This window comes from Pseudotabrizicola sp. (assembly GCF_030656345.1).
In the GTDB taxonomy this organism is placed as follows: domain Bacteria; phylum Pseudomonadota; class Alphaproteobacteria; order Rhodobacterales; family Rhodobacteraceae; genus Pseudotabrizicola.
This window is the reverse complement of sequence record NZ_JAUSNR010000030.1, coordinates 1-46,255: the sequence shown is the minus strand read 5'-3', so window position 1 is coordinate 46,255 and position 46,255 is coordinate 1. Positions and strand designations below refer to the sequence as shown.

Below are 46,255 nucleotides of genomic sequence, written 5' to 3'. Positions count from 1 at the left end.
ACCGCCATCTTCCAATACATCAACGGCTTCTATAACCCGCGCCGTCGGCACTCAGCATTGGGAGGCAAAAGCCCCTTGGCCTTCGAACGTCAAGTGGCCTAAACGAGGACTGGGAGCGGCACAAATACGTGACAAGACCAGTTCTCAGCGGTGACACGCTGGGCATCGTCGTGATCAAGGTACTCAATCAGCGACTCGATCTTATGGCGGAAATCACCAACTGTTCCCGGCGACTTGCCATTTGCCAGGTGGTCGCGTTCCCAGAGTTTGAACATGGCGCGGATCGTCAGGGCCTCCGACTTCTCCTTTGGCTTGGTGTCCACCGTTGCGACAGGCGGAAATCGGTTGGCCTTGGGGTCCGGGGCGTAGTCACCCTCTGCCCGCTTCAACTGCTGTTCGGTGACTTGACGAAATGCCCTATCGGCCTCCTGTACAAGCCGCTTGCGGCTCGCCTCGTCGGTCACAAGGCCATGTTCGAGAAGCAGGTTGTCGATTGTCGGTGCGTACGAGCGTTCCTGTGCGGACGGATCAGCGGCAAGGCGATCCAGCAGGGCAAGCGTCTCGATCCATATTCCGGGTTCGCCGGGTTCCAGTTCCATCGCTGCCATGTGGTCGCGGTAGATGATTCCAGACAGTGCAACGATCTGCTGATGGGGCAGGGGTTCCGGGCGTTTCCGCAGCGCCGCCCACGTCATGCCTTGCTTGCGGACGGCTTCGATGTTGCGGACCTTCGCTTCTTCCGGGTCTTTTGTGCCCAGCGACCGGCTCACTTCTTTGCGTCCAAAAACAGCCACCAGATCGATGGGTGTTTTCTGGCGGAAGTAGTAGACGCCGGACTTCGGATTCTTTTGCGGACGCGCCATCTGTAAGACCATGGTGTAGAACCTCGGTGTAGAACCGAAGTCAATCTAACCCCTTGATAGCGACTATCTTCTTGTCCTGAAAGGGAAAAAGATGGTGCTGTGAGAGAGGATTGAACTCTCGACCTCACCCTTACCAAGGGTGTGCTCTACCACTGAGCTACCACAGCATCGGCGCTTTCCAACGGGTTTGGTTGGTGCGTGGCGGGTGATTAGACGCAAACGCGGAAGGGTGCAAGCCCCTTTTCTGGGCTTCTCTGGACCAAGTCTTCCGCCTGCGCTATAGCGGCTGCGATGACAGAGAAAAATGCCAGAACCGGGACCGGCACAACGCCTTTGCGTGGGGCAGAGCTGCGTGAGGCGCGGCTCAAGGCGGCGCTCAAGGCGAATATGGCGCGGCGCAAGGCGCAGGCCAAGCAGCGCGGGGCCGGGGCGCTGGCGGCTGACGCGGATACCGGGACAGTCCCGGATACCGGGGCGGAACCGGCTGCCCGGGCAGGGCCGGATGCCTTGCCTGAGGCAGAAGACCCGACGCGCTCCGGCACCCGGGGCAGATGACCCGCAGGGCGCAGGCCCGCGGACGGACATATAACCTGACGCTTTGTCAGGTAACCTGACGCAGTGTCGGGCACGAAATATCCGCCGGACACATCGTCCGGCACACACAAAATACCGGACAGCAGCTCCGGAACCGACAGAAAGTAGGGCAGAGCATGGATTCGATTCTGGTCAAGGGCAATGGCGCGCTCAACGGGGTGATCCCGATTGCGGGGGCCAAGAACGCGTGTCTGACGCTGATGCCGGCCACTTTGCTGTCGGAGGAACCGCTGACGCTGACCAATGCGCCGCGCCTGTCCGACATTCGCACCATGACGCAGCTGTTGGAATCGCTGGGGGCCGAGGTGGCGAGCCTGCAAAGCGGGCAGGTGCTGGCGATGTCCAGCCATGCGATATCAAACCACACCGCCGATTATGACATCGTGCGCAAGATGCGGGCGTCGATTCTGGTGCTGGGGCCGATGCTGGCACGGGATGGTCATGCCATCGTGTCCTTGCCCGGCGGTTGCGCGATCGGGGCCCGCCCCGTGGACCTGCATTTGCAGGTGCTGGAGGCGATGGGGGCACAGCTCGACCTGCGCGACGGCTATGTCCATGCCAAGGCCACCGGCGGGCGGCTGCGTGGGGCGGTGTTCGAATTCCCCTTCGTCTCGGTCGGGGCCACCGAAAACGCGCTGCTGGCGGCCACGCTGGCCAAGGGCACCACGGTGCTGAAAAACGCCGCGCGCGAGCCCGAGATTGTCGATCTGGCGCGCTGCCTGCGCAAGATGGGCGCGCAGATTGAGGGCGAGGGCACCAGCACCCTCACCATTCAGGGCGTTGATCGTCTGGGCGGGGCCACGCATCCGGTGGTGACAGACCGGATCGAGCTTGGCACCTATATGCTGGTTCCTGCCATTTGCGGCGGCGAAATCGAATGTCTGGGCGGCACGCTGGAACTGGTGGGCGCTTTTGCCGAAAAGCTCGATCAGGCCGGGGTGTCGGTCACGGAAACGGCGCGCGGGTTGAAGGTCAGCCGCAAGAATGGCCGGGTGCAGGCGGTGAATGTCACCACCGAACCTTTCCCCGGTTTCCCAACCGATCTGCAGGCGCAGATGATGGCGCTTTTGTGCACCGCCGAGGGCACCTCTGTGCTGGAAGAAAAGATCTTCGAGAACCGCTTCATGCACGCCCCGGAACTGATGCGCATGGGGGCAAAGATCGACGTGCACGGCGGCACCGCTACCGTGACCGGGGTCGAAAAACTGCGCGGGGCACCGGTGATGGCCACCGATCTGCGGGCGAGCGTGAGCCTGATCCTCGCCGGTCTGGCGGCAGAAGGGGAAACCGTGGTCAGCCGGGTCTACCATCTGGATCGCGGCTATGAACGGGTCGAGGAAAAGCTGTCGGCCTGTGGCGCAAAAATCGAACGGATCAGTGACCGGCCATGACGGACGCCCGCTATGAAGACGGTGATGAAGCCCCGCTGCGCCTCATCGCGGCGGAAGCCGCCGATCTGCCGGTGATGGCGGCGCTGCTGCAGGATGCGGTGTTCCCGATCACCGAAATGCGCTTTGATGCAAAGGCCCGGCGCTTTGCCCTTTTGCTTAACCGCTTCCGCTGGGAAGACCGCGCGGCGGCGGAAGCTGCAAATCGCCCGTATGAGCGGGTGCGCAGCCTGCTGGTGGTGGAAGATGTGCTGCGCCTGCGCAGCTCGGGCATCGACCGCAGCGATACGCAAACCGTGCTGTCCCTGCTGACGCTGGACTTTGCCCCGGGTGTCGATGGCATGGGCACGCTGACCCTGACGCTCGCGGGCGACGGGGCCATCGCGATTGAGGTCGAGGCGGTGAACCTGCGGCTGGATGATGTGACCCGCCCTTATATCGCCCCCTCGCGCCAGATGCCCGATCACGGCTGAACAGCGCCCACGGTTGCCTTGTGCCCACTTTGCGGGCAGGCACGGCAGAAAACCTGTCTCATCTGCCGGGCCATCCCTGCCATCGCCGTTCGGCGGGTTGGCAAACCGGCGGATAGTCGCTAAGGCAATCCCAGCGAACATGGAGCCGGGTGCAATTCCCGGCTGGCTCTTCCGGCCGCCGATCCGCCGGACCACGTCTTACAGACCGTGACGATTGCTCCTTGTGACCGGGGCCGCACAGATCTGGAACGGAAACAAAACACCTATGATTTCTCTGGATGCATACCGCGATCAGTGGTTCGGCAACGTCCGCGCCGACCTGCTGTCGGGCCTTGTGGTGGCCCTTGCCCTGATCCCCGAGGCGATTGCCTTTTCCATCATCGCCGGCGTTGACCCCAAGGTTGGGCTTTACGCCAGCTTTTCCATCGCCGTCCTGATCGCCTTTGTCGGTGGCCGCCCCGGCATGATCTCTGCCGCCACCGCCGCGACCGCAGTGCTGATGGTCACGCTGGTGCGCGATCACGGGTTGGAATACCTGCTGGCCGCCACCGTGCTGGCCGGGTTGCTGCAAATCGGCATGGGCCTGCTGAAACTGGGATTTGTGATGCGCTATGTGTCGAAATCGGTGATGACCGGCTTTGTCAACGCGCTGGCCATCCTGATCTTCATGGCGCAACTGCCCGAACTGGACCCGACGCGCGTCACCTGGCTGACCTATGCGCTGGTCGCGGCCGGGCTGGCCATCATCTACCTGTTTCCCTACATCACCAAGGCGATCCCCTCGCCGCTGGTCACCATCGTCGTGCTGACCACGCTGGCGCTGTTCTTTGGCTGGGATGTGCGCACTGTGGGCGATATGGGCGAGTTGCCCGACACCCTGCCGGTGTTCCTGATCCCCGACATCCCGCTGACGCTGCAAACCCTGCAGATCATCTTTCCTTACGCTCTGGCCGTCGCCATCGTCGGCCTGCTCGAAAGCCTGATGACGCAGAACATCGTCGATGATCTGACCGACACCAAATCGGACCGCAATCAGGAATGTGTGGGCCAAGGCATCGCCAACACCGCCACCGGCTTTATCGGCGGCATGGCAGGCTGTGCGATGATCGGCCAGTCGATCATCAACGTCAAATCCGGCGGGCGCGGGCGGTTGTCCTGCTTTGCCGCCGGGGTTTTCCTGTTGATCTTCTGCGTCGGCTTGGGCGACTGGGTCAGCCAGATCCCGATGGCCGCACTGGTCGCCATCATGATCATGGTCAGCATCGGCACCTTTTCATGGTCGTCGATCAAGGCGCTGAGAACCCATCCGAAATCATCCTCCATCGTGATGCTGGCGACCGTGGTGGCCGTGGTCTACACCCATAACCTTGCCATTGGTGTGCTGCTGGGCGTGCTGCTGTCGGGCATCTTCTTTGCCGGCAAGATCTCGCAACTGTTCCGCATCACCACCAGCATCACCCCCGATGGCCGCACGCGCACCTACACTGTCGAAGGCCAGATGTTCTATGCTTCGGTCGAGGATTTCATGAACGCCTTCGACTTCAAGGAAGCGCTCGACCGGGTGATCATTGATGTGACCAACGCCCATATCTGGGACATCTCTTCGGTGCAGGCGCTGGACATGGCGGTGCTGAAATTCCGCCGTGACGGGGCCGAGGTCGAGATCATCGGCATGAACGAAGCATCAGAAACCATCGTTGACAAGCTTGCCATCCATGACAAGCCGGGCGCGATGGATAAGCTGATGGCACATTAAGGGGGCGGATATGACACTCAAACTCATCGCACTGGTTGACGGCTCGACCTATTCGGCATCGGTCTGCGACCACGCCGCATGGATCGCAGGCCGCACCGGGGCCGCTGTCGAATTGCTGCACGTTCTGGGCCGCCGTGAGGGGGTCGACAAACAGGATCTGTCCGGTGCCATCAAACTCGGTGCCCGGACCGCGCTGATGGAGGAACTGGCCGAACTGGATGCCCAGCGGTCCAGACTGGTGGCACACCGGGGCAGGGCGATCCTGGAAGATGCCCACGCCATCCTGACCCGCGCTGGTGTGTCCGAGATCACCACCCGCCTGCGCCACGGCGATATCGTGGAAACCGTGGCAGAGGTGGAAAAAGATGCCAGCCTGATCCTGATCGGCAAACGCGGCGAGGCGGCGGATTTCGCACGCGGCCACCTCGGGTCCAACCTCGAACGCATCGTGCGCGCCAGTCACAAGCCGGTCTTCGTGGCCTCGCGCGCGTTCCGGCCCGTGCAAAAGGTGCTGGTGGCCTATGACGGCGGCACCTCGGCGATGAAAGCGATCGATCACATCGCCCGCTCTGCGCTGTTTGCCGGGCTGCAGGTGACGGTGGCCACCGTCGGCACCCCGTCGGCAGAGGTGAAAAAGGGGCTGGAAAACGCCCATGCCATGCTGCGCGCCGCCGGGCTTGAGGCAAGCACCACCATCGTCGAAGGCCAGCCCGAAACCGCCCTTGGCAAGCTGGTCGAGGCCGAAGGTTTCGATATGCTGGTGATGGGTGCTTACGGCCATTCGCGCATCCGCAGCCTTGTCATCGGCTCGACCACCACCGAAATGCTGCGTTCGTGCAAGGTGCCGGTCGTTCTGGTGCGATAACCCCCGGCGGCCACAGGCCCGGCGCTGCAAGACCAAAGACCATTGGCCCCGCCAATGGTCTTTTTTTGCCCGCCGCCAGATGGCCCGGCGCTGCCTGTCACCAAACCTTCACTCGACCGGCGCGTAGAATTCCATTATTCCCGAATAATGGAATCAAATCGCGCCGCCCACGCCTTCGCCACCCTCGGCCATCCCGGACGCCTCGCCGTGTTCCGGCTTCTCATACGCTTTGCGCCGCGCGGTGTGCGCCCGACCGAGATTGCGCAGGCCCTCGACCTGCGCCCCAACACCCTGTCGCATCATCTGGCCGACCTCACCGCCTCGGGCCTCGCGCAGGTTGAACGGCAGGGCCGGTCGCTGTTCTACGCCGTCGATCTTGAGACCGCCGAGGGCCTGATCGGCTACCTCGCGCTCGATGTCGGCCGCGCCCGCCCCGATCTGCTCGCCTCCCTTCATCCAGCGCATGAGGATATCATGACCCCGCAGAACAGCGATTTCAACGTACTCTTCATCTGCTCGGGCAACTCCGCCCGCTCGATCTTCGCCGAAGCGATCCTGCGCGATCTGGGCCGCGGCAAGTTTCAGGCGTTTTCCGCCGGCACCCGCCCGAATACCGAATTGAACCCCTATGCCCTCGACGTGCTGCAGCGCAACGGCCACGACATTTCGGCCCTGCGTTCGAAACACATCAGCGAATTCCAGCAGCCCGGCGCGGTCGAGATGAACTTCGTCTTCACCGTCTGCGACACCGCCGCCGCCGAGGAATGCCCGCCCTGGCCCGGCCAGCCCATCACCGGCCACTGGGGCCTGCCCGATCCGGTCAAGGCGACAGGGACCGAGGCTGAAAAGGCCCTCGTCTTCGCCCAGACCTATGGCGCCCTGCGCCGCCGCATCGCAACCTTTGTCGAGCTGCCCTTCGACCAGCTCAGCCGCCTCGCCCTGCAATCCAGCGTCGACGCCATTGACGCCGACGCCCAGACCGAACCGAAAGGCTGATCCCCATGCCCCGTATCGCCCTCAACGGCCTTGGCCGGATCGGCAAACTTGCCCTGCGCGACCTGATCGACACGGGGGCAGGCGGCGACATCGTGCTGATCAACGATCCCGTCGGGGATGCAGAACAACACGCGCTGCTGATGGAATTCGACTCCGTCCACGGCCGCTGGCGCACCCCTGTCAGCCACGAAGCTGATGCGCTGGTGCTTGACGGCCAGCGCATCCGCCTGACCCATGAGAAAACGGTTCAAGCCCTGCCGCTGGCTGACATGGGCGTTGACCTGGTGATCGACTGCACCGGCATCTTCAAGACCGCCGCCAAGATCGCGCCCTACTACGATGCGGGGGTGAAAAAGGTGGTGGTCTCTGCCCCGGTCAAGGACGGCGGCGCGCTGAACCTCGTATACGGCGTCAACCACCAGCTTTACGACGGCTCGCAAACCCTGATCACCGCCGCCTCCTGCACCACCAACTGCCTGGCACCAGTGGTCCAGGTCATCCACGACTCCCTTGGCATCAGACACGGCTCCATCACCACCATTCATGACGTGACCAACACGCAAACGATCGTCGACCGCCCGGCAAAAGACATGCGCCGCGCCCGCTCGGCCCTGCTGAACCTGATCCCCACCACCACCGGCTCGGCCACCGCGATCACCCTGATCTACCCCGAGCTCAAAGGCCGCCTGAACGGCCACGCCATCCGCGTGCCGCTCCTGAACGCCTCGCTTACCGATTGCGTGTTCGAGGTCGAGCGCCCCACCACCGCGACAGAGGTCAACGCCCTGTTCAAAGCCGCCGCCGATGGCCCGCTCAGAGGCATCCTCGGGTACGAGTCCCGCCCGCTGGTCTCCTCCGACTTCACCAACGACCCGCGATCCGCCATCATCGACGCGCAATCGACAATGGTGACGGGCGGCACCCAGGTCAAAGTCTACGCCTGGTACGACAACGAATGGGGCTACGCCTGCCGCCTCGCCGATATCACCCGCATGGTCGCCGCCTCGCTCTGACCGCCCATTTTCCGTCCACAATTATCCCGGGTCCGACACCAGCCAAAAGAACCACCCTCTGCACTGCCGCCCTCATTCATCTGTTCATAAATATCCCGGGTAGCTCAATGTTTTCGCCACTGGTTCGAGAAACCATTGAGCTGGGGGCAGAGCCCCGGTCCGACACCAGCCCAAGGAACCGCACGTGCCACCCATAAACCCCCTGCGCGCCTATGCCTCCGTCACGGCGGCCTACTGGGCCTTCATGCTGTCGGATGGCGCCTTGCGCATGCTGGTGCTCTTGCACTTCAACGCCCTTGGCTTCTCCCCGGTGCAGCTCGCCTGGCTGTTTTTGCTGTATGAACTGGCGGGCATTGTCACCAACCTTGCCGCCGGCTGGCTTGCCGCGCGCTTTGGGCTGGCGGCCACGCTCTATGCCGGGCTGGCCTTGCAGATCGCAGCACTCGTGGCACTGGCGCAGCTTGACCCCGCGTGGTCGATCCCCGCCTCGGTCGTCTTTGTCATGGCGGTGCAGGGGGTGTCGGGGGTGGCCAAGGATCTGGCCAAGATGTCGTCGAAATCCGCCGTCAAACTGCTGGCCCCCAGCGCCGATGGCGGGTTGTTCCGGTGGGTCGCCGCCCTGACCGGGTCCAAGAACGCGGTCAAGGGGCTGGGGTTCTTCATCGGGGCGGCGCTTCTGGCGCTTGCCGGGTTTCAGGCGGCGGTCTGGGGGATGGCGGCGGTGCTTGCCGTCATCCTCATCGCCGTGGTCCTGTTCCTGCCCGCCGGTCTGCCGGGCCGGATGAAAGCGGCGGACGGTTGGGGCGGCTGGCGGTCGAAAGACGCCCGCGTCAATCGCCTCAGCCTTGCCCGCCTGTTCCTGTTCGGTGCCCGCGATGTCTGGTTCGTCGTCGGCATCCCGATCTATTTTCAGGCGGTGCTCTCCGATGGCACAGCCGAGGGTCGGCGCGAGGCGTTTTTCCTCGTCGGCTCCTTCATGGCGCTGTGGATCATCGCCTATGGTGCGGTGCAGGCCTTCGCCCCGCGCCTCCTGGGTGGCAAGACACAGTCCGAGGCGCAGATCACGCAAAAGGCGGTTTTCTGGTCCGGCCTGCTGGTCCCGATTCCCTTCGCCCTCGCCGTTCTGGCCTTTGTGGCGGGCGAGCCTGCCCCCTGGCTCACCGCCACCCTGATTGCCGGGCTGTTGCTATTCGGCTTCGTCTTCGCGGTGAATTCGTCGGTCCACTCCTACCTGATCCTCGCCTTCGGCGCGACCGAGCGGATCACCCGCGATGTCGGCTTTTACTACATGGCCAACGCCGCCGGACGCCTGACCGGCACCCTGCTGTCCGGCCTCAGCTACCAACTCGGCGGCCTGCCAGCCTGCCTCGCCACCGCCGGGGCGATGGCCCTCGCCAGCTGGATCGCCGCCCGCAGGCTCAGAACGGTCTGAACGGGAAGGCCTGCGGGCAAAGGGGCGGCATTGTCAGGCGGGGCTTTAAAACTTGGACAAATCAAAAAATCCAACTTGTTGATTTCAATGGAAATCACACTCTGCAACACAGGGGGAAACTCAAGGTTCCCCCCGCAGGGTCACACCAGCCGCTCTACCTCTTTCGCGGCGCGGACGAAGTCGGCGAACAGCGGGTGGGGGGCGAAGGGTTTGGATTTCAGCTCGGGGTGGAACTGGACGCCGATGAACCACGGGTGATCCTTGACCTCGACAATCTCGGGCAGTTTCCCATCGGGGGACATGCCTGAAAACACCAGCCCGCAGGCCTCCAGCTGCTCACGGTACTGGATGTCGACCTCATAGCGGTGGCGGTGCCGCTCCTCGATCACTGTGCCGCCATAGACCCCGGCCACGCGTGAGCCGACCTTGAGGTTGGCGGTATAGGCCCCGAGCCGCATGGTGCCGCCCTTGTCATCCCCGTGCTTGCGCCGCACCGTGTGATTGCCCTGCACCCATTCCTTCAGATGATAGACCACCGGGGTAAAGCGCTTCTTCCCGGCCTCATGGTCAAACTCCTCCGACCCTGCATTGGGCAGGCCAGCCAGATTGCGCGCCGATTCAATGACCGCCATCTGCATGCCAAGGCAGATGCCCAGATAGGGGATCTTCCGTTCCCGCGCGAATTGTGCGGCCTTGATCTTGCCTTCGGTCCCGCGCTCGCCAAAGCCGCCGGGCACCAGAATGGCGTGATAATCCTGCAGATAGGGGGCGGGGTCTTCGGTCTCGAAGATCTCGGCGTCAATCCATTCGGCCTTCACCCGCGTCCGGTTGGCCATGCCGCCATGGGTCAACGCCTCGGCGATGGATTTGTAGGCGTCTTCCAGCTGGGTGTACTTGCCCACGATCGCCACCCGCACAGTGCCCTCGGCACCGTTCAGCCGGTCCATCACGTCTTCCCACCGCGTCAGGTTCGGCTTGGGCGCGGGCGAGATGCCAAAGGCATCCAGCACCGCCTGATCGAGGCCGGCGCGGTGATAGGCAAGCGGAGCCTCATAAATCGTTTTCAGATCATAGGCCGGGATCACGTGGTCCTTGCGCACGTTGCAGAACAGCGCGATCTTTTCACGTTCCTTGTCCGGGATCGGATGTTCCGACCGGCAGACCAGCACATCCGGGGCGAGACCAATGCTTTGCAACTCCTTGACCGAGTGCTGGGTGGGCTTGGTCTTCAGCTCGCCGCTTGCCGCAAGATAGGGCAGCAAGGTCAGGTGCATCAGGATCGACTGGCCGCGCGGGCGTTCGTGGATGAACTGGCGGATGGCTTCAAAGAACGGCAGGCCCTCGATGTCGCCGACCGTGCCGCCAATTTCGCACAGCATGAAATCAACCTCATCCGCGCCGATGCGCAGGAAATCCTTGATCTCATTGGTGACATGCGGAATCACCTGAATGGTCTTGCCCAGATAATCGCCGCGCCGTTCTTTCTCCAGCACATTGGAATAGATCCGGCCCGAGGAAATGGAGTCGGTCATCCGCGCATGCACGCCGGTAAACCGCTCATAGTGCCCAAGGTCCAGATCGGTTTCGGCACCGTCATCGGTGACAAACACCTCGCCATGTTCAAACGGCGACATCGTGCCGGGATCGACGTTGAGATAGGGATCAAGTTTGCGCAGGCGGACCGTATAGCCCCGGGCCTGCAACAGCGCCCCAAGCGCGGCCGAGGCCAGACCTTTGCCAAGCGATGACACAACGCCGCCAGTGATGAAGATGTAGCGTGCCATGTGCGGCCCCCGTGTTTTCGACCAAGTTCTTTTGGCGCGATTCGATGGGTGGGAATCGCAGCACCACGGGACCCATGCCTTACCCTAGGCAACAGTCCTTTGCAACAGCACCGCTAGATGCTGTTTTGAAAAGAGGGGCCGCGACAACAATTAGTGTCGGTAAATGGTTGCGTTCAGTTGTCAGCGCGTGGCGGAGCCAGCGGCGCGTTGGTGGGCGCGGGCGGCAGCAGGTCGCTGCCCGAGGGCTGTGCCGGAACCACAGGGGCCACCGACGGCGCGCCGATCTGGTCCACCACCGAATTCGACCCGGCCTTTTGCGCGGCCAGAATGGTCAGCGTGATCGAGGTGCAGATGAACAGGATGGCGAGAATCCACGTCACCTTGCCAAGCGCGGTCGCCGCCGCGCGGCCCGACATCGCACCGCCACCGCCGCCACCCATGCCAAGGCCGCCACCTTCGGACCTTTGCAACAGCACCACGCCGACCAGAAGGAGGGCGAGGACAAGGTGGATGGCAAGAATAACGTTTTCCATGGGCGTTCCCGAAGCTGACGCGCCTATCTAGGCTGATGGGGGGCGGCGCGCAACCCCTACACGGCTGGCACGGGTGCAACTGCGGAACGCCTCCGGCGGGAGTATTTGGGTCAAGATGAATGACGCCCGGTTTTTTTCTGATTTCATCTTGGCAAAAATACTCCGGGGGGCGCGCGGCACGCGCGGGGGGCTGGCCCCCCAGCCCGGGTGACGCTGGTGCGGCAGGGCAGGAAAGTGCGCGGGCTTTGTGCGACTTGGCCTTTTCCTGTTTCCCTGCGCGGCCCATGCGTCTATAGCACAGACGGTTTTGGAACCGAGGAGATCAGCATGGCCAATGTGGTTGTCGTGGGCGCCCAGTGGGGCGACGAAGGCAAGGGCAAGATTGTGGACTGGCTGTCCGAACGCGCCGACATCGTCGCGCGCTTTCAGGGCGGGCACAATGCCGGCCATACGCTGGTGATCGACGGCAAGGTCTACAAGCTGTCTTTGCTGCCATCGGGCATCGTGCGCGGCGGCAAGCTGAGCGTGATTGGCAATGGCGTGGTGCTGGACCCCTGGCATCTGGTGATGGAAATCGCCAAGCTGCGCGATCAGGGCGTCGATATCTCGCCCGACAACCTGCTGGTTGCCGAGAATGCGCCGCTGATCCTGCCGCTGCATGGCGAGCTGGACCGGGCGCGCGAAGGCTCTGTCGGCGTGGCCAAGATCGGCACCACCGGGCGCGGCATTGGTCCGGCCTATGAAGACAAGGTCGGCCGCCGCGCGATCCGCGTCGCCGATCTGGCCGATGCGGCCACGCTGGAATTGCGGGTGGACCGGCTGCTGGCGCATCACGACGCGCTGCGCCGTGGTCTGGGGATGGAGCCGGTGGACCGCGCCGCGCTGCTGGCGGCGCTGCACGAGATTGCGCCGCAGGTGCTGCCCTATGCCGCCCCGGTCTGGAAAGTGATGAACGAGTCGCGCCGCGCCGGAAAGCGCATCCTGTTCGAGGGGGCGCAGGGCGCGCTTCTGGACATCGATTTCGGCACCTATCCCTTCGTCACCTCGTCCAACGTGATTGCAGGGCAGGCGGCGACCGGCGTGGGCCTTGGCCCCACCGCGATTGATTTCGTACTGGGGATCGTCAAGGCCTATACCACCCGCGTCGGCGAAGGCCCGTTCCCGGCAGAGCTGTTCGACGCCGATGGCGAACGTCTGGGTGAGCGGGGCCATGAATTCGGCACCGTCACCGGGCGCAAGCGGCGTTGTGGCTGGTTTGATGCGGTTCTGGTGCGCCAGACCTGCGCCACCTCTGGCGTGTCGGGCATCGCGCTGACCAAGCTGGATGTGCTCGACGGGTTCGAGACGCTGAAAATCTGTGTGGGCTATGAGCTTGACGGCAACCGGCTGGATTATCTGCCGACCGCTGCCGATCAGCAGGCGCGCTGCACCCCGGTCTATGAAGAGCTGGAAGGTTGGTCAGAGTCGACCGCCGGGGCGCGCTCCTGGGCGCAGTTGCCGGGGGCGGCGATCAAATACGTGCGGCGGATTGAGGAATTGATCCAGTGCCCGGTCGCGCTACTTTCAACCTCGCCCGAGCGGGACGACACCATTCTGGTGACCGATCCCTTTGCAGACTGACGGGCGCATCTTAACCGGATGAGGATGGCATGGCACTGAGTTACAAGGCGCGGCGGCGGTTGTCATTGCTGGTTCTGCTGGTGGGGCTGCCGGCCTATGTGGTGGTGGCGGTCACGCTGGTCAACTGGATGGACCGGCCGTCGATCCTGGTCGAGCTTGGCATCTATGTCGGGTTGGGTCTGTTGTGGATTTTGCCGCTGCGGCCGGTGTTTCTGGGCGTGGGGCAGCCTGACCCCGATGCGCCACCGCAAAACGACCCGCAAGAATGACAAAAACGGGCTGCACCCTGGTGCAGCCCGCCTGTTTCAGCCGCGGGTGACCGTACGGTCAGCCTGCGATCTTGCGGGCCTGTGCCAGCAGCGGCGAGGCGTCGCTGATCGCGAACTGGCCGCGGCGGCTGCGTTCGATCACGCCTTCGCGCAGCAGGATGCCAAAGCTGCGCAGCCCGTCTTCGCGCGACACGCCTTCTGTGGCGGCCCCGAGGTGGCGCATCAGCTGCGGGCGGGTAAAGCTGTCCAGCCCTTCGACACAGGCGATATAGGCGGCGGCGGCTTCCAGCAGATCGGGCAGGTCGGTGGCACCAAGCTGTTCGGCAAATTCAGGAAACCCGCTGTCGGTGTCAAAGATATTGCCGGTTTCTTCATCGGCGTCATAGCCGTCATCCAGAGCAGCCTCGATCGCGACTGCGGCAGAAGACATCGGCCGGCGCGGCCGCACCGGCTGAACCGCTGCGACCGGCGCGCGCGACACCTCAGCCGGGCGGTCGATGCGCTGTTCGGACACCAGAACCAGCGGGGCGGGGCGTTCAGCCTGCGGGGCGAGGGGGGCGGAGGTGGGGCGCATGACCTTGGCCAGATCGTCGCGGTAGGCCCCCATACGCGCGCGGCCGTTTTCGGCCAGCGTGCTGCCGGTGGCGCGGCGTTCGGCGATGGTGGCGGCGACGGCGGCTTTCAGATGGGCGATGGCCGAGCGGCGGCGCTTGGTATCAGGCACCTCCATCTGGGTGCTGGCCTCTGCCATCAGGCGGCTGACCGCCACCTCTTCGGTCGGGCGGTCAAGGCGGTGCCCGGCCATTCCGTCCGAGGTGCGGGCAGCCGTCTGATCCGGGGCATCCTGTTCCAGCGCGGCAAGTTCGGCCGCCAGGGCGGCTTCGGCCTCACGCGACAGGGTGGCGCGGGCGGGCGCAGAAGCACCTGCATCAGGCGCATCACTGCGCCGGATCTTGATCACCCGTGCACGGGCGCGCTGCAACTTTTCCACCGAGATCGGGGTGCGCGATTCGGCTTGCGCCTCAGGCTCCGGTTCCGACGCAAGGTCCGGCGCGGCAGGGCGCTCCGCCCCGGCAGGGCGCAATGTGCGCACGGGGCGCAGCGGGCGCACGGGGGCGGCGATGGTGTCAGCCTCGGCCTCTGCCTCGGGCTGGGGCGCGTGGTCATCGGTATCCGCCTCGGGGGCTTCAACGGTCAGCGTTTCGGGGAGTGTCTGCACGGTGGCGTCAGACAGCGGCTGCAACAGGGCAGCATCCGCGTCATCCTCAGACGCGTCATCCTCAGACGCGTCATCTTCAAACGCATCTTCAAATTCGGGCGCAAACTCTGCAGCGGCCTGTGCCTCAGGCTCTTCCGCCTCGTCGTCATAAAAATCATCGGCACCGTCAAAGCCGGTGACCGCATCGTCGGCGCTGTCCTGTGCGTCTGCATCAGGCATCGCACCGGCACCGGCCTCTTGCGCCGCCACCAATGTGCCAAGGCTGGCAAGCAGGGCATCATCCGCACCGTCTTCCGCCATGTCGTCTTCCGCCATGCGGGCGGTGTCCCCGGCAATGGAGGACGCGCCCGCCATCAGGTCCGGCGCAGCGTCTGCCGCGTCTGCGTTCAGGCTGGCGAGCATGTCTTGATCAAAGCGATCTGCGTCGGCGGTATCTTCGGCAACCGGGGTGTCATCGCTGGCCGCAAACGCGTCAGGGTCTGACAGATCATCACCGCTGCCCTCTGGGTCGGCCAGATCAGCCGCCACCCCGTCAAGCGCCATCAGATCGGCCAGATCGGCGTCATCGACCCAGTCGTCTGCGCTGTCAGCCACCGGGGCCTCTGCCCGGAGGTCTTGCGGTGCCTCGTCTTTCAGGTCATCGGCTGCGACACTCTGGTCTTCGGGCGGCAGGTCACCGGCCAGGATCTGCGCATCGGCAGCCGGGGTGTCTTCTGGCAGGATATCGTCAAAGGCAGAGCTGTCTGTGGTCAGCCCGGCATCGTCAGCGTCAAACAGGGCGGATGCGGGCAAAGGCGCTCCGGCGTGCTGATCTTCGGTAAAGTCATCCAGACCCGGTGCCAGCGTCAGGGTCGTGGGGGCAGGGGCCGCTGGATGGTGTTCTGCTGCGGCCTTGCGCAGTCTGGACAGTTTCTCGGCCACCGATTCAGTCGCGGGCTGCGGGGCCGTGTCGGCGTCGGCCAGCGTTGGCGCGGGGCGCGGTGCCGGGGCGGTGCCGCGTGCCGGCATTGTGACCACCGGCTGCGGGACCTCTGCGGTTTCGGGCGCAGGCGCATGGGCTGCGACAGTGCCTGCCTCTTCGGCGCGCAGGATCACGCCGTTTTCCTGCACCTTCGCCTCAACCCGGCGCTGGATCTCACGTTCGGCAATCTTGTGCAGCATGGCGGCATCGGGCTGCGGCGGCTCGGCCCCGAAGTAACGGTCCCCGGCTGCCAGATCGCGGAAATACTCTGCAATCGCTTTCATCGTATTGAACGGGTCGTCAAACCCCTCCAAAGTGCAGGAGAAGGTTCCATAGGAAACTGTAAGGATTTTACTCGCACTATTCATAAGACGCCCGCCTTCTGCACCAATCGATGCGCCTTTATCGCCATGCATTTGTTCGAATCCATGGGCAGATCAGGGTAATTTAAAGGATTGATTGTGGCACGCATCCCAGAATTTCGCCTCAATTTGAAAGACAGTATCCGCATGAATCCAGTTTTAGTGCAATCCTCTGGCGGGATCACGCTTGTGGGAGGCGCGCCTGTTTCCGCCGCATTGTTTCGGATTTCGCAGCAAAGAGCGCCGGTGATTGTGGCCGCAGACGGCGGGGCAGACCGCTGTCTTGCCCAGGGTGTACAGCCGCAGGCGGTGATCGGCGATATGGATTCCATTTCGGAAACAGCGCGTCTGGCGTTGGGGGACCGGCTGCATCATATCCCTGAACAGGACACCACCGATTTTGACAAGGCGCTGCGGTCGGTTGACGCGCCCTTTGTGATTGCGCTGGGGTTCATCGGCGCGCGGGTGGATCACGGCCTGGCGGTTCTGACCACTCTGGTCCGCCAGAGCCGCCCCTGCGTGCTGCTGGGGCCACAGGATGTGGTGTTTCATCTGCCGCGCCGGGTGCATCTCGCCCTGCGGCGGGGCGACCGGTTCAGCCTGTATCCGCTGGGCGTCGTGACGGGAACCAGCACCGGGCTGGACTGGCCGATTGACGGGCTGGAGTTTGCACCCGACACCCGGGTCGGCACGTCGAACCGGGTCAGCACGGGGCCGGTCAGCCTTGAATTGTCGGGGCCGGGGATGCTGTGCATCCTGCCGCGCAACCGGCTGGATCAGGCCTTGGCGGCGCTGACCGACAGCGCCCGGGCCGACAGCCGTTCGCGGTAGATGATGTACAGGCCCGATCCGGTGATCACCACAATCCCGGCCCATGTCAGCACATTGGGGAAATCGCCGAAGATCCAGTAGCCAAGCGCCACCGCTGCCACAATCTCCAGATAATGCAGCGGGGCCAGCGTGGCCGATGGCGCAAACTTCAGCGCATAGGTCATGCACATATGGCTGAGCGCCGCCCAGAAGCCGACGCCGAACAGCCACAGCCAGACCACGCCCTGCGGCATCACCGGATCAAAATGCTGCCAGCCGGTGCCGTTCGCCACAAACATCACCGGCAGGCACATCAACAGCCCGGTCCATGAGGTGTGAAACTGCATCGCCACCGGATGCATGAACCCCGCCACCTGCCGCGTCGACAGCATGTAGAAGGCAAAGAAAAACGCGGTGCCCAGCGGCCACAGCGCCACATAGCCAAACGCCGCCAAAGACGGCTGGATCACCAGCAGCGCGCCCGCAAACCCCACACAGGACGCCGCAATCCGCCGTGGCCCGACCTCATCGCCGAACAGCAGGCGGCCCAGCAGCAGCAGGATGAACGGCTCGACAAAGGCAATCGCCAGCGCATCGGCCACCGGCATCACTGAAATGGCGGCGACAAAGCTGAAGGTGGACAGGATCAGAAACACGGCCCGCAGACAGATCAGCCCCAGCGCGCGCGGCGTCAGCCACAGGGTGATGCCCATGGCGAGGATGATGGGTGCCATCAGCGCGCCCTGCACCACAAAGCGCGCGGTCACGATCTGTCCCACCGGAATTGTGGCCGACGCCAGCTTGGCCGACACATCCAACAACGGTGCCAGCACGCAGAACGCGAGCATCAGCACAACGCCGGGAAGGATGCGGTCGGGTTGACGGGTCATCCCCTTGGGCTAACGTGACATCTTGCCCCCGTCCATCGGAAAAACGACACTTCGGCATGGGATTTTCGGCACGGGTTTTCGGTGGGGCTGGGGGCTTTGACGCTGGTGCCGGTTTTGCCCACGCCGGGTGGCGGAGGTGGTGGAATGAGTATTTGGAAAAGGTGCAAACCTTCAGGAGGCAGGTTTTTCCAGCTCGCGCAGCAGCTTTTGCCGGATGGCCTGCGGATAGGCGCGCAATCCGCGTGAGGTGATCACGAAGCCGCCCCGGGTGATCACCCAATCCTGATAAAACCGGGTGATGGCGGTGGACTGGCCCAGATCTTCGATGGCAATCGCGTTGATCGCCACCCCGGCGGCGCTGGCGCGGCTGCGCGCGGCGCGGGCGGTGTTGCCGCTGTTTTCCGGGCCATCGCCGGAGATGTCGATGATTTTTCTTTTGCAATCGGGGACTTGCGCGAAGAGCGCGAGGCTTGCGTCGATTGCCTGACCCACCGCTGTATCAGATCCGGCATAGGCGCGGGGGGTGGTGCGGATCTGGGTGGCGGCATCAGCGATTTGCCGGGCGGACAGCATGCGCGTCCAGGGCAGCACCACGGCCTGCTGGCCCATGCCGGACCAGTGCAGCACGGTGATTGCCACCTGTCCGGCCAGCAACGCCTCGGCCACTGCCGGGTCTTGCAGCGCGTCGGCGGTGCCTGTGGACTGGATGCGGTATTCGCCCGCGTCGATGGAGCCTGACACGTCGATGGCCAGCACCAGCGCCACCTCGCAGGCGGGGGCGGGGGCGGGCAGGAGAGAAAGGCAAAGGGCCAATGCGCGCATGTGGCAGCGTGGCGCGCGGCGCAGATTTGCGCAAGTCACGAAGCGGAGACAGTGCTAAGATATTGAAAAGGTGCAGGTTTCTGTTGCCAGGTACCTGCGAACCCCGCCTTACGCGGCTAAGCGCAAGGGCTTAAGTTTCGATGTTCGAACTGCTTACGCAGCAAGAGCCATCGGAGCACGGTTGTCGTTTGCAACTGTACTTTTGGACCGATAACGGTGGTACCTCACCGAGTAAAAGCTGGCCTCTTTGAACGTTCGTCGATCCTATTTCGACCCCGAACCCCCGAAACGAACAGGTGGAATGGTGGAGTCGCCGGGTACCGCCCCCGGGTCCGAGCCGTCTATTACAGGTGCGTTTATCACCATAGTCCGGGTTGCCCCGAACAGGCTCAATATAGGCGGGGCAGGGGCGGGTCACAAGACCGGATCGGCGCGGTATTCCGGCGGGATGTGCGACAGGAAGATCCGCTCGTCGGTTTCATCGGCCAGGCTCAGGCCTTCGCGCAGATAAAAGGCCAGCGCGCGCTGGTTGGGGCGCAGCACGCTCAGCCGTAGCGGCAGGCCCCGCGCGGCGGCTTCACCACGGACGATGGCGAGCAACTGCCGGCCGTGGCCATGGCCCTGAAAGCGCGGCTCCAGATACAGCTTGCGCAGGCGCAGGTGATCGGGGGCGGTCTCGACCGTCAGCAGGCCCGCGCGTTCCCCTGCCAGATCCGCAATCCGCGTGTTGCCCAGATCAAAGGCCGACGGGTGCGGCGCAGGCTGGAACCGGCCCCACAGCGCCAGCGCATGATCGCGCATCACCTGTGTCTCAAGGTCCACAAGATAGGCGGCGTCGGCGGTGGTGGCGGGGCGCAGGGTCAACATGACCGGATGCTGCGCGACCGGCGTGACAGGGGTATGACAGCCGGGCGTCGGCGGGTCACGAGACCGTATCGGCGCGGATTTCCGGGTATGATGCGCGTCTGATCTGCGTATGGCCCACGTATGGAAAAGGTATGGCACCTTGTGCGCCTGTTGCCGCAGAGCAGAGCGCAGACCGGCACAGGCAGGCGGAAGGGGTCGGCGGAAGGTAGCAGGTGATGGCGGCGGGCAGGTGCGGGGCGAAGGCCCGCGTCCGGGTCGGGCGCGCCGGACGGTATCCGCGCCCGGATCAGCACCCGCATGAGCAACGCCCGGCCGGAGGGTCCGGCCGGGCGCGGGGTCACGGGGACCGGATCAGAAGCCGGATTTGATCAGCTCGAACTCGTTGATCATCTTTTCCCGGAACTCTGCCGAGACCGGGGTCTGGGCCAGCAGCGTGGTGGTGACCGGATCGACGAAGGCGGCTTTCAGCGCATCTTCTGAGATGGTCTTCATCGCTTCGGTGTTGGAATGGGCATAGCCCAGCTCATCGAGCAGCGCCTGCGCCGAGCCATGCGCCAGCACCGAGTTGATGAAGTCATAGGCCTTATCTTCCGACCCCGGCTGATTGGCCATGTTCACATAGCCGCAGAACCATGTGGCGACGCCTTCGGCGGGGCTGCGTTCGAACCCGATGGGAAAGCCTTCGGCGGCCAGGAGCGCCACGCCGTCGTTCCACGACCATGCCACCAGCACCTCGCCGGTGGCCATCAGCTGCGACATCTCGGACGGGTCGGACCAATAGGCGCGCACGTTCTTGTGCGCCTCGCGCAGCCAGTGGGCGGCGGCGGTGAACTGCGCGTCGGTCACCTCATCCCAGTCGGAGACGCCGGTCGCCAGAAAGGCAAGCGACCAGACGTCATCGGAACTGTCGGGCAGTGATGTCCGGCCCGCATATTTCGGATCGGTGAACACGTTCAGCGTCGCCACATCCGTCGCCGGAACCTGTTCGGTGTTATAGGCGGTGGCGGTATAGGCGTAATCGGTCGGAATGAACCAGACGCCCTGATCATCCTGGATCAGATCGGAATCGAGCAGTTGCGGCGCGATATTGGCAAATTCCGGGATTTTCGACACATCCCATGGCTCGATCAGGCTGGCATCGCGGTAGCGCGGCAAGGACGCCACGCAAGGGTGCGCCACATCGGCGCGGAAGCCGGAAGACACTTTCTGGAACGCTTCATCATCATCGCCGAAAAAGCTGTAGGTCGGCTTGTCGCCGTGCTTGGCGACGTAATCGGTGAGCACGCCATCAATCTCCCAACCGGCCCAGTCAAACACCAGCATTTCACGGTCGGCGGCGCGCGCTGCGGTGGACAGGGCAAGACCAGACACGGCGCAGGCAAGCAGGAGTTTTTTATGGTTCATTGCAGTTCCTCTGTGTTGGAGCTGGCCCGGGCATCTCCACGCACCACGGGCCTTGGGCTGAAAGTTAATAAACGATCCCGCAAGTCACAAGCAAAGATCGGGTTTTCACCCGATTGTGGCGGTGGCAGACCCGACGGGCAAGCGATGGGGGCCGCGCGTTTTGCTGCCGCTTGCGCCGGGCTTGACCTTCGCCCCGGTCTGTTGCCTGCTTGCGGGCAGACCGGCGGCGCAGTGGCGCGGTCTTGGGCAGAGCGATAACAACGGAGGTTGGCCATGCGGGCAGTGCTGATGGAAAAGGGTGAAGACGGGCAGGCGGTGGCACGACTGGCCGATCTGCCCGAGACGGCCCTTCCTGCGGGTGAGGTGACGGTCCGGGTTGAATATTCGACGCTGAATTACAAGGACGGGCTGTGCCTGTCGGCCACGGGTGGCGGGCTGGTGCGGACCTATCCGCATGTGCCGGGGATCGACTTTGCCGGGGTGGTCGAGGCGTCGGATGATGCGCGCTATGCCGCCGGTGACAGGGTGGTGCTGACCGGCTGGCGGGTGGGAGAGGCGCATTGGGGCGGCTTTGCCACCAAGGCGCGGGTAAAGGCCGACTGGCTGGTGCCGCTGCCCGGGGGGTTGAGCACGCGGCAGGCGATGGCGGTGGGTACGGCAGGCTTTACGGCCATGCTGGCGGTGATGGCGCTGGAAGAGCATGGGCTGACCCCGGACGGGGGTGAGGTGCTGGTGACCGGGGCCGCAGGCGGCGTGGGATCGGTCGCGGTGGCGCTGCTGGCGCAGCTTGGCTACGCCGTTGCCGCTGTGACCGGGCGGCCCGGGACGGAAGCCTATCTGCGCGGTCTGGGGGCTGCGCGGCTGGTGCCGCGCGCCGATCTGGCCGAGGCGGTGAAGCGCCCGATGGAGTCGGAGACCTGGGCCGGGTGTGTCGATGCGGTGGGCGGGCAGATGCTGGCCCGCGTGCTGGGGCAGTTGAAGGCCGGCGGCTCGGTTGCGGCTGTCGGCAACGCGGGGGGGCTGGTGGTGCCGGCCAATATCATCCCGTTCCTGTTGCGCGGCATCAATCTGTTGGGGATCAACTCGGTGACGGTTCCCTATGCCCGCCGGGTGCAGGCCTGGGACCGGATTACCAAAGATCTGCCGATGGAGAAGCTGGATGCGATGATCCGGCCTGCCACGCTGGCTGAGGTGCCCGAACTGGGGGCCGCGATCCTGCGCGGCGAGGTGCAGGGGCGCGTTGTGGTGGATGTGCAAGGATAGGGGCGCTGCGCGGGGGCTGGCGGTGCAGGGGGGCCAGCCCCCCGTCGCTTCGCGCCTCCCCCCGGGATATTTTTGAACAGATGATGACAGAAGGGGTGGGGGTGAGAGTGGCGGCTTGCCTTTCCCGTTTTGCCCCGGCAACCATGCGGGCAGCATCGCAGGGGGTATCATGGCGCTTGATCTGAACTTTGTCCGCTCACAGTTTCCGGCCTTTGACAGCCCGGTGCTGTCGACCCATGCGTTTTTCGAAAATGCCGGGGGCAGTTACCCCTGCCGCCTCGTGATCGACCGGCTGACGCGGTTCTACACCCATCGCAAGGTGCAGCCCTATGCGCCCTATCCGTCATCCGAACTGGCGGGGGCCGAGATGGACGAGGCGCGCAGCCGGTTGGCCGCGATGATGAACGTGGCGGGGCCGGAGCTGTCGTTCGGGCCGTCGACCAGCGCCAATACCTATGTGCTGGCTCAAGGCGTGCGGGGCTGGCTGAAGGGCAAGAACGCGGCGATCGTGGTGACCAATCAGGACCATGAGGCCAATTCCGGCGTCTGGCGGCGTCTGGCGGATGAGGGCGTCGAGGTGCGCGAATGGCAGATTGATCCGCAGACCGGCAGTCTGGACCCGCAGGATCTGGCGGCGCTGCTGGCGGATGGCCGGGTGCGGCTGGTGGCGTTTCCGCATTGTTCCAACGTGGTGGCCGAGATCAACGATGTGGCCGCCATCAGCGCCATGGCGCGGGCGGCGGGCGCGCGCACGGTGGTGGACGGGGTCAGCTATGCGCCGCATGGCTTTCCCGATGTGGCGGCCTTGGGCTGTGATGCGTATCTGTTTTCGGCTTACAAGACCTTTGGCCCGCATCAGGGGATCATGGTCTTGCGGCAGGATTTCGGGATGGAGCTGCCGGGGCAGGCGCATTTCTTCAACCAGTCGGTGCTGTACAAACGCCACACGCCTGCAGGGCCGGACCATGCGCAGATCGCGGCCTGCGCCGGGATGGCGGATTATGTCGATGCGCTGGCGGCAGAGCATGGCATTGGCGGCGATGCGGCGGCGCGGGGGCGGGGGGTGCATGACCTGATGCGCGCAGCCGAGGTGGCGGTGATTGCGCCCTTGCTGGACTATCTGGCCGGGCGCAATGACCTGCGGCTGATCGGGCCGCGCCAGGCGCATGCGCGGGCCCCCACGGTGGCGGTGGCGCTGGACCGGCCCGCGCTGCCGGTGGCGGCGGCGCTGGGCCGTGACGGGATTGCGTGCGGGGGTGGCGATTTCTATGCCGTGCGTCCGCTGGCGGCGATGGGGGTGGATGCCTCCAACGGGGTTTTGCGGATGAGTGCGGCGCATTACACCAGCGCGGATGAGGTGGCCCGGCTGATCGCGGCGCTGGACCGGGCGCTGTAGCGCCGGTCTGTGCCCCGGCTCTGCGGTGCCATTCGGCCCCGGCAAAGTTAACCATTGCCGGAACTGTCCTGCCCGCTACCTATTGTTAATAATCAGCCAGCCGGGTGATCCGAAGACGGACGCCGGTCGTAATGCTGTGACGGAACCAGAAAGCGCGCCCGAGTTATGACAGATGCCCCCCTGATCCTCTGGCTTCGCCGGGACCTGCGTCTGCGCGACTCTGCCCTGCTGACCGAGGCGGCGCGGACCGGCCGACCGCTGATCCCGCTGGTCATTCTGGACCCGGAGACTGAAGGACTAGGCGCGGCCCCGAAGTGGCGGCTGGGGCTGGGGTTTGCCGAATTTGCCAAAGCGCTGGAGGCGGTTGGTTCGCGCCTGACCTTCCGTCGCGGCCCGGCGCTGGAGGTGTTGCAGGCGCTGATCGAGGAGACCGGGGCGGGTGGGGTCTGGTGGCACCGGCTGTATGATCCGGCGTCTGTCGCGCGCGACACGCAGGTCAAGGCGACCCTGAAAGCGCAGGGCATCCATGCCCGAAGCTTTGCCGGGCACCTGCTGTTTGAGCCGTGGGAGGTGGAGACCGGAACGGGGGGCTTTTACAAGGTCTATACCCCGTTCTGGAAAGCGGTGCGGGGCCGCCCCGTGCCTGCACCGATGCCTGCGCCGGAAACGCTGCCCGCGCCCGCCACTTGGCCCGCCACCGATGATCTGGCCGATTGGCAGATGGGGGCCGCCATGCGGCGCGGGGCCGATGTGGTGGGCTATCACCTGCAGGTCGGCGAACAGATGGCGCAGGAGCGGCTGGATTTCTTTATCGCCAACCGTGTCGACACCTATGTCGCCGACCGCGATCTGCCCGCGACCGACGGCACCTCTGGCCTGTCGGAAAACCTGACCTATGGCGAGATCAGCCCGGCCCGGATCTGGGCCGCCGGGTGGCGGGCGATGCAGGGCGGCGCGGCGGGGGCCGAGACATTCCTGAAAGAACTGGTCTGGCGCGAGTTTTCCTATCACCTGATGCACCACACCCCGCATATCACCCATGCCAACTGGAAGCCGGAGTGGGATGCCTTTCCGTGGCGGGGGGACAACAAGGATGCCGAGCACTGGCGCCGTGGCCTGACCGGCGAACCCTTTGTCGATGCCGCGATGCGCGAGATGTATGTGACCGGCCGCATGCACAACCGCGCCCGGATGATCGTGGCAAGTTACCTGACCAAGCATCTGATGACGCATTGGAAAGTGGGGCTGGACTGGTTTGCCGACTGTCTGATCGACTGGGACCCGGCGGCCAATGCGATGGGCTGGCAATGGGCCGCAGGGTCTGGCCCGGATTCGGCGCCGTTCTTCCGCATCTTCAACCCGGCGACACAGGTGGAAAAGTTCGACCCCAAGGCCGATTACCGCCACCGCTTCATCGCCGAACTCTCAGCCGACCCCGGCCCGATGGCGCTGTCCTATTTCGATGCGGTGCCGGTTTCCTGGGCACTCGACCCGTCGCGGCCCTATCCGAAGCCCTTGGTCGATCTGGCCGAAGGGCGTGCACGGGCGCTTTCGGCATACGGGGCGCGAAACTCTTGAGCGCTTGGCCCGTATCTGAAACTGTAAACAAAAGAAGACAATTCCCCGGGGAGGGAAGATGGAATTTCTGACAACGACCAAGGGCCAGACCGGCCTGCCGCGCTATTTCACCCAGGCCTTTGCGGTGGCCAACCGTCTGGGCGAAGGCCGGCTGGATTTCGTGCTGCCCGACGGGCGGCGCTTCCGGCTGGAAGGGGCCAAGCCCGGACCGATTGCAGAAATTGCCATTCACAACAACGAGCTGTTTGCCCGCATGATCCGCGAAGGCGATCTGGGGTTTTGCGATGCCTATCTGGATGGCTGGTGGTCCAGCCCCGATCTGCAGGCGTTTCTGGATCTGGTGCAGATGCAGACCAACAACCCGGTGCAGGATGGTTATCCCGGCATGGGGCTGCTGCGTGCGTTTGAAAAGCTGCGGTTCTGGTTGCAGTCGAACTCGCGCGCACAGGCGAAAAAGAACATCCACGCGCATTACGATCTGGGCAATGATTTTTACCGGCTGTGGCTGGATGACAGCATGACCTATTCCAGCGGCTTGTTTCAGACCGGACAGGAAAGTCTGGAAACGGCGCAGGAGCAGAAATACGCGAGCATGGTCGACCAGATGGGCGCGCAACCGGGCGAACATGTGCTGGAAATCGGCTGCGGCTGGGGCGGCTTTGCCGAATATGCCGCCGCCAAGCGCGGCTTGCGGGTGACGGCGCTGACCATATCAAAGGCACAGTTTGATTATGCTGTGGACCGGATGGCCCGCGCGGGCCTGTCGGACCGGGTGGAAATCAAGCTGCTGGATTACCGCGATGAACGCGGCCATTACGACGGCATTGCCAGCATCGAGATGTTCGAGGCGGTGGGCGAACGCTATTGGCCCACATATTTCAGCACGCTGCGCGACCGGCTGAAACCGGGGCGGCACGCCACGCTGCAGATCATCACCGTGCCCGATCACCGCTGGCCGGTCTACAAGCGCGGCGTTGATTACATTCAGAAATACATCTTCCCGGGCGGTATGCTGCCCGCCCCGTTCCGCCTGCACGAAGAGGTGGAACGCGCCGGGCTGCACCTGAAAGGTTCCATCGAGTTCGGCGAAAGCTACAGCCAGACCCTGCGCCGCTGGCACGAGGTGTTCAACGAGCGTTGGGACGAGATTGCGCGGCAGGGGTTCGACGAACGCTTCCGCCGGATGTGGAACTTCTACCTTGCCTCTTGCGCCGGAGCCTTCCGCGGCGGAAACTGTGATGTGACACAGATGACCGTGACACGCCCGGCCTGACCAGCACGCTGACAGCCTTGGGCGGAAAGGAGCGCGATGCCAACCGCCGCCAAACTGTTTGCCGCCGCCGTCTTTGCCATTGTCGCCGCCGTCGCCGCACATCTCTACGCGCTGGACCTGCCCGAAGGCCGCCCTGCCGGCCTGCTGCGCGAGGTCAGCGCGCTGGTGGGGGTGGCCTGCGGCTGGATGATCATGGGGGCCGCCGCCCACCGCAGCCGAAGCCGGGTCGATGCCATGGGCACCGGCATCCGCACCTCGGTCACCATCGTGGTGCTGGTGGTGCTGATCTTTGCCATTGCCGAGATGATGGGCCGGGCGTTCAAGGGGCGCTACAAAACCCCGCTGGATGCGATACTGGGTGTGTTCGAGCAGGCGCTGCTGCTGGTCCCGCCGCTGGCACAGCCCGATATCCTTGGGGTCTTGCTGCTGGGCGGGCTGATCGGCGGGGCCGTGGCGCATTGGGCGGGCCAGCGGTGGAACTGATAACGCTTGAAAGTCTGACCTGATGACCCCTGTTTTTCTGTGCGGCCCGTTGTGCCACCATCCGCTGCTGGATGTGATCCTTGGCGGCAGCTTTGCGCTGTCCCCTGCCTATGTCAGCGACCGTGTGGCCAGCATGATCGACAGCCCCGGCCACATCGCCCTTGCCCGGCAGCGCGGCGGCAAAGTCGAAGGGGCCGTGCTGGAGGCCCCGACGCCGCAGGCCATGGCGCGGCTGGCGTTTTATGCAAAGGTCATCGGCTTGCGGCCACGGCCGGTCAGCGTAACCGCTGCCAGCGGCACGGCGCAGGGGGTGACCTATGCGCTGAAATCCGGTCCGGCAGAGGCTGGCCCGTGGGATGCCGCGCTGTGGCTGGCCGACCATGCCGCCTTGGCGGTGGAGACCGCCGGGCTGGTGATGGCGCAGTTGGGCCAGACCCCGCCCGCCCGTCTGCACGCCCGGCTTGGCCCGGTCATGGTGCGTGCGGGCAGCAGGCTGCGGGCGCAATCCCAGCCCGCGCCGGAGGCGCTGCGCCGCGCGCCGGGCGCGATTGACCTGCGCGCCGCGCGCCAGCCCTATGCCCATTTCTTCGCGGTCGAGGAATATGACCTGAGCTTCCCGCGCTTTGACGGCACCATGAGCCCGCAGATCAACCGCGCGGTCTTTGTCTCGGGCGATGCGGTGACCGTGCTGCCCTATGACCCGGCGCGCGACCGGGTGCTGCTGGTGGAACAGCTGCGCGCAGGCCCCATGGGCCGTGGCGACCCCAACCCGTGGCAGCTGGAAGCCATCGCCGGCCGGATTGACCCGGGCGAGGCCCCGGAAGAGGCCGCCCGGCGCGAAGCGGTGGAAGAGGCGGGGCTGACCCTTGGCCCGCTGCTGCCGGTGGCCAATTACTACCCGTCACCGGGGGCGAAGTCGGAATTTCTGTATTCCTATGTCGCGATCACCCAGCTGCCCGACGGGGCCGCCGGGGTGTTCGGGGTGGAAGACGAGGCCGAAGACATCCGTGGCCATCTGATAAGCTTTGATCAGGCCATGGCGCTGGTCAGCACCGGAGAGATCCAGAACGCGCCCTTGCTGGTCACGCTGCTGTGGTTGCAGCGCGAGCGGGGGCGGTTGCGGTCCTGAGGCGGGACGCCGGGGGTGTCGTGGGACGCGCGCCGCGCGGGAGTATTTTCAAAAGGTGCAAGGGTCAGAGGTTCAGCTTGACCCATGCCGCGTTGCGGGCAGAGGACCGGACACAGGCATCGACAAAGGCCACGCCCTCCAGCCCTTCCTTCAGGCCGGGGAAGGTAACCGCCGGGTCAAGCGCAGTGCCGTCGCGCCGGGCGATGATGGCGCGGGCGGCCTCGGCGTAGATATTGGCAAAGCCTTCCAGATAGCCCTCGGGGTGGCCCGACGGGATACGGCTGACGCGGCCCGCCTCGGGGCCTGCGCCCGGGCCGTTGCGCGTCAGCCGGTATTTCGGCTGGCCCAGCGGGCCGACCCACAGGTAATTGGGGTTCTCCTGTTCCCATTCGATGCCCGCCTTGGTGCCGAAGATCCGCAGCCGCAGCCCGTTTTCCTGCCCCGCCGCGACCTGGCTGCACCACAGCATGCCGCGCGCGCCGCCGGAATAGCGCAGCAGCACATGGGCGTTGTCATCCACCCGGCGCCCCGGCACAAAGGCCTGCAGGTCGGCGGCCAGTTCCTCCACGCTCAGCCCGCTGACGAAATTCGCCAGATTGAACGCATGGGTGCCGATGTCGCCGGTGCTGCCGCCGGCACCCGAGCGCGCCGGGTCAGTGCGCCAGCCTGCCTGCTTCTGGCCCGACTCCTCAACCGGCTCGGCCAGCCAGTCCTGCGCATATTCCACCTGCACCAGCCGGATGTCGCCCAGCTCGCCGCCTGCCACCATCGCGGCGGCCTGCCGGATCATCGGGTAGCCGGTGTAATTGTGGGTCAGCGCGAACACCACGCCAGAGGCTTCCGCCGCCTTGGCCAGCTTCTTGGCCTCGGGCAGGGTATGGGTCAGCGGCTTGTCGCAGATCACATGGATGCCGCGTTTCAGAAACTGCATGGCCACCGGCGCATGCATGGGGTTGGGCGTTACAATCGCCACCGCCTCGATCCCGTCTTTGCGCCGCGCTTCGCGTGCCGCCATCTCGGCAAAGCTGGCATAGGCCCGCGCCACCCCCAGATCGGCGGCCGAGGCGAGGGATTTTTCGGCATCGGATGAAAAGCACCCCGCCACCAGCTCGTACTGATCATCAATCCGCGCCGCGATCCGGTGCACCGCGCCGATGAACGCATCGCGCCCGCCGCCCACCATGCCAAGCCTGATGCGCGGTGCCCGCGCCACATGTGCTGCTGTGATGGTCATGTCAAAGCCCTCCTGTTTTCATCTTGGCAAAAATACTCCACGGGGGTGCGGGGGTGTGAAACCCCCGCTGTGCAACGGTCAGTCCAGACCCAGCATCCGCCGGTTCGCGGCCCGGTCGGTCCCGGCCCCTGCGAAATCGTCGAATGCTTTTTCGGTCACCCGGATCATATGCGCCTTCACGAAACCGGCCCCTTCGCGCGCGCCGTCTTCGGGGTGTTTCAGGCAGCATTCCCATTCGACCACCGCCCAGCCGTCAAAGCCGTATTGCGTGAGTTTCGAGAAGATGCCGCCGAAATCCACCTGCCCGTCGCCCAAGCTGCGGAACCGTCCGGCGCGGTTCACCCATGACTGGAACCCGCCATAGACGCCCTGCCGCCCCGTGGGGTTCAGCTCGGCGTCCTTGACGTGGAACATGCGGATGCGGTCGTGGTAGATGTCGATATGGTCCAGATAATCAAGGTGTTGCAGCACGTAGTGGCTGGGGTCATACAGCATGTTGGCGCGGGGGTGGTTGTTCACGCGTTCGAGAAACATCTCGAAGCTGATGCCGTCATGCAGGTCTTCGCCGGGGTGGATTTCATAGCAAATGTCGACGCCACAGTCTTCGGCATGGTCCAGAATGGGGTGCCAGCGGCGGGCCAGCTCGTCAAAGGCTTCCTCGACCAGCCCTGCCGGGCGCTGGGGCCAGGGGTAGATATAGGGCCAGGCGAGGGCCCCCGAAAAGCTGGCATGGGCGGTCAGGCCCAGGTTTTTCGACGCGGTCAGCGCCTTTTTCACCTGATCCACCGCCCATTCCTGCCGCGCCTTTGGGTTGCCGCGCACGGATTCCACCGCGAATCCGTCAAAGGCGGTGTCATAGGCCGGATGCACCGCGACCAGCTGGCCCTGAAGGTGGGTGGACAGTTCGGTGATCTGGATGCCATTGGCCTGCGCCACGCCCGTGATCTCGTCGCAATAGGTCTGTGACGACGCGGCCTTGTCCAGATCGAACAGCCGCGCGTCCCAGCTGGGGATCTGCACGCCGGTATAGCCGCAATCCGCTGCCCATTGCGTGATGCTGTCCCATGAGTTGAACGGCGCGGCATCGCCCGCGAATTGCGCCAGAAACAGCGCTGGTCCCTTGATCGCCTTCATTGTCGTCCTCCCTTGTCATTGTTGCAGCGCTCGACCTTGCCGGGCCGCTCCAACCCTTGTTTGGCCGGGGTGTCCCGGCGTTCGACGGCGGCGACCACGGCGCGCGCCAGAAAATCGCCGGCTTCGCGCACATCTTCATGCACGACCATGATCTCGCGGCGGAAACGGTGCAGGAACCGCAGCGCCTCTTTCGCCACCAGATCGAAGTCGCGCCCCAGCACCAGCCCCAGCGCTTCGGCTGCGTTCACCGCCGACATCGCGGCGGTGGTCGAGCCGCACAGGAGCCCGTCGGGGCGCGGATTGGCCTGCGTCAGATGCGCGCGCACCGCGTCTTCGATCACCGCACTGCCGGAATCGGAATTGGCGGTGGTCAGCACCTCGAACGACAGGCCGTGCTGGCCCGCCGCCTGCACAAAGCCGGTGGTCATGTGGCGGGCATAGTTCTGGGTGCGCGGGGGGGGCACCAGCAGCAGGTGTTTGCGCCCGGCATCCGCCAGCGCCTGAACCGCGATGGCGGCAAAGGTCTCATTGTCGAAATCGTAATAGCTGTGCTCGATCTCCATGGTGGTGCGGCCATGGGTGGCAAAGGGGAAATGACGTTCGGCCATATAGCGCACGCGCGGATCGTCGGGTTTGGTCTGGTTCAGGATGATGGCATCGGCGCTTTCGGTTTCTACCAGATAGCGGACCGGGTCCATCGGGTCCTGATCGGCGAAATAGGGCGTGACGATCAGGTGATAGGCGGTGCCGCGCAGAGCATTGGCGATGGAGTAGATCAGCTGCGATGTGTGGGTCATCCCATCGGATTCGGTGGACAGCACGAGTGCTATCACATTGGTCTTTCCGGTGCGCAGGCGCACACCGGCGCGGTTCGGGCGGTAGCCTAAGCGCGCCGCCGCCTCGCGCACGCGGCGCTTTGTCGCCTCGCCGATATCAGGCGCATCCTTCAGCGCGCGGCTGACTGTCGCCACCGCCAGCCCGGTTTCGGCGGCGATGGTTTTCAGTGTCGGGCGCTCATGCTCCGAATCAGGCGGGGCAGGCGGGGTGGGGAATTCGATGCCTGACGTCATTGTGCACACCCGTCATTGCGAATCGCTTTGCGCAAAACCGGCCGCGGATCGGCGGCACCGGCCCATGCTGCACCCGCAAAACCGCCCGCACCCCCGCAGGGCCTAAGCGCCTTGATGAGCGGGGAAAAACGTGGGGTGCGGCACTGCGGCATTCAGCTCTCAAATCCGGAAAAAACCCGGGCGTCAGGCCCGGAACCATCGCCCATTCAATGCCATGCCTGCCGCGCGGCACAAGCGAAAAGAATGCTTGATCGGGAAAACTATAACGTTATAGAAATTACTATAACGATTTAGAAACCGGGAGGACTGCATGAAAACCTTTAAACTGGCTACCGCGCTTGTGGCGTCGGTCGCATTGCCATCGGCTGTTTATGCCACCGATCTGGAGGTCACCCACTGGTGGACCAGCGGCGGGGAGGCCGCTGCCGTGGCCGAGCTTGCCAACGCGTTCAACGCGGCGGGCGACAACTGGGTCGATGGCGCCATCGCCGGTGGCGGCAGCACCGCGCGCCCGATCATGATCAGCCGGATCACCGGCGGCGACCCGATGGGGGCCACCCAGTTCAACCACGGCCAGCAGGCGCTGGAACTGGTCGAGGCCGGGCTGATGCTGGACCTGACCGATGTGGCCGAAGCCGAAGGCTGGGCCGACAAGGTTTTCCCGCCATCGCTGCTGGAAGCCTGCACGGTTGATGGCCGGATCTATTGTGCGCCAGTGAACATTCACTCGCCCGAATGGCTGTGGCTGTCGAACCAGGCATATGAGGATGCGGGCCTGCCCGTGCCGACCAACTGGACGGAATTCGTGGCCAGCGGCCCCGAACTGGAAGCGGCCGGCAAGATCCCACTGGCGCTGGGCAATCAGGCCTGGCAGTCCAACCTTGCCTTCAACGCGATCACCGTTGCGGTGGCCGGGCTGGATGTCTGGAAACAGGTGAACGTCGAGAAAAACATGGACGTGGCCGCCGGTCCGGAAATGGCAGCCGTTTTTACCGCCGTGGGTGACGCCCGCAAACTGGCCGCCAATTCCACGGTGCAGGACTGGAATCAGGCCACCAATCTGGTGCTCAGCGGTCAGGCCGGCGGTCAGATCATGGGGGACTGGGCACAGGGTGAATTTCAGGTCGCGGGCAAGGTGGCAGGCACCGATTACACCTGTCTGCCGGGGCTGGGGCTGAACGCCTATCTGTCCACCGGGGGGGATGCCTTTTACTTCCCGAAAAACCGCAGCGCCGATGTGGAGGCCGCGCAGAAACGTCTGGCCGCTCTGCTGGTCAGCCCCGAAGTGCAGGTCGCCTTCAACCTCAAGAAAGGCTCGCTGCCGATCCGGGGCGATATCGACCTTGAGGCTGCCAATGACTGCATGAAAAAGGGCCTCGAAGTGTTGGCCAGCGGCAATCTGGTGCCATCGGGCGATATGGCATGGTCCCCCGATGTGGTGAAGCAGAACGAAGACCTGATGGTCGAGTTCTTCAAGTCCGGCATGACCCCTGATGCGGCCCACACGCAGTGGGTGTCAAATCTGAAATCGGGTCTCTGATCCGGCAGGCTGACTGCGGGGCCGCCCGGAATGGCGGCCCTTGCCAACTGATACCGACAAGGGGGAGGGCAGGCCAATGGCCGAAGCACGGCGGGTAAACCGCATGTGGCGGAACTTGAACGCGAAAGTCGCGGCAATTCCGATGATACTGACAACATTGGTGGTTTTCGTGGGGGGTACCCTGTGGACCGTTGTCTATTCCTTCACCGATTCCAAACTGCTGCCGCGCGAACGCTGGGTGGGTTTTGACCAGTACGAACGGCTGTGGTCGAACTCGCGCTGGCTGACCTCGATCGAAAACCTGATGATTTACGGGGTGTTGTCGCTGGTGTTCACCATCTGCATCGGCTTTCTGCTGGCGGTGGCGATGGATCAGAAGATCCGGTTTGAGGATACCTTCCGCACCATCATGCTGTACCCGTTCGCGCTGTCCTTCATCGTGACAGGTCTGGTCTGGCAGTGGATTCTGAACCCGGAATTCGGCATCCAGCACATTGTGCGCTCGCTTGGCTGGGAAAGCTTTACATTTAACCCGCTGAACAACCCCGATCTGGTGCTGTATGGTCTGCTGATCGCCGGGCTGTGGCAGGGCACCGGGTTTGTGATGTGCCTGATGCTGGCGGGTTTGCGCGGCATTGACGAAGACATCTGGAAAGCCGCCCGCGTGGACGGGATTCCGACATGGAAAACCTATATCCAGATCATCCTGCCGATGATGCGCCCGGTGTTCATCACCACGCTGGTCATCGTCGCTGCCGGGATCATCAAGCTTTACGACCTTGTGGTGGCCCAGACCTCGGGCGGGCCGGGAACCGCGTCACAGGTGCCCGCCATGTATGTCTATGACTACATGTTTCAGGCGCAGAACCTTGCGCAGGGCTTCGCCGCCTCGACCATGATGCTGCTGACTGTGCTGATCGTGCTGATCCCATGGGCCTATCTGGAATTCGGAGGCAAGAAACATGGTTGATGCAACCCTCACCGCCCCTGCCACCCGCGCGGAACCGCGCGGGGCAAAGCCGAAGCGCGCGCTGTCGGGCCGCAACATCATGATCTATGGCACGTTGATTGTGTTCAGCCTGTATTACCTGCTGCCCCTGTGGGTGATGGTGATGACCAGCCTGAAGGGCATGCCCGAAATCCGCATGGGCAACATCTTTGCCCCGCCGGTCGAGATCACCTTTGAGCCTTGGGTCAAGGCATGGTCACAGGCCTGCACCGGGCTCAACTGCGACGGGCTGAGCCGCGGGTTCTGGAATTCGGTCCGCATCCTGATCCCGTCGGTGATCCTGTCCATCGTGGTGGCGAGCGTCAACGGCTACGCGCTGACCTTCTGGAAGTTCAAGGGCTCGGACATCTTCTTCACCATCCTGATCTTCGGTGCCTTCATCCCCTATCAGGTCATGCTGTACCCCATCGTGATCCTGCTGCGCGAAATGGGGCTGTATGGCTCGCTCTGGGGGCTGGTTCTGGTACACACCGTCTTCGGTATGCCGATCCTGACCCTGCTGTTCCGCAACTACTTCTCGACCATCCCCGAGGAATTGTTCAAGGCCGCCCGCGTCGACGGGGCCGGGTTCTGGGCGATCTATGCGAAAATCCTGATGCCGATGAGCCTGCCGATCTTTGTCGTGGCGATCATCCTGCAAGTCACCGGCATCTGGAACGATTTCCTGTTCGGCGTCGTCTACACCCGCCCCGAGCATTACCCGATGACGGTGCAGCTGAACAACATCGTCAACTCGGTGCAGGGGGTCAAGGAATACAACGTCAACATGGCCGCCACCCTGCTGACCGGGTTGGTGCCGCTGTTCATCTACTTTGTCTCCGGCAAACTTTTTGTTCGCGGCATCGCCGCCGGTGCTGTGAAAGGCTGATCCCACATGACCAACTCTATCGAAGTCAAAGACCTGACGCTGAATTTCGGCGCGGTGTCGGTCTTGAAAAACATGAACCTGAACGTGGCGGAGGGTGAATTCGTGGTGCTGCTGGGGCCTTCGGGCTGTGGCAAATCCACGCTGCTCAATTGCCTTGCGGGGCTGTTGGAGATTACCGACGGCCAGATCTTCATCAAGGGCCAGAACGTGACATGGGCCGAACCTTCGGCGCGCGGCATCGGCATGGTGTTCCAGTCTTATGCGCTGTATCCGCAGATGACGGTGCGCGGCAACCTGACCTTTGGGTTAAAGAATGCCAGAGTCCCCCGCGCCGAGATTGAGAAAAAGGTCGCCCGCGCCGCCGAAATTCTGCAGATCGGCCCGCTGTTGGACCGCAAACCGGCGGCCCTGTCGGGTGGGCAGCGCCAGCGGGTTGCCATCGGCCGCGCGCTGGTGCGCGATGTTGATGTGTTCCTGTTTGATGAGCCGCTGTCGAACCTCGACGCCAAGCTGCGCAGCGAATTGCGGGTGGAAATCAAGCGGTTGCACGCACAACTTAAGAACACCATGGTCTATGTCACCCATGATCAGATAGAGGCGCTGACGCTGGCCGACCGCATCGCGGTGATGCGCGGCGGCATCATCCAGCAGCTTGCCGCGCCGCAGGAAATCTACAACCGGCCAGCCAATCTGTTCGTGGCTGGTTTCATCGGCAGCCCGTCGATGAATTTCCTGCACGGGGCCACGGTTGATGGCGGACAGGTGTTCCGGCTGGGCGATCTGACCCTGTCGCTGGCAGGGTATGAAGGCGGGCTGATCGGCACGCGCGACAAGGTCATCCTTGGCCTGCGCCCCGAACATCTGGTGCTGCAGGATCAGGACGAACCGGGCATGACGATCCCCGCCACGGTTGAACTCGATGAGCCGATGGGAGCGGATTCGCTCGTCTGGCTGCAGGCCGCAGGCACCCAGATGTCGGTCCGGGTGCCCGTCGAGCGGCGCATGGCGCCCGGCACTCAGGTGCATCTGCGGGTCGATATGGCCAAGGCCGGCCTGTTTGACGCGGCCACGGAATCCCGGGTCTGACCATCATGATCCCGCCACGCCCCCCGTGACCGCAGGCTTTGCCAGCCCCCGCACGCACACCCGGAATACCCCCCGAAAGGACACTGCATGTTCTCCTACCAGCTCTACTCCTCCCGCAACTTCCCGCCGATGTCGGCCACGTTTGAAATGCTGGCCAAGGCCGGTTACACCGCTGTTGAGGGCTACGGCGCGCTTTACGCCGATGACGCGGCGGTCGAGGCGACAAAGGCCGGTCTCGCCGCCACTGGCCTGACCATGCCGACCGGGCATTTCAGCCTGTCGATGTTGGAGAATGAGGCGCCAAAGGTGCTGTCCATCGCCAAATCCCTGAAAATGCAGAAACTCTATTGCCCGCACATCGGCCCCGATGACCGCCCAGCCACCGGCAAGGGCTGGCATGATTTCGGCACCCGGCTGGAAAAAGCGGCGCATGTCTACCGCGCCGAAGGCTATGGCTTTGGCTGGCACAACCACGATTTTGAATTCCGCCCCACCGCCGATGGCGCAATCCCACAGGAGGAAATGTTCGACGGCGGCCCGCATCTGGAATGGGAAATCGACGTGGCATGGGTCATCCGGGGCGGGGCAGACCCGCTGGCGTGGATCGACCGCTACAAGGACCGGATCACCGCCGCCCATGTCAAGGACATCGCGCCGCAGGGCGAAAACGCGGATGAGGATGGCTGGGCCGATGTCGGCCATGGCACCGTGGACTGGCCCGCCATCATGGCCGCGCTGCGTGCCATCGGCGTGCGGCATTTCGTGATGGAACATGACAATCCGTCCGATGCCACCCGCTTTGCCACCCGCGCCATCGCTTCTGCCAAGGGGTACTGAACCATGACAGTGATGGGTCTGGGCATCATCGGATGCGGCAATATCTCGACCAGCTACCTGCGGCTTGCGCCCCTGTTCAAGGGGCTGGAGGTGCGGGCGGTGGCTGATGTGAACATGGATGTGGCCTGCGCGCGCGGGGCCGAATTCAACGTGGCGGCGCAATCGGTTGATGACCTGCTGGCCAATCCCTTTGTCGATATGGTCATCAACCTGACCGTCCCCGACGCGCATTTCAGCATCACCAAGCGGATACTGGAGGCGGGCAAACACGCCTATTCCGAAAAGCCGCTGGTGCTGACACTGGCCGAAGGCGAGATTTTGCGCACGCTGGCGGCGGCGTCCGGTCTGGCCGTCGGCTGCGCCCCGGACACCTTCCTTGGCGGCGCGCACCAACAGGCGCGCGCGCTGCTGGATGAGGGCAAAGTCGGTGAGATTACAGCCGGTTGCGCGGCGGTGTTGAACCACGGGATGGAGCATTGGCACCCCAACCCCGACTTCTTCTTCCTGCCCGGTGCCGGGCCGATGCTGGACCTTGGGCCGTACTACATCGCCAACCTGATCAACCTGCTGGGCCCGGTGCACCGGGTGGCAGCCCTGACCAGCTCGGCACAGCCTGCGCGCACCATCGCCAACGGGCCGCGTCTGGGGGAAACCGTGCCGGTGAAGACCCCGACCAACATCCACGCCCTGCTGGAGTTTCAGAACGGGGCAACCATCAACCTGTCGACCAGCTGGGATGTCTGGCACCACAAGCGCACCCATTTCGAGCTTTATGGTTCTGAGGGCACGCTCTATATCCCCGACCCGAATTTCTTCGGCGGCACGATAGAGATCGGGCACCAGGACGGCACGCTGGAGCAGGTCACCCCGTGGGACCACCCGTTCGGCGTGGCCAATCAGGATCACCCGAAGCAGGGCGCGCTGGCCAATTACCGCACCGCCGGTCTGGCCGATATGGTGCAGGCGCTGATTGTGGGCCGCGACCCCCGCTGCTCGCTCGACCGTACCCTGCACGGGGTAGAGGTGATGACCGCCTGCCTGCAATCGGGGGATACCGGCGGGTTCGTCACCCTGACCACCACCTGCACCCGGCCTGAGGCTTTGGGCATCGACGAGGCACGGGCGCTGCTGGTCTGACCCTTGCCGGGCCGGGGGCATCCGCCGGATGCCCCCGGTTTTCAGACGCAGCGAAAGGTTGGCAAAAGTTAAGCCATCCTTAAAATGCCAAAGCCAAGTCCTTGAAATCATTGGGCCGGATGCGGTGCAACACAGGGGGAACCGGGGCCGGCCCTGCGGCGCGCATTTGATCACAACTTGATTGCTGCGCCGAACCCGTCATAACAGGACAAAATGCGGGGGGCCTGATGGACGCGGACAGCCGGAAGATACCGACCCACGAGGTCACCTATGCGCGGCTGCGCGACATGATCCTGTTCGGCCACCTTGAACCGGGGGCGGCGGTGACCATTCAGGGTTTGATCGCCGACCTTGGGGCCGGGATGACCCCGGTCCGCGAAGCCATCCGCCGCCTGACCGCCGAAGGCGCGCTGGAGCCGCAGGGCAACCGCCGGGTGGCGGTGCCCGGCATGACCGGCGCGGTGCTGGATCAGGTCGCCTTCGCCCGGCTGACGATTGAACCCAAGCTGGCCGAAATGGCAGCCGCCCACCTGACCCCGGCTCTGATCGCCCGGCTGCAAGGCATCGACAACACCGTCGACCTTGCCATCCGCGCGGGCGATATCCCCGGCTACCTGCAATCCAACCACGCCTTTCACTTCTGCCTGTACGAGGCATCAGACGCGCCGGTGCTGGTCGACATGGCCCGGTCGATGTGGCTGCGCTTCGGCCCCTCGCTGCGCGTCGTCTGCGCCCGCTTCGGCAGCGACGCTTTGCCGGACCGCCACTCCGAAGCCCTCGCCGCCATGCGCGCAGGCGACGCGGGCGGCCTGCGCGACGCCATCGAACGCGATATCGCGCAAGGGGTGGATCAGGTGAAGCTGGCGCTGGCGCAAGGCGGGCTCTGAGCGCCCTTCACGACAAGCGGCAGGTTTTCCGGGCGGTTGCGTGGTGAGTATTTGGGTCAAGATGAAGCGGCAGCGCGTGCTCAAATAATTTGATCAAATTTCTTGAACCGCGCCGCGATTGACCCTATCCTGCCCCAAAGCCGGGGCCCGTTGCCCTGCTGATTCAGAAAGGGGCTTGGCCATGAACATGATCACAAACCACCTGCCGACCGCCGAGCTTCAGGCTCTGGACGCCGCGCATCACATGCATCCGTTTACCGATGCCAATGGTCTGGCGGCCAAGGGCGCGCGGATCATCACAAGGGGCAAGGGCGTCTGGCTGACCGATTCCGAAGGCAACCGGATCATCGACGGCATGGCCGGTCTGTGGTGCGTGAACATCGGCTATGGTCGCAAGGAACTGGCCGAAGTGGCCGCCCGGCAGATGGAAGAGCTTGCCTATTACAACACGTTTTTCCAGACCACCCATGTGCCGGCCATCGCTCTGGCGGCCAAGATCGCCGAACTGGCACCGGGCGATCTGAACCATGTGTTCTTTGCAGGTTCGGGGTCCGAGGCGAATGACACCAATATCCGGCTTGTCCGGCGCTATTGGGATGTGAAGGGCCAGCCCGAACGCCGCATCATCATCGGCCGCAAGAACGGCTATCACGGCTCGACCATGGGCGGCGGATCTTTGGGCGGCATGGCCCCGATCCACGCGCATGGCGGCATGATCGACGGCATCGTGCACATCGACCAGCCCTATTGGTGGGGCGATGGCGGCGATATGGACGAAGACGCCTTCGGGCTGGAGCGCGCGCAGCAGCTTGAGGCGAAGATCCTGGAGCTGGGGGCCGACAAGGTTGCCGCCTTTATCGGCGAGCCGGTGCAGGGCGCTGGCGGCGTGATCATCCCGCCCGCCACCTACTGGCCGGAAATCCAGCGGATCTGCGACAAATTTGGCATTCTGCTGATCGCGGATGAGGTCATCACCGGCTTTGGCCGCACCGGCAACTGGTTCGGCAGCCAGACCTTTGGCATCAAGCCGCATATCATGACCATCGCCAAGGGCCTGTCCTCGGGCTATCAGCCGATCGGCGGCTCGATCGTCTGTGACGAGGTGGCGGCGACCATTGCCGAGGGCGGCGAGTTCTTCCACGGCTATACCTACAGCGGCCATCCGGTCGCGGCGGCGGTGGCGTTGGAGAACCTGCGCATCCTGCAGGATGAGCATGTGGTCGAGCATGTGCGCGACGTGGCGCACCCTTACCTGAAACAGCGCTGGGATGCTTTGGCAGATCATCCGCTGGTGGGCGAGGCAAAGCTGGTGGGCCTGATGGGCTCTATCGCGCTGACGCCGGACAAGGCCAAACGCGCCAAATTCCCCGGCGAGCAGGGCACCGTGGGCTTCCGCTGCCGCGAGCGGTGCTTTGCCAACAACCTGATCATGCGCCATGTCGGCGACCGGATGATCATCTCGCCGCCGCTGGTGATCACCACGGAAGAGATCGACATCCTGATCGACCGCGCCACAACCAGCCTGGATGAATGCTATGCGGGCCTGAAGGCCGACGGGCTGATGGTTTCGGCCTGACGTGTGAGACAGGCGCACGCCCATGGGCTTGCACCTTTCTGAAATACTCCCGCCGGAGGCCCCGGCCTGCACAGCGCGCACCCGTTACAAGGTGCGCGCTGTTCTCTTTCGCGTCAGCCCCTGTGCGGCGCAGCTTGAGGTTGGCGCGTGACTTGCCTACACATAAGGCAAAGGACAAGAGGGCCGAACATGCGCATTCATTCCGATCTTGCCGATACCATCGGCAACACCCCGCTGCTCAAGCTCAAGCGTGCGTCCGAGATGACGGGCTGCACCATCCTGGGCAAATGCGAATTTCTGAACCCCGGCCAGTCGGTCAAGGACCGCGCCGCGCTGTATATCATCCGTGATGCGGTGGCGCGGGGCGATCTGAAACCGGGCGGCACCATTGTCGAGGGCACGGCGGGCAACACCGGCATTGGTCTGGCGCTGGTGGGCGCGTCGATGGGGTTCAAGACTGTGATCGTCATTCCAGAAACGCAATCGCAGGAAAAGAAAGACATGCTGCGGCTGGCGGGGGCGGAACTGGTGCAGGTGCCTGCCGCGCCTTACCGCAACCCCAACAACTATGTGCGCTATTCCGGCCGTCTGGCCGAGGCTTTGGCGCGGACCGAACCCAATGGCGCGATCTGGGCCAATCAGTTTGACAATGTGGCCAACCGTCTGGCGCATGTTGAAACGACGGGGCCGGAAATCTGGGATCAGACCGGGGGCCGCGTTGACGGGTTCATCTGCGCGGTGGGGTCGGGGGGCACTCTGGCGGGTGTGGGCATGGCGTTGCAACCCAAAGGGGTGAAAATCGGGCTGGCTGACCCCGAGGGGGCGGCGCTGCATGCGTTCTACACCACCGGCAAGCTGGAAAGCCCCGGCACCAGCATTACCGAAGGCATCGGGCAGGGGCGGATCACCGCCAACCTTGAAGGTTTCACCCCCGATTTCAGCTATCGCATCCCGGATGCCGAGGCGCTGCCGCTGGTGTTTGACATGCTGGAGGAAGAGGGGATCTGCCTTGGCGGATCGTCGGGCATCAACATCGCGGGTGCGATGCGCATGGCGCAGGAAATGGGACCGGGGCACACCATCGTGACCATCCTGTGCGATTACGGCAACCGCTATCAGTCCAAGCTGTATAACCCGGCCTTCCTCAAGGAAAAGGGTCTGCCGGTGCCGCTCTGGCTGGATCAGGCCCCCAAAGCCTTGCCCAGCGTGTTTGAAGACGCATGAGCCTTTTGCCCCGTTCTGGTCTGCCACGCGCGCTGATCCTGGCGCTGCTGCTGGCTGTCGCCCCTGCGCTGTCCCTGGCCCAGTCGGGGCCCACGCCCGGGGCACCGACCGCCGCTGGCCCTTCGCAGCCGGGCGCACCCGCAGCAGTGCCTGGCGTGCCGGCAGAACAGGAACTGGACTACCCCACGTGGGAAGCGGTTGCCGCGCAGGCCGAAACGGCACTGGAGGACACTGCGGCCTCTGCCGCCGGGCTGGATGCGTTGCGCGCGCAGCTGGTCGAGTGGCGGTCATCGCTGCTGGTGGCGCAAGGCACCAATTCGGCGCGGATTGCCACCCTGCGCCAACAGATCACAGCGCTTGGTCCCGCCCCCGCAGAGGGCCAGACCGAAGCGGATGAGATTGCGGCGCGGCGGGCGGAACTGAATGGCCAGCTTGTGCGCCTGCAGGCCCCGGGCATCGCGGCGGAAGAGGCGTACCGGCGCGCTGACGGGCTGATCGCGGAAATCGACCGCACCCTGCGCGAGCGGCAGGCCGACGCATTGCTGCAACTCTACCCCACGCCGATGAACCCGGCCAACTGGCCCGAGGCGGCGCGCGTCGTCACCGGGGTGACCTCGGGCATCTGGGCCGAGACGAAGCGGCGCTGGTCGACGCCCGCCGCGAATGAAACGCTGGTGAACAACCTGCCTGCCATCGCCCTGCTTTTGCTGACAAGCATTCTGCTGATCTGGCGCGGCAGGCCGATGGTTGAACGGCTGGTGGCACGGATCAAGAAACGCTGGTCGGTGCGGGGCGTGCGGGTGGCGATGCTTGTGCTGTCGCTGGGGCAGATCGTGGCCCCGGGCGTGGGCGTGATTGCCCTGTCGCATGCGCTGCGCCTGACGGGGATGTTCGGGATCAACGGCACCGTCTTGCTGGAGGCGCTTCCCGCCGCTGGCATCCTGCTGTTCACCGCCGTCTGGCTGGGCGCGCAGCTGTTCCCGCGCGATCATGATTTCCTGCCGATCAAGCTGAGCGACGAGGGCCGGGCCGAGGGGCGCCTGATGACCGCGCTTTATGGCATCTTGCTGGCGGTCAACGCCTTGCGTCTGGCGATGGTGGATCACCTGACCCTGTCCGAGGCGGCGCGCGGGGTCCTGGCCTTTCCGGTCATCCTCGTCGCGGCGGTCTTGCTGGTGCGGATCGGCCAGCTGATCCGCCAGACCGATGGCCCCGACACTGCGGCAGATGATGAGGTGGGGTTCCGCAACCGCATCGTCTCGCTGCTGGGGCGTGGCGCGGTTCTGATCGGCGTGGTCTCGCCGCTGCTGGCGGCGATCGGCTATATTCCGGCGGCCGAGGCGATGGTGTTTCCGGCGGCAACCTCTCTGGGGTTGCTGGGGCTGGTCTATATCCTGCAGATCGTGGTCACAGACGTTTACGCCGTGATCATCCGCAACGACGAAGGCGCGCGCAATGCGCTGGTGCCGGTGCTGGTGGGCTTTGGTCTGGTGCTGGCCGCCCTGCCGGTGTTCGCGCTGATCTGGGGCGCGCGGCTGGCCGATCTGACCGAGATGTGGACGCGGTTGCGCGAAGGCTTCACGCTGGGCGAGACCCGGATCTCGCCCACGGATTTCCTGTATTTCGCGGTGCTGTTTGGCCTAGGCATCATGGTCACCCGGCTGTTTCAGGGCGCGTTGCGCGGGTCTATCCTGCCGCGCACCAGTCTGGATCAGGGCGCACGCAATGCGGTGATATCCGGCGCGGGTTATGTGGGGGTGTTTCTGGCCGGGCTGATCGCGATTAACTCTGCCGGGATTGATCTGTCAGGGCTGGCGATTGTGGCCGGTGCCCTGTCGGTCGGCATCGGGTTTGGTCTGCAGAACATCGTGTCGAACTTCGTGTCCGGCATCATCCTGCTGATCGAACGCCCGGTGAGCGAGGGCGACTGGATCGAGGTTGGCGGCGTGCAGGGCAAGGTCAAGTCGATCTCGGTCCGCTCGACCCGGATCGAGACCTTTGACCGCACCGATGTGATTGTGCCCAACACCGATCTGGTGGCGGGGCAGGTCACCAACTGGACCCATTTCAACCTGTCGGGCCGGTTGATCGTGCCAGTCGGGGTGGCCTACGGGTCAGACACCCGCAAGGTGACCCGGGTGCTGCAAGAGATTGCAGAAGCGCAGCCGCTTGCCATTCTGAACCCGCCGCCGATGGTCGTGTTCATGGCCTTCGGCGCGGATTCGATGAATTTCGAAATCCGGGTGATCCTGCGGGACGTGAACTTCTCGCTGTCGGTCCGCAGTGAGATCAACCATCAGATCGCAAAGCGCTTTGCCGAAGAGGGGATCGAAATTCCCTTCGCGCAGTCGGATGTCACCATCCGCAACGCGACCGAGATTGCCGGACTGTTGCGCATGCTGCAGGGCGGGGGCGTCGCCGCTGAGGCAGACGCCAAGGCAGACGGTACGACAGCCAAAGACAGCGCGCCGGAGCCAAAGCCGCCCGGGCCGCTGCCGCGCGACCAGTCGCCGGGCGAAGGTCTGGGCGATGCGGGCAAGGGGGAGACCTGATCATGACAGACCTGCTGTTCCGCGATGATGCCTATTGCCAGCAAACCACGTCCCGCGTGACTGGCCACACGCCCGAAGGCGGCATTCTGATCGACCGGACGGTGTTCTACCCCACAGGGGGCGGTCAGCCCGGCGATTCCGGCTGGGTTGACTGGCAGGGCGGGCGTCTGACCATCGCAACCGCCGTCAAGGTCGAGGGCGGGCAGGTGGCGCTGGTGCCGTCCGAACCGCTGGCCCTGCCGCCGGTGGGCACAGAACTGACCCAGCGGCTGGACTGGACCCGCAGGCACCGTCACATGCGGATGCACACGGCGCTGCACCTGTTGTCGGTGGTGATCCCCCTGGCGGTGACCGGCGGCCAGATCGGGGCAGAGCGCGGACGGCTGGATTTTGACATGCCCGAGCCGCCGGCCGATCTGGCGGCGCTGTCGGCGGCGCTGTCGGACCTGATCGACCGCGATCTGCCGGTCACCGATGAGTGGATCACGGATGAGGACCTGCTGGCCAATCCGGGGCTGGTCAAGACCATGTCGGTCATGCCGCCGATGGGGCAGGGCCGGGTGCGGCTGGTGCGGATCGGGCAGGGCACGGTGCCGGTGGACCTGCAACCCTGCGGCGGCACCCACGTCGCCCGGACCGGCGAGGTCGGGCAGGTCGAGATCAGCAAGATCGAGAAAAAAGGACGGCAGAACCGCCGCGTGACCCTGACGCTGGGAAGCTGACAGCGGCGGGCGCTACAGCCGGTTGCGCACCGACCGGCACGGTATCTTTCCCGCCCGACCGGCGCGCGTTGTGGTCCCTCATGTTGTGCCATCCCCGTGTCCGGGACTGCGCCGGCCTGTCCGCTCTGTGATGCAGGGCCGAGCAGATACGGCGAAAATGGTTTCGCAACATATTCCGGCCGATGCGTACAGCATCTTTGCTGCCACAGCCTTGGGAATGTTTACATTCATTCTTGCGCCCGGGAATCTGACCAACGACATGTTGACTGAAAGCGCTGATCCACGGAGACCGTCTGATGAGCATGCATGGAGTGGTGATCTGGTATTCCCCGTCATCGTTTCGCGCCATCATCTGGTGCGACGATTCAAAAGAGCTGGGTATCGCCTCGGGGGCCACCGCCTGGCGCAATCCCATGCTCGAGGTTCAGGTTGGTGATGTTGTGGCCTTCCGGACGGAACGACACGGCAGCGACCGGCTGTGCACGGATCTGCATGTCGTAGAAAGCCGGGCCGCACCGTCACCGCGGGCCGAGATGCTTGCCAAAGCAGAAACACATCCCGTTTCAGGAATTCCGCTCTTGCATCTTTGTTCCAGTCGCGATTAAGACACCGCCACGGACAGTTGGCCGAGTGGTCGAAGGCGCACGCCTGGAAAGTGTGTAGGCGGGGAACCGTCTCGAGGGTTCGAATCCCTCACTGTCCGCCACATAACCTGATATGTTATTGATTTTGTTGAAAAATTTGAAGATCTTCGGATTTGAACCAACATAGCTACCAACATTCTTGTGTCGCTTGATCTCAAGCTGGGATCTTTTTCGTCGTCAGCGTTCTTTTTTCGAAAATGCCAAGCGACAGATTCTGATGTCCTGCGTAAAGGCGATAAGTGGCGTGAACAGTTCGCGCCACATATCAGGAGATGCAGACACATGAATGCCAACATCAAGCCCGAAACCCTTTACCTTTCAGTCGAACAAGTCGCTGAGCGCTACGGCGTTTCCACCGACAGCATCTGGCGCTGGAAGCGTCATGGTCGCTTCCCGGCTGCAGTCAGCATCGGACCGAACTGCAGCCGTCCGGCAGGCTGTCACCGAAGAGACCTGGTTGATCCCCAAAGGCGCGTCCGGCGGCCTCAGGGGGCTGTTGTGGCTCTTGAGAGCAGGGGGCTCAGGGGCAGTGGCTGTGCAGCAAATAGTGGTGTGGTCTTGTCACGTATTTGTGCCGCTCCCAGTCCTCGTTTAGGCCACTTGACGTTCGAAGGCCAAGGGGCTTTTGCCTCCCAATGCTGAGTGCCGACGGCGCGGGTTATAGAAGCCGTTGATGTATTGGAAGATGGCGG

At 64.2% G+C, this 46,255-nt stretch carries 42 protein-coding genes, 2 tRNA genes, 1 other RNA gene and 1 other annotated feature; of the genes, 31 read left to right on the top strand and 14 right to left on the bottom strand.

Features of this window, described 5'->3' with window-relative positions; translation table 11 throughout:
- Positions 1 to 102 (top strand): IS3 family transposase (locus Q7J44_RS23335; protein ID WP_370692967.1); only part of this gene is annotated, 102 nt, incomplete at its 5' end.
- Here the strand turns inward: Q7J44_RS23335 and Q7J44_RS17685 are convergent.
- The gene (locus tag Q7J44_RS17685) at positions 99 to 863 is read right to left on the bottom strand and encodes a DUF6538 domain-containing protein (RefSeq protein ID WP_304882170.1); all 765 of its coding nucleotides are present in this window, start codon (positions 861 to 863) and stop codon (positions 99 to 101) included. The two genes, Q7J44_RS23335 and Q7J44_RS17685, sit on opposite strands and share 4 nt — an antisense overlap.
- Positions 864 to 955: 92 nt before the next feature.
- Positions 956 to 1,030 (bottom strand) — tRNA-Thr (locus Q7J44_RS17680).
- 124 nt (positions 1,031 to 1,154) lie between these two features.
- Here Q7J44_RS17680 and Q7J44_RS17675 point away from each other — a divergent pair.
- From Q7J44_RS17675 to arsJ, 8 genes are all read left to right on the top strand, one after another.
- Positions 1,155 to 1,418, top strand: a complete 264-nt coding sequence (locus Q7J44_RS17675) for a hypothetical protein (protein ID WP_304882168.1) — start codon at positions 1,155 to 1,157, stop codon at positions 1,416 to 1,418.
- A 155-nt stretch (positions 1,419 to 1,573) separates the two neighbouring features.
- Entirely contained in the window at positions 1,574 to 2,848 is a 1,275-nt protein-coding gene (murA, locus tag Q7J44_RS17670; protein WP_304882166.1) for a UDP-N-acetylglucosamine 1-carboxyvinyltransferase, read from the top strand.
- On the top strand, positions 2,845 to 3,318 hold the full coding sequence (locus Q7J44_RS17665) for a DUF2948 family protein (RefSeq protein WP_304882165.1): 474 nt from the start codon (positions 2,845 to 2,847) through the stop codon (positions 3,316 to 3,318). Before murA ends, Q7J44_RS17665 begins: the two co-directional genes overlap by 4 nt.
- Positions 3,319 to 3,456: 138 nt before the next feature.
- Positions 3,457 to 3,514 (top strand) — a sequence feature (sul1 is cis-regulatory element that is thought to sense ions involved in sulfur or methionine metabolism; They are found in Alphaproteobacteria).
- 69 nt (positions 3,515 to 3,583) lie between these two features.
- Entirely contained in the window at positions 3,584 to 5,074 is a 1,491-nt protein-coding gene (locus Q7J44_RS17660; RefSeq protein ID WP_304882163.1) for a SulP family inorganic anion transporter, read from the top strand.
- Between the two features lie 10 nt (positions 5,075 to 5,084).
- Positions 5,085 to 5,939, top strand: coding sequence for a universal stress protein (locus tag Q7J44_RS17655; RefSeq protein ID WP_304882161.1), 855 nt, complete (start codon positions 5,085 to 5,087; stop codon positions 5,937 to 5,939).
- Between the two features lie 147 nt (positions 5,940 to 6,086).
- Complete coding sequence (locus tag Q7J44_RS17650; RefSeq protein ID WP_304882160.1) at positions 6,087 to 6,935, top strand: helix-turn-helix domain-containing protein; 849 nt, start codon at positions 6,087 to 6,089, stop codon at positions 6,933 to 6,935.
- 5 nt (positions 6,936 to 6,940) lie between these two features.
- On the top strand, positions 6,941 to 7,948 hold the full coding sequence (locus Q7J44_RS17645) for an ArsJ-associated glyceraldehyde-3-phosphate dehydrogenase (RefSeq protein ID WP_304882158.1): 1,008 nt from the start codon (positions 6,941 to 6,943) through the stop codon (positions 7,946 to 7,948).
- A 244-nt stretch (positions 7,949 to 8,192) separates the two neighbouring features.
- The gene (gene arsJ, locus Q7J44_RS17640; protein ID WP_370693035.1) at positions 8,193 to 9,380 is read left to right on the top strand and encodes an organoarsenical effux MFS transporter ArsJ; all 1,188 of its coding nucleotides are present in this window, start codon (positions 8,193 to 8,195) and stop codon (positions 9,378 to 9,380) included.
- Between the two features lie 140 nt (positions 9,381 to 9,520).
- On the opposite strand, the gene Q7J44_RS17635 is transcribed toward arsJ, so the two are convergent.
- Both Q7J44_RS17635 and secG read right to left on the bottom strand, forming a co-directional pair.
- Complete coding sequence (locus Q7J44_RS17635) at positions 9,521 to 11,164, bottom strand: CTP synthase (protein ID WP_304882154.1); 1,644 nt, start codon at positions 11,162 to 11,164, stop codon at positions 9,521 to 9,523.
- Positions 11,165 to 11,337: 173 nt separating this feature from the next.
- Positions 11,338 to 11,697 (bottom strand): preprotein translocase subunit SecG, encoded by a 360-nt coding sequence (gene secG, locus Q7J44_RS17630; protein ID WP_304882153.1) that lies wholly within the window; start codon positions 11,695 to 11,697, stop codon positions 11,338 to 11,340.
- Positions 11,698 to 12,024: 327 nt separating this feature from the next.
- On the opposite strand from secG, the gene Q7J44_RS17625 reads away from it, so the two are divergent.
- Both Q7J44_RS17625 and Q7J44_RS17620 read left to right on the top strand, forming a co-directional pair.
- Positions 12,025 to 13,317: an adenylosuccinate synthase gene (locus Q7J44_RS17625; RefSeq protein WP_304882151.1), complete on the top strand. Its 1,293-nt coding sequence runs from the start codon at positions 12,025 to 12,027 to the stop codon at positions 13,315 to 13,317.
- A gap of 29 nt (positions 13,318 to 13,346) precedes the next feature.
- A complete protein-coding gene (locus Q7J44_RS17620) occupies positions 13,347 to 13,586 on the top strand; it encodes a DUF2842 domain-containing protein (RefSeq protein WP_304882149.1) in 240 nt (79 codons plus the stop codon).
- Positions 13,587 to 13,644: 58 nt separating this feature from the next.
- Here Q7J44_RS17620 and Q7J44_RS17615 read toward each other — a convergent pair whose 3' ends face one another.
- Positions 13,645 to 16,134: a hypothetical protein gene (locus tag Q7J44_RS17615; RefSeq protein WP_304882147.1), complete on the bottom strand. Its 2,490-nt coding sequence runs from the start codon at positions 16,132 to 16,134 to the stop codon at positions 13,645 to 13,647.
- Positions 16,135 to 16,275: 141 nt separating this feature from the next.
- Here Q7J44_RS17615 and Q7J44_RS17610 point away from each other — a divergent pair, with 141 nt between their 5' ends.
- Entirely contained in the window at positions 16,276 to 16,959 is a 684-nt protein-coding gene (locus tag Q7J44_RS17610; RefSeq protein ID WP_304882145.1) for a thiamine diphosphokinase, read from the top strand.
- Here Q7J44_RS17610 and Q7J44_RS17605 read toward each other — a convergent pair.
- From Q7J44_RS17605 to Q7J44_RS17585, 5 genes are all read right to left on the bottom strand, one after another.
- A complete protein-coding gene (locus Q7J44_RS17605) occupies positions 16,905 to 17,828 on the bottom strand; it encodes a DMT family transporter (RefSeq protein WP_304882144.1) in 924 nt (307 codons plus the stop codon). The genes Q7J44_RS17610 and Q7J44_RS17605 overlap by 55 nt on opposite strands.
- Positions 17,829 to 17,999: 171 nt before the next feature.
- Entirely contained in the window at positions 18,000 to 18,650 is a 651-nt protein-coding gene (locus Q7J44_RS17600) for a DUF1194 domain-containing protein (RefSeq protein WP_304882143.1), read from the bottom strand.
- 69 nt (positions 18,651 to 18,719) lie between these two features.
- Positions 18,720 to 19,074: a transfer-messenger RNA gene (gene ssrA / locus Q7J44_RS17595) on the bottom strand.
- Entirely contained in the window at positions 19,065 to 19,517 is a 453-nt protein-coding gene (locus Q7J44_RS17590) for a GNAT family N-acetyltransferase (protein ID WP_304882142.1), read from the bottom strand. Before Q7J44_RS17590 ends, ssrA begins: the two co-directional genes overlap by 10 nt.
- 351 nt (positions 19,518 to 19,868) lie before the next feature.
- Entirely contained in the window at positions 19,869 to 20,921 is a 1,053-nt protein-coding gene (locus Q7J44_RS17585; protein WP_304882140.1) for an extracellular solute-binding protein, read from the bottom strand.
- A 288-nt stretch (positions 20,922 to 21,209) separates the two neighbouring features.
- On the opposite strand from Q7J44_RS17585, the gene Q7J44_RS17580 reads away from it, so the two are divergent.
- The 6 genes from Q7J44_RS17580 to Q7J44_RS17555 all read left to right on the top strand — a co-directional run bounded on the left by Q7J44_RS17580 (position 21,210) and on the right by Q7J44_RS17555 (position 28,043).
- Positions 21,210 to 22,184 carry an MDR family oxidoreductase gene (locus Q7J44_RS17580; protein ID WP_370693034.1) on the top strand — a complete coding sequence of 325 codons (975 nt, stop codon included), beginning with the start codon at positions 21,210 to 21,212 and terminating at the stop codon, positions 22,182 to 22,184.
- Positions 22,185 to 22,353: 169 nt separating this feature from the next.
- Positions 22,354 to 23,580 carry an aminotransferase class V-fold PLP-dependent enzyme gene (locus Q7J44_RS17575; protein WP_304882136.1) on the top strand — a complete coding sequence of 409 codons (1,227 nt, stop codon included), beginning with the start codon at positions 22,354 to 22,356 and terminating at the stop codon, positions 23,578 to 23,580.
- Positions 23,581 to 23,745: 165 nt separating this feature from the next.
- Positions 23,746 to 25,158, top strand: a complete 1,413-nt coding sequence (locus Q7J44_RS17570) for a deoxyribodipyrimidine photo-lyase (RefSeq protein ID WP_304882134.1) — start codon at positions 23,746 to 23,748, stop codon at positions 25,156 to 25,158.
- Positions 25,159 to 25,216: 58 nt separating this feature from the next.
- The gene (locus Q7J44_RS17565) at positions 25,217 to 26,431 is read left to right on the top strand and encodes a cyclopropane-fatty-acyl-phospholipid synthase family protein (protein WP_304882132.1); all 1,215 of its coding nucleotides are present in this window, start codon (positions 25,217 to 25,219) and stop codon (positions 26,429 to 26,431) included.
- Between the two features lie 36 nt (positions 26,432 to 26,467).
- The gene (locus Q7J44_RS17560; protein ID WP_304882130.1) at positions 26,468 to 26,914 is read left to right on the top strand and encodes a TrgA family protein; all 447 of its coding nucleotides are present in this window, start codon (positions 26,468 to 26,470) and stop codon (positions 26,912 to 26,914) included.
- 22 nt (positions 26,915 to 26,936) lie between these two features.
- Entirely contained in the window at positions 26,937 to 28,043 is a 1,107-nt protein-coding gene (locus Q7J44_RS17555; protein WP_304882128.1) for an NUDIX domain-containing protein, read from the top strand.
- A gap of 64 nt (positions 28,044 to 28,107) precedes the next feature.
- Here Q7J44_RS17555 and Q7J44_RS17550 read toward each other — a convergent pair whose 3' ends face one another.
- From Q7J44_RS17550 to Q7J44_RS17540, 3 genes are all read right to left on the bottom strand, one after another.
- Positions 28,108 to 29,277, bottom strand: a complete 1,170-nt coding sequence (locus tag Q7J44_RS17550) for a Gfo/Idh/MocA family protein (RefSeq protein WP_304882126.1) — start codon at positions 29,275 to 29,277, stop codon at positions 28,108 to 28,110.
- Between the two features lie 78 nt (positions 29,278 to 29,355).
- Positions 29,356 to 30,411, bottom strand: a complete 1,056-nt coding sequence (locus Q7J44_RS17545; RefSeq protein WP_304882124.1) for a sugar phosphate isomerase/epimerase — start codon at positions 30,409 to 30,411, stop codon at positions 29,356 to 29,358.
- Positions 30,408 to 31,481: a LacI family transcriptional regulator gene (locus Q7J44_RS17540; protein WP_304882122.1), complete on the bottom strand. Its 1,074-nt coding sequence runs from the start codon at positions 31,479 to 31,481 to the stop codon at positions 30,408 to 30,410. The genes Q7J44_RS17545 and Q7J44_RS17540 overlap by 4 nt, the downstream gene beginning before the upstream one ends.
- Before the next feature lie 310 nt (positions 31,482 to 31,791).
- On the opposite strand from Q7J44_RS17540, the gene Q7J44_RS17535 reads away from it, so the two are divergent.
- The 13 genes from Q7J44_RS17535 (at position 31,792) to Q7J44_RS17475 (ending at position 45,625) form a co-directional block, all read left to right on the top strand.
- Entirely contained in the window at positions 31,792 to 33,021 is a 1,230-nt protein-coding gene (locus Q7J44_RS17535) for an ABC transporter substrate-binding protein (protein ID WP_304882120.1), read from the top strand.
- A gap of 142 nt (positions 33,022 to 33,163) precedes the next feature.
- Positions 33,164 to 33,991, top strand: a complete 828-nt coding sequence (locus Q7J44_RS17530; protein ID WP_304882118.1) for a carbohydrate ABC transporter permease — start codon at positions 33,164 to 33,166, stop codon at positions 33,989 to 33,991.
- The gene (locus Q7J44_RS17525; protein WP_304882116.1) at positions 33,984 to 34,898 is read left to right on the top strand and encodes a carbohydrate ABC transporter permease; all 915 of its coding nucleotides are present in this window, start codon (positions 33,984 to 33,986) and stop codon (positions 34,896 to 34,898) included. The genes Q7J44_RS17530 and Q7J44_RS17525 overlap by 8 nt, the downstream gene beginning before the upstream one ends.
- A gap of 6 nt (positions 34,899 to 34,904) precedes the next feature.
- Positions 34,905 to 35,984: an ABC transporter ATP-binding protein gene (locus Q7J44_RS17520; protein WP_304882115.1), complete on the top strand. Its 1,080-nt coding sequence runs from the start codon at positions 34,905 to 34,907 to the stop codon at positions 35,982 to 35,984.
- Positions 35,985 to 36,071: 87 nt separating this feature from the next.
- The gene (locus Q7J44_RS17515) at positions 36,072 to 36,821 is read left to right on the top strand and encodes a sugar phosphate isomerase/epimerase (RefSeq protein ID WP_304882114.1); all 750 of its coding nucleotides are present in this window, start codon (positions 36,072 to 36,074) and stop codon (positions 36,819 to 36,821) included.
- Positions 36,822 to 36,824: 3 nt separating this feature from the next.
- A complete protein-coding gene (locus Q7J44_RS17510) occupies positions 36,825 to 37,958 on the top strand; it encodes a Gfo/Idh/MocA family protein (protein WP_304882113.1) in 1,134 nt (377 codons plus the stop codon).
- Positions 37,959 to 38,185: 227 nt separating this feature from the next.
- Positions 38,186 to 38,845 carry a GntR family transcriptional regulator gene (locus Q7J44_RS17505; RefSeq protein WP_304882112.1) on the top strand — a complete coding sequence of 220 codons (660 nt, stop codon included), beginning with the start codon at positions 38,186 to 38,188 and terminating at the stop codon, positions 38,843 to 38,845.
- Positions 38,846 to 39,026: 181 nt separating this feature from the next.
- Complete coding sequence (locus tag Q7J44_RS17500) at positions 39,027 to 40,421, top strand: aspartate aminotransferase family protein (RefSeq protein ID WP_304882111.1); 1,395 nt, start codon at positions 39,027 to 39,029, stop codon at positions 40,419 to 40,421.
- A gap of 189 nt (positions 40,422 to 40,610) precedes the next feature.
- Entirely contained in the window at positions 40,611 to 41,645 is a 1,035-nt protein-coding gene (locus tag Q7J44_RS17495) for a cysteine synthase A (RefSeq protein WP_304882110.1), read from the top strand.
- Entirely contained in the window at positions 41,642 to 44,197 is a 2,556-nt protein-coding gene (locus tag Q7J44_RS17490) for a DUF3772 domain-containing protein (protein ID WP_304882108.1), read from the top strand. The genes Q7J44_RS17495 and Q7J44_RS17490 overlap by 4 nt, the downstream gene beginning before the upstream one ends.
- Positions 44,198 to 44,199: 2 nt before the next feature.
- Positions 44,200 to 44,919 carry an alanyl-tRNA editing protein gene (locus Q7J44_RS17485; protein ID WP_304882106.1) on the top strand — a complete coding sequence of 240 codons (720 nt, stop codon included), beginning with the start codon at positions 44,200 to 44,202 and terminating at the stop codon, positions 44,917 to 44,919.
- 296 nt (positions 44,920 to 45,215) lie between these two features.
- Positions 45,216 to 45,524 (top strand): hypothetical protein, encoded by a 309-nt coding sequence (locus Q7J44_RS17480; RefSeq protein WP_304882105.1) that lies wholly within the window; start codon positions 45,216 to 45,218, stop codon positions 45,522 to 45,524.
- Positions 45,525 to 45,535: 11 nt separating this feature from the next.
- Positions 45,536 to 45,625 (top strand) — tRNA-Ser (locus tag Q7J44_RS17475).
- Between the two features lie 529 nt (positions 45,626 to 46,154).
- On the opposite strand, the gene Q7J44_RS23330 is transcribed toward Q7J44_RS17475, so the two are convergent.
- On the bottom strand, positions 46,155 to 46,255 hold a 101-nt coding region (locus Q7J44_RS23330), incomplete at its 5' end, for an IS3 family transposase (RefSeq protein WP_370693033.1).

What these genes read in the sequence shown, in the direction of transcription:
- Q7J44_RS17685 (WP_304882170.1), bottom strand. Translation starts at nt 863, where the DNA reads ATGGCGCGTCCGCAAAAGAATCCGAAGTCCGGCGTCTACTACTTCCGC.
- Q7J44_RS17675 (WP_304882168.1), top strand. Translation starts at nt 1,155, where the DNA reads ATGACAGAGAAAAATGCCAGAACCGGGACCGGCACAACGCCTTTGCGT.
- murA (WP_304882166.1), top strand. Translation starts at nt 1,574, where the DNA reads ATGGATTCGATTCTGGTCAAGGGCAATGGCGCGCTCAACGGGGTGATC.
- Q7J44_RS17665 (WP_304882165.1), top strand. Translation starts at nt 2,845, where the DNA reads ATGACGGACGCCCGCTATGAAGACGGTGATGAAGCCCCGCTGCGCCTC.
- Q7J44_RS17660 (WP_304882163.1), top strand. Translation starts at nt 3,584, where the DNA reads ATGATTTCTCTGGATGCATACCGCGATCAGTGGTTCGGCAACGTCCGC.
- Q7J44_RS17655 (WP_304882161.1), top strand. Translation starts at nt 5,085, where the DNA reads ATGACACTCAAACTCATCGCACTGGTTGACGGCTCGACCTATTCGGCA.
- Q7J44_RS17650 (WP_304882160.1), top strand. Translation starts at nt 6,087, where the DNA reads ATGGAATCAAATCGCGCCGCCCACGCCTTCGCCACCCTCGGCCATCCC.
- Q7J44_RS17645 (WP_304882158.1), top strand. Translation starts at nt 6,941, where the DNA reads ATGCCCCGTATCGCCCTCAACGGCCTTGGCCGGATCGGCAAACTTGCC.
- arsJ (WP_370693035.1), top strand. Translation starts at nt 8,193, where the DNA reads ATGCTGTCGGATGGCGCCTTGCGCATGCTGGTGCTCTTGCACTTCAAC.
- Q7J44_RS17635 (WP_304882154.1), bottom strand. Translation starts at nt 11,164, where the DNA reads ATGGCACGCTACATCTTCATCACTGGCGGCGTTGTGTCATCGCTTGGC.
- secG (WP_304882153.1), bottom strand. Translation starts at nt 11,697, where the DNA reads ATGGAAAACGTTATTCTTGCCATCCACCTTGTCCTCGCCCTCCTTCTG.
- Q7J44_RS17625 (WP_304882151.1), top strand. Translation starts at nt 12,025, where the DNA reads ATGGCCAATGTGGTTGTCGTGGGCGCCCAGTGGGGCGACGAAGGCAAG.
- Q7J44_RS17620 (WP_304882149.1), top strand. Translation starts at nt 13,347, where the DNA reads ATGGCACTGAGTTACAAGGCGCGGCGGCGGTTGTCATTGCTGGTTCTG.
- Q7J44_RS17615 (WP_304882147.1), bottom strand. Translation starts at nt 16,134, where the DNA reads ATGAATAGTGCGAGTAAAATCCTTACAGTTTCCTATGGAACCTTCTCC.
- Q7J44_RS17610 (WP_304882145.1), top strand. Translation starts at nt 16,276, where the DNA reads ATGAATCCAGTTTTAGTGCAATCCTCTGGCGGGATCACGCTTGTGGGA.
- Q7J44_RS17605 (WP_304882144.1), bottom strand. Translation starts at nt 17,828, where the DNA reads ATGACCCGTCAACCCGACCGCATCCTTCCCGGCGTTGTGCTGATGCTC.
- Q7J44_RS17600 (WP_304882143.1), bottom strand. Translation starts at nt 18,650, where the DNA reads ATGCGCGCATTGGCCCTTTGCCTTTCTCTCCTGCCCGCCCCCGCCCCC.
- Q7J44_RS17590 (WP_304882142.1), bottom strand. Translation starts at nt 19,517, where the DNA reads ATGTTGACCCTGCGCCCCGCCACCACCGCCGACGCCGCCTATCTTGTG.
- Q7J44_RS17585 (WP_304882140.1), bottom strand. Translation starts at nt 20,921, where the DNA reads ATGAACCATAAAAAACTCCTGCTTGCCTGCGCCGTGTCTGGTCTTGCC.
- Q7J44_RS17580 (WP_370693034.1), top strand. Translation starts at nt 21,210, where the DNA reads ATGGAAAAGGGTGAAGACGGGCAGGCGGTGGCACGACTGGCCGATCTG.
- Q7J44_RS17575 (WP_304882136.1), top strand. Translation starts at nt 22,354, where the DNA reads ATGGCGCTTGATCTGAACTTTGTCCGCTCACAGTTTCCGGCCTTTGAC.
- Q7J44_RS17570 (WP_304882134.1), top strand. Translation starts at nt 23,746, where the DNA reads ATGACAGATGCCCCCCTGATCCTCTGGCTTCGCCGGGACCTGCGTCTG.
- Q7J44_RS17565 (WP_304882132.1), top strand. Translation starts at nt 25,217, where the DNA reads ATGGAATTTCTGACAACGACCAAGGGCCAGACCGGCCTGCCGCGCTAT.
- Q7J44_RS17560 (WP_304882130.1), top strand. Translation starts at nt 26,468, where the DNA reads ATGCCAACCGCCGCCAAACTGTTTGCCGCCGCCGTCTTTGCCATTGTC.
- Q7J44_RS17555 (WP_304882128.1), top strand. Translation starts at nt 26,937, where the DNA reads ATGACCCCTGTTTTTCTGTGCGGCCCGTTGTGCCACCATCCGCTGCTG.
- Q7J44_RS17550 (WP_304882126.1), bottom strand. Translation starts at nt 29,277, where the DNA reads ATGACCATCACAGCAGCACATGTGGCGCGGGCACCGCGCATCAGGCTT.
- Q7J44_RS17545 (WP_304882124.1), bottom strand. Translation starts at nt 30,411, where the DNA reads ATGAAGGCGATCAAGGGACCAGCGCTGTTTCTGGCGCAATTCGCGGGC.
- Q7J44_RS17540 (WP_304882122.1), bottom strand. Translation starts at nt 31,481, where the DNA reads ATGACGTCAGGCATCGAATTCCCCACCCCGCCTGCCCCGCCTGATTCG.
- Q7J44_RS17535 (WP_304882120.1), top strand. Translation starts at nt 31,792, where the DNA reads ATGAAAACCTTTAAACTGGCTACCGCGCTTGTGGCGTCGGTCGCATTG.
- Q7J44_RS17530 (WP_304882118.1), top strand. Translation starts at nt 33,164, where the DNA reads ATGATACTGACAACATTGGTGGTTTTCGTGGGGGGTACCCTGTGGACC.
- Q7J44_RS17525 (WP_304882116.1), top strand. Translation starts at nt 33,984, where the DNA reads ATGGTTGATGCAACCCTCACCGCCCCTGCCACCCGCGCGGAACCGCGC.
- Q7J44_RS17520 (WP_304882115.1), top strand. Translation starts at nt 34,905, where the DNA reads ATGACCAACTCTATCGAAGTCAAAGACCTGACGCTGAATTTCGGCGCG.
- Q7J44_RS17515 (WP_304882114.1), top strand. Translation starts at nt 36,072, where the DNA reads ATGTTCTCCTACCAGCTCTACTCCTCCCGCAACTTCCCGCCGATGTCG.
- Q7J44_RS17510 (WP_304882113.1), top strand. Translation starts at nt 36,825, where the DNA reads ATGACAGTGATGGGTCTGGGCATCATCGGATGCGGCAATATCTCGACC.
- Q7J44_RS17505 (WP_304882112.1), top strand. Translation starts at nt 38,186, where the DNA reads ATGGACGCGGACAGCCGGAAGATACCGACCCACGAGGTCACCTATGCG.
- Q7J44_RS17500 (WP_304882111.1), top strand. Translation starts at nt 39,027, where the DNA reads ATGAACATGATCACAAACCACCTGCCGACCGCCGAGCTTCAGGCTCTG.
- Q7J44_RS17495 (WP_304882110.1), top strand. Translation starts at nt 40,611, where the DNA reads ATGCGCATTCATTCCGATCTTGCCGATACCATCGGCAACACCCCGCTG.
- Q7J44_RS17490 (WP_304882108.1), top strand. Translation starts at nt 41,642, where the DNA reads ATGAGCCTTTTGCCCCGTTCTGGTCTGCCACGCGCGCTGATCCTGGCG.
- Q7J44_RS17485 (WP_304882106.1), top strand. Translation starts at nt 44,200, where the DNA reads ATGACAGACCTGCTGTTCCGCGATGATGCCTATTGCCAGCAAACCACG.
- Q7J44_RS17480 (WP_304882105.1), top strand. Translation starts at nt 45,216, where the DNA reads ATGAGCATGCATGGAGTGGTGATCTGGTATTCCCCGTCATCGTTTCGC.